Below are 43,826 nucleotides of genomic sequence, written 5' to 3' on the forward strand. Positions count from 1 at the left end.
CGGAAGGCGCCCGCCATCGAGGCGGGCACGTCCTTGGTGAAGTACGTCTCGACCTTCGGGCCGCCGGGCACGTCCATGCACTCGGTGTCGCGGGGCGGCACGACGGTCGGCCGCATGAGCACCAGCACCGTGGGCGCCATCTTGTGCGCCTCGATGGCCTTCGCCGCGACGGCGGGCATGTTCATGCGGGTGATCAGGTTGCGGGCGTCCCCGGGGTAGCCGGTGAGGGCCACGATCGCCGGGAAGCGCGTGTGGGCGTACTTCTTGTCGAAGTACTGCGGCGGCAGGTAGACGTACGCGGGGGCGCTCAGGCCGGAGGCGCCGCCCGAGATGACGACCTGCTGCAGCCGCCCGCCTGGACGGCCCTTCTTCCCCGCGGGCGGCACCCGCGAGCTGCGCACGACCTGGACGCCCCCGCCCTGGCCCGCCGCCGGCCCGGCGGCGCCCGCGTCGTTCACGATGGGCGCGGCGACGCCGTCGTCGGTGCCGAGCAGATCGCTCCAGCTGCCGTAGAAGCCGAAGTAATTGTTCGCCGCGAGCGCGAGCGCCACGAGCAGGAGGAATTGGTTTCCCAGGAGCACCGCGACGCGCCCGAGAATCGCCGGCCAGGTGCGGACGCTCAGACGCGGCCATATCCACCAAACCGACGCGACCAGGCCCGCGACGGCGAGCGCGCACATCAGAAGCTCCAGCTTCAGCGCTGTGAGGCCCAATCTATGTCTCCCCCGGTCTTGGTCCCGCAGCCCATCTCTTTTAAGGTGGTGCCCAAGTGAAAGTTATCCAACCGAAATAAGGCCGAGGTAAGGATGTATCACCTCTCAGACACCCGAAGCACGGACCTCACCCTCTAGTGTGTCCTGACGTGAATGAACGGACGCGACTTGCGCGAATGCTCGCCTCGCGGTCGTGGGTTCCGGCCGCTGCGGGATATGCCGCTCTTGTCGTCGGAATACTCGATATCGTCCGCGGGGTCGTCCCCCATTTCCGGCAGAGCCGCGTCAGCCTCATCGCCGACGTGCTTCCCGGAACGGTCACCACGCTGGCGGCGGCGGCCTCGCTGCTCGTGGGCGTGCTGCTCGTCATGCTCGCCCACGCGCTGCGCCGCCGGAAGGTCCGGGCCTGGCGCGCGGTGGTCGTGCTCCTTCCCCTGGGCGCCGTGGTGGAGGCGCTGCGCTGGCGGCACTCCGTCACCGCCGCCATCGGCCTCGTGCTGTTCGTCGTGCTCCTGGTCAACCGAGGTGAGTTCCATGCCCTGTCCGATCCGCGCTCACGCTGGCGAGCGCTGTGGAACTTCCTCGCGCTCGGCGTCCTCGACCTGGGCATCGGCTGGGTGATCGTGAGCGTGCACCCGGCGACCATCGTCGGCGCCCCGTCCGCGGGCGAGCGCATCCAGCACGTGCTCCTGGGCCTGGTCGGCATGCAGGGCCCGGTCGAGTACTCCCTCGACCGTACCGCCGACCTGGTGTACTACTCGCTGGCCGGGCTGGGCGCGCTCACCGCCATCACCACGCTCTACCTGGCCCTGCGCCCCGAACGGCCGGTGGCCGCGCTGAGCGGCGACGACGAGGGGCGGGTGCGCGCGCTGCTCGACCGGCACGGCGAGTTCGACTCGCTGGGCTATTTCGCGCTGCGGCGCGACAAGAGCGTGGTCTTCTCGCCCTCGGGCAAGGCCGTGATCGCCTATCGCGTGGTCGCCGGGGTGATGCTGGCCAGCGGCGACCCCATCGGCGACCCTGAGGCCTGGCCCGGGGCGATCCGGCGCTTCATGGAGGAGGTCCGGCGGCACGCCTGGGTGCCCGCCGTCATCGGCTGCAGCGAGACCGGCGGCCAGATCTGGACGCGCGAGGCGGGCCTGTCGGCACTGGAGATCGGCGACGAGGCCGTCGTGGACGTCGCCGGGTTCAGCCTGCAGGGGCGTGCGATGCGCAACGTCCGCCAGATGGTCAACCGCACCGAACGGGCCGGCTACAAATGCCTGGTCAGGCGGGTGGCGGAGCTCACCGAGCAAGAGAGGGAACAGATCCGCGCGGCGGCCCGGTCCTGGCGCGGCACCGACACCGAGCGCGGCTTCTCCATGGCCCTGGGACGGTTCGGCGACCCGGCCGACGACGCCTGTGTCGTGGTCACCGCGCACAAGCCCGCCGACGACGGCAAGGCCTCGCCCGGGGGCGACATTTGCGCCGTGCTGCATTTCGTGCCCTGGGGCCGCGCCGGCATCTCGCTCGACCTGATGCGCCGCGACCGCGACGCCGACCCCGGCCTCAACGAGTTGCTGATCGTCAAGACCCTGCAGGCCGCGCCCGCGCTCGGCGTCACCCGGGTCTCGCTCAACTTCGCCATGTTCCGCTCGGCGCTCGCCCGGGGCGAGCGGCTCGGCGCCGGGCCGGTGCTGCGCGCCTGGCGGGGCATCCTGGTCTTCCTGTCGCGCTGGTTCCAGATCGAGTCGTTGTACAGGTTCAACGCCAAGTTCGGGCCTTTCTGGGAGCCGAGGTTCCTGGTGTATCCGACGGCGCGCGACCTGCCCCGCATCGGCGTCTCGGCGCTCAAGGCCGAGGCGTTCCTGTCCGCGGGGCGCCTGGCCGTGCTCTTCCGGGGCCGCCGCCCCGGTTCCGGTTCCAGCCCGTCGGACTCCACTCCTGCGGAGGGGCCGCTGCCGGTGTCTCCATAAAAGGTGACGAGTGCGGAAGTTAACCGCTATATCGGCATTCGCCGGGTGCCGGAAGGAAGGACGGGCATGGCCGTTGGGGAGGGCGGTTCCCTTCGCTTCCGTCGTTCCGGAGGGGAGGCGAAGGATCGGCGATTCTCCGCCTCGGCATTCCGCTCGCTGTGATGATTTTGAGATATGCGTGGCGCGTGGTTACGACAGGTTCCGAGATTGTGCTGATCATGGCAGTGGTCGCGCCATATCTGCACTTCATCCCGCTTATATCCATTAATAGCTATACGCACATGTAGTGTGTGACTTGCCGCGTTGCGCCGGATTTGCGCGACGAAAGTGGCGGGTCGCATCCCCGTCCTGCCGCCGCGCGGCGCCGGCGCTGACGGGCGGGTTTCGTCCCGCCGGGTGGGCGGGGCGGCGGACGGTCAGGCGATGAGCCGGGCGGCGTGCAGCCGTTCGTCCAGCGCGGCCACGCTGCGCGTGCGATGCCAGGGGCCGAGCTTCTCGCGCGTCTCGACCACCGACCGCACCAGGCGGGGGGAGGTGTTGTGCCCCGCCAGGCGGGCGGCCTCGCCGAGGTGCTCGCACGCCTGGTCGATCTCGCGCAGCTCCAGGTGGGCCTGGGCGGTCTTCAGGCGCAGATAGGCGGCGTTGCGGACGAACGCCGGGTCGATGCCGGCCGCCGCGGTGGCGGCCACCTGGAGCGCCTGCGCCGGATCACCGGTGTCGAGCAGGCAGCCGGCTTTCGTGGAAAGGTACTGGCCTTGCCCATAGAACGGGACGAGCCGGGCGCCGGGGTCGTCGTCGGCGGCTCCGTGCAACTCGCGCTGCGCCTGGTCGACCGACCGGAAGCAACGCGTGTGGTCCTTGCGCCGTTCTCCGCGGGCCGAGCGGCGCACCACCGCGGCGTAGGCGCGGGCGCCGACGTCGCAGGCGTAGGCCGACAGTAACCTGCTGCCCGCCCGCTGCCCCCAGGCGAGCGCCCCGAGCGCGTGCTCGACGCCCAGCCGCGGGTCGCCGCGCCAGGTGGCGAGCTGGCTCCAGTTGGCCAGCACCATGCTGCACATGGCGTCGTCGTCGGCCTGGTGGGCCGCGTCGCGCGCCCGCGCGTAGTGGTAGTCGGCGCCGCGGAAGTCGTTGAGGTTGAACAGCATCCAGGCGGTGCAGCGGCGGATGTCGGCGAGCAGGGAGAGCGTCTTGCCGCGCATCCGCTCGGGCACCCCCGCCGAGAGCAACGAGACGACGAGCTGCTGCTGGGCGAGCACCGTGGCCAGCGCGGCGTGCGGGCCGAGCACGTCGTCCTGGCGCATGGAATGGTGCAGCACGGCCTGGATGTGGCCGAGCGTCGCCTCGTCCACCCTGTTCGGATCGGCTCCGGCCATCGCCAGTCGCTGCGACTCGTCGGCGCTCGCCCGGTCGAGGCGCGGCGAGGCGTACGCCGAGGTCGCGGCCGCGCCGATCAGGGCGAGAGCGTCACGTCGGTTCATCTGTGTTGCCCAATCGGTGAAGGCGCGGACGAGCTGCTCGTACTCTCGTTCACGCAGTTCTTCTGGAGAGATCGGCCCGGGGGGCGGTTGCAGCGAGAGAATGCCCCTTATGTCACTGAATGTGACGGTAACCGGACTCGGTGTGGCCGGGATATCCCGCGTGCGGGCGACATTCGCGTTCTGGTCGGACGCCGTGTGATCCTCTCCGTCGATCAGATCGCACGCGCGGCACCCGTAGACGCGCGCCAGTCGGTTGAGCCCCGCCATCGGAGGCTCGTTGCCGCTGGCCCCCGGCCAGGCCTCCCATGAGCCGAGCTTGCGGACGCTGAACGGTTCGGACGGCCACAGCGCCTTCCACTCGTCGACCACGCGCTCTTGCGTGTAGCGGTGCGCCTCGCGGAACGCCTGGCGGGAGTTGAGCCGGTAGCGGCGCTGGAATTCCCGCGCTATCTCGGTCCACGTCGACCCCCGCTCGCGAAGCTCGGCGGTGAGGCGGTCCATCTCCTCTTTCAGGCTGCGTGGTTTACGTGGCATCGCGTACCCTCCGACCCCCGTGGATGCGTATCGCCGACACCGAGAGTAGCCAAAGTAATCACCTGACTACTCAGGGTTGCCGGTAATCGGCGACCGGACCGCCGGATTCTGCGACGACCGGTCGCCCGCACGCGAAATAAGGGGTTCAGGCCTACAGACACACCCCGCGGCGACGCCTGTTGGTGGCCACGCCGCCCGCCGGAAGGTAAAGGTCCGCCCCGTTGCCCGGATCGGGGGATCCGGTGCGGGCGCCGTCACGCGGCCGATGCACCCCGAGCGAAAGGCCAGGGATCAGCATGATCAGCATCCCGTCCTGTCCCCGTGAGGTTCGCTGGGAACTGCGCGCCGAACCGGGCGTCACGGCCGAGTGCCGCGCGGTGGTCCGCGTCACGCTCGCCGAATGGGACCTGCACGACCTGATAGACGACATCCTGGTCGTCGTCACCGAACTGCTCGCCAACGCCCTGGTCCACGGCGGCCCCCCCGTGCACATCGCGCTGGGGACGACCCCGGGCACCGTGACCGGCTCGGTCACCGACCGGGGCGCCGGATGGCCGCGCCTGTGCCCGGCCCGCGCCGAGTCCGAACACGGCCGCGGGCTGCGCATCGTCGCCGCGCTCACCGACGCGTGGGGGGTCGAGCCGCTCCCGGCCGGCGTCGGCAAGACGATCTGGTTCACCCGCGCCCGCCGTCCGTCCGCCGCCCCGCTCCGTCACCTCCCAGGTCAGCCGAACCTCCCCGAGCCCGCCGCGAGCGGCGAGTGAGGGGACGGGCGGTGCCGCCAGGTCAGAGCGGGGAGTAGAGCACCAGGACGTTGCCCGACGGGTCGCGCAGCACGGCCCTGGTCTCGTGCGGGCCGGCCTGCGGGCCGCTGACCAGCTCGGCGCCGGCCGCCGTCAGCTCGCCCACCGTCTCGGCGAGGTCGGCGACCTTGTAGGACGGCGCGGTGACGGCGCCGGCGACCTGCTCCGCCGGAGCCGCGAGCGCGATCGTCGCGCCGCCCGCGTCCAGGGCCGCGAACCGGTCGCCGTCCCTGAACTTCACCGTCAGGCCGAGGACCTCCGCGTAGAACGTCAGGGCCTTGCCGAGGTCGTCGACGGGGATCAGGACGTTGCCGAGCTTCTGAACGCGCGCGCTCACGGGGCCTCCACCGGGTAGATCGTCTCCATCGAGACTCTCTCGGACGGCGGCCGCCGCGCACCCGGTCACGTGCGCACTCCCGCGCCGCCCGCCGCCGGCGGGGCCGCGGCCGAGATCGCGCCACGGCCGTCGCCCACGGTCAGGGGTGGGCCGTCGGCCCAGGCGGGGCCGGGCCGCCGCTCAGGTGAGGCCCGGCCCTCGCTCGCTCAGGTGAGGACGGGGCCGTCGCCGGAATCGCCGGAGGGCTCGTCCCTGGGCTCCTGCGACGGGGAGGGCGACGGCTCGGCCGGCGGGTCCTTGTCCGGCGGCTCGTCCGTCGGCGGGTCGGACTTGGTGGGCTCCGGGGTCGGCTCGGCGCAGGGACGGCCTCTGCGGGTGCGCTGGGCCGAGTCGCTCGCCGTCCCGAGGGCGGAGGTGACCGTCACCGTGACCTTCCTGAGGTCCACGTAACCGCATCGGGGGCTGGAGAACCGCACCGTGAACACCCTGTCGTACACCGAGCCGCCGGACAGGCTCGCCCGGCGGGCGGCGGTGCGGGTCACCGTGCGTTCGCCGGCCGTGACGGTCTGCTGGAAGGCCGCGGACAGCTTCACCGCGTCCGGGCTGGAGCTCCTCACTCGCACCCTCAGCGTGCCGCCGTCCCACGAGGTGATCGCGACCTTCGGCGGCGCGCACTTGGGCCCGTCGACCCTGACCTCCTTGGACTGCGTGCCGTTCCCGGCGGCGGGCTGGGTGGTCACCCGCACGCCGAAGTACGCGGTCTCGCCGCACGGAACCTTGCCGAGGTCGCCGGACAGCGAGAGCGAATAGGAGGTGTCGCCGGACAGGGGGCGGCTCGCCCGGTCGACGACCTTGGCCGAGCCCTCGCCCTGCCTGCGGGTGAACTCGGCGGCCAGCCGCACCTCACCCGGCCCGTTGGTGCGGACGCTGACGCGCGCGGTGCCGCCGCTCCAGCGGACGATGGACACCTCGCCGACCGCGGGCGGCGGGCAGGGGTCGCCCTTGACCGCGACCGTCCGGCTGCGGGAACCGCCCTGGGCGCCGGGCGAGGTGGACACGGTGACCTGCCGGTAGACGGTCTTGCCGCAGGCCGGGGCGGCGGTCGCGGAGGCGTCCTTACGGGCGAATCCGGTCGTGGCCTGCGGGGTGTAGGCGGCCTGCCGGGTGTAGAGGGTGGACCCCGCGAGCGGGAAGGTGTGCGTGGCCACGGCGGACAGGTCGGAGGGAGATGAGCCCTCGGCGAACCGGACGCTCAGCGTGACGGTCTGCGGCGTCGAGGTCCGCACGCGCACGGTGGCACCGCGCCCGTCGAACTCCACGATGGACAGCTCGCGCACCGATAAGCGCGTCAGAGTCGGCGTCGGCGTCGGCGTCGGCGTCGGCGTCGGCGTCGGGGTCGGCGTGGGCGTCGGGGTGGGCGTCGGGGTCGGGGTGGGCGTCGGAGTCGGTGTGGGAGTCGGCGTCCGGGTGGGCGTGGGCGTCGGGGTCGGCGTCCGGGTGTGCGTCCGGGTGGGCGTGGGCTTCGGGGTCGCTTTGTGCGTCGTCGCCGGGGAGCTCACGGGAGTGCTCCGCGGGCTGCTTCGCGCGGGCGCCGGAGACGTGGGGGCCGCCTGCGACGGCGATGACTCCGCCGGGCCGGCGGTCTCCTCGGGAGCCGAGGTGAACGGCGCCTTCGCCGGCGCCTTCGACGGCTCGCCCGTCGGGACCTCCACGACGGCCCGCGCGGTCGGGGACGTGGCCAGCGCGACGTCCCGCACCGGCGTGCCGCCGCGGTTGGCCGCCAGCACCGCGATCACCAGGCCCACCGCCACGATGCCGGCGCCGACCAGCACCCGCGCCGGGTGGCGCACCCGGCCCAGCGGGCGCAGCGGCCCGCGCAGCACGGTCTGGGCCAGGCTGGTGCTGGCCTGCGCCCGCGGTCGCGGCAGCGGGAACCCGAACGCCAGGAGCGCGGCCAGCTCGGCCAGGTGGCGGCGCCCGCGATCTTCCCACTCGGGCCCGTAGGCGGCGACCGCCGCCGACTCCAGTTCACCGACGAACGCCCGCGCCGTTGAGGGGCGGTCGGCCGGGTTCTTGGCCAGGCCGCGCACCACCAGCGCGCGGACCGAGCCGGGCACCGCGTCCGCGGGGATCGGCGCCGTCTGGTGCTGGTGCTTCAGCGCGGCCGGATGGTCGGCGCGATAGGGCTTGCGCCCGGTCAGGCATTCGAAGAAGACGCACGTGGCGGCGTAGACGTCGGTGGCGGGGCCGGCGGGCGAGCCGTTCCACTGCTCGGGGGCCATGTAGGGCGGGGTGCCCGACGGCAGGCCGGGCTGCCCGGACGGGGTCGCGATGCCGAAGTCGGCCAGCTTGCTGAACCCGTCGGCCTGCACCAGGACGTTCTCGGGCTTGTAGTCACGGTGCACGATGCCGGCGGAGTGCGCGGCCGACAGGCCGAGGAGCGAGCCCTTCAGCACGACCAGCGCGGCCTCGGGGCTGGTCGTGCCGTGCTCGTGCAGGATCTTGCGGAGCGAGACCCCGTTCACCAGCTCCATGACGATGGCCGCGCCCAGCGGGCTCTCGACGTACTCGTAGAAGCGGACGATGTTGGAGTCGCCGATCTCGACCATCGTGCGCGCTTCCTCGCGGAAGGCGGCCAGGAAACGCGGGTCGGATCTCAGCTCGTCGCTGAGGTATTTGATCGCCACGTGGGCGCCGGTGCCGCTGTAGACGGCCAGGACCACCCGGCCGCTGCCACCGGAGCCGAGCACGCGTTCTTCGCGGTATCCCGGAACGGACCAGGCGTCCATCTTGTCCCCTCGGCGTGATGATGCTCCTAGCTCCCCAGACGAAGGTCTCATCCGATACGCCTGTTGTCACGGAATTGGTAGATCATCACGGTGACGATTCGATTACGGAAGGTATGCCTGTTCAGCATAAGACCAGGTCGTACCAGATTTTCCGTCAAATCGGCCTACGCTCGCCGTCCCGGCGTCTTCCGGCACCGGACGGCGAAGCGGGCCCGAGGGATGAGACGGGCGCGGCCGGTCAGGGCAGGGAGTCGTACACGGCCTCGACCAGCCGGTAGCCGCGCAGGCTCCCCGACATCGCGTTCGCCATCTTGTTCATGGTGTACGCCACGGCCAGCCCGTACCGCGGGTCGCCGAGGCCGACGAAGCCGCCCAGCCCGGTATGGCCGAACGCCGTGGCGGCGCCCTTGGGCGGGGTGAGGAAGAGCGTCGAGGGACGCATGAAGCCCAGCCCGAACGAGCTGTCCAGGAACATCACCCGGTCGGGGCCGTTCACCCTCGGCCGCAGCGCGTCCTCCAGGGCGGCGGCCCCGATGATCTCGCCGGCGATCAGGTCGCGGTAGAACCCGGCCAGGCCGCGCGCCGTCGTGATCAGCCCCATGGCCGGCCATCCCGCCCGCATGATCACCGGGTTGTTCGCCCCGCCCTTCAGCTTGGCGGGGCTGGGGTTGGACAGCGCGCGGTTCATCAGGCTGTCCTTGTCGGCCGAGGCCCGCGCCAGCTCCCACACCGGATCGCCGGGCCCGCCTCCCGGCGGCCCGGCCATCGTCCGCGTCCCCCCGGCCTCGCGCCGTCCGCCGCCCGCCGGAGCCGTGCGCTCGCCCGCGGAAAGGCGGGCGGCCCGGCTGATCACGTCGGGGGGAGCGCCCAGCCACATGTCCAGCCCGCGCGGGCCGGCGATCTCGGCGGCGACGATCTCGCCCACGCTCTTGCCGGTGACCCGGCGCACCACCTCGCCGACCAGGAACCCGTACGTGAGCGCGTGGTAGCCGTGGGCGGTGCCCGGCTCCCACAACGGGGCCTGCCCGGCCAGCCGCGCGGCGATCGCGGGCTGGTCCTCGAACTCCTCGACGGGCACGTCGCCCTCGACGACCGCGAGCCCGGCCTGGTGGGTGAGCAGGTGCTCGACGGTCACCGCCTCCTTGCCCGAGGCGGCGAACTCCGGCCACACCTCCGCCACCGGGGCGCGCAGGTCGACCAAACCCCGTTCGGCGAGCGTCAGCAGGACGGCGGCGGTGACGGCCTTGGTGCAGGAGTAGGCCAGGGCGGGAGTGTCGCGCTCCCATGGACGTCCGGTGTGCCGGTCGGCGACACCGTCCCACAGGTCGACCACCGGTTCGCCGTCGAGGTGGACGGCGAACGCCGCGCCGAGCTCCTCGCCGCGGGCGAAGTGGCCCTCGAAGACCTCGCGCACGCGGGCGAACCGCGGGTCGCAGTGGCCGTGAGCACCCATCAAGACCTCCGGTGGCGTCGGCGCGTCCGGTCGCCGCGTCCGGCGGCGTCTCACCAGAACGACGCTCGGTCTGGCGTCCCCCAACCTACTGGCGTCCCGCCACCCGGAGGCAACCCCTTCGTGCGGCTCGCCGGGCGCGGCGGCCCGCGGTGGCGCGGGCGGCGGCTTCCGTGATGGGGTGGGCGCGTGGCGACGAACGTGATCCTCTCCGGCGGTCTGGCGCATGACTTCCCCGCGACGTCCGCGGCGCTGGCGGAGGTCCTCGCCGAGGCCGGGGTGGAGTCCCGGATCACCGACGACATCGCGGGCGCGCTCTCCGCCGGCCCTCGCACCGATCTGGTCACCGTGAACGCGCTGCGCTGCCACGACGACGGCGGCTGGTCGCGGAGCCAGGGCGCGGTCCCGTTCGCGCTGCCCGGCGCCGCCCGCGCGGCGCTGCTCGCCCACCTCGACCGGGGAGGGGGAGTGCTCGCCGTGCACGCGGCGTCGATCTGCTTCGACGACTGGCCCGCTTGGCGGCGGCTCCTCGGCGCGGCCTGGGTCTGGGACACCTCCTACCACCCGCCGCTCGGACCCGCGGAGGTCAAGGTCCATGGCGGGCACCCGATCGTCGATGGGCTGGGCGACTTCGAGCTGATCGACGAGGTCTACAGCGATCTGGACGTCTCGCCCGAGGTGCGGCCGCTGGCGTCCTCCCTGGGCCATCCGCTGGTGTGGGCCCGTCAGGCGCGCGGCGGACGGCTCGTGTACGACGCCCTCGGCCACGACGTCCGGTCCTACGAGAACCCCGTGCACCGCACCCTCCTCCGCCGCGCCGCCCGCTGGCTCCTCGGCGACCCGCCGCAGGACTGAGCGGCCCCGGACGGACGGGTCAGGCGCCGAGGAGGCGGGCGGACTCGGATTCGTGGGCGAGCCTCCTGAGGATGTCGAAGATCCTTCCGTACAGCACCGTGCCGATCACCAGCGACTCGACGGCCGCCTCGCGAGGGCCGTCCACCGGGATCTTGCCCATCTCGCGCTCCGTGACCAGGCGCATGATCACGTCGGCGTAGTGGCGCAGGTCGTCCGCGCTCGCGGGTTTGCCGAGCTGCGCGAGCCGCACCAGCACCTGCGCCAGTTCGTCCCGCGTGGGGGCCTCGGGGGTGATCTGCCAGCCGAGGTCGCCGATCAGCCGGTCGACGCGCTCGCGGGCGGCGCGCCGCTCGGCGTCGTCCGGGTCGTCCGGGTCGTTCTCGACCGGGGATGCCAGGGCGTAGTGCGCCGTGCCGAGCATCCGGTGGACGGGGACGCTTTCGTCCTCGACCGCCGCCACGATCTTGCCGATCGAGGCGACCGGCACGCGGCCGACCTCCAGCAGGGCGCGGATCAGCCGCAGCCTGCGCAGATGCGCCTCGCCGTACTCGGCGCGGGTCGCGCCCGTCTGCTCGCCCTGCGGGAGCAGACCCTCGCGCAGGTAGTACTTGATCGTGGGAATCGGCACCCCGGAGGCGGCACTGAGCTGGGAGATCCGCATGCGGGCATCGTACCTGCACCAGATAGCAGGGCTATCCAACAGGTCGGGCGGGGTGTCATCAGCGGCGCGCCGGAGGAGATGTCCGGCCCGCGGCGTTCCAGTCCGCGGTGTTCAGGTCAGCGGCGTTTTGGGGCAACGGCGTTCGGGTCTGCGGCGTTCAGGTCAGCGCGCCGGGACCAGGCCCACGCCGCCGATGCAGCCGGAGTCCGGGTCGTCGTCCTCGATCAGATCGTGTTCCGGACGCCACGCCCCCACGTGGACCACGCCGGGCTCCAGGATCTCCAGGCCCGAGAAGTACTGCTGGATCGTCTCGCGGTCGCGGACCCGCAGTCCTCGCTTGGTGCGCGCGTAGATGGCCTCGGCTCTGGCGATCGTCGGATCGTCCGGATGATCGCGGAACCCGTGCGACAGCACCAGGGCGCCGCCGGGCGGCAGGGCGTCGCGCAGGTGCGCCACGATGCTCGCGGCCTCCTCGTCGTCCTCGATGAAGTGGACGATCGCGCACAGGATGACGGCGAAGGGCCGGTCGAAGTCGATGGCGGCGCGGACCTCGGGGTGCTCCACGATCGCCTTGGGGTCGCGCAGGTCGCCGTCGATGACGATGGTCTGGGGGTTGTCGGCGAGCAGCGCGCGGGCGTGCACCAGCACGATGGGGTCGTTGTCCACATAGACGACGCGCGACCGGGGAGACCGGGCCAGCGCCACCTGGTGGACGTTCTCCCTGGTGGGCAGGCCCGCGCCGATGTCGATGAACTGGTCGATGCCGAGGTCGGCGAGGTGGCGGACGGCCCTGCCGAGGAAGGCGCGGTTCTCGCGGGCCACGTGCCTGGCGCTGGGCAGGAGTTCGATGATCTGTTCGGCGGCCGCGCGGTCGGCGGCGAAGTTGTCCTTGCCGCCGAGGTAGTAGTCGTACATGCGAGCCACACTGGGTGTGAGCGGGTCGATCCCCGGCGGCGCCTTCTCCTGCTCGCTCATCTACGCCCCCTCGGCTCGGTCGTCCAGTATCAAACGCCCGCGATTACCACCCTTGGCTCGAATATAGACGAATTGGCTGGCAGCATTGATCATGTGACGACATTTCGTCAGGTTCGGGGCTGTGCGGTTACAAGACTGAAATCACAGCCCCGCTCAACCCGCCGGCAGGTTCTTCAGGGCCTCCCGGCGGCTGAGGCCGGTCAGACCCTTGTGCTCGACGTAGCGGACGACCTCCCGCGGGGCGGTCTTGGCGTATTCGCGCAGGGCCCAGCCGATGGCCTTGCGGGCGAAGAAGTCGGTGTCGGCGAGGCTCGGTTCGATGCAGGCGTACAGCAGCCCCACGTCGGTGCGGTCCTTGAAGCGGTTCTGGCACAGGATGGCCGTGCGGCGCCGCCACAGGTCGCCGTCGCGCGCCCAGTCGAGCATGAGCTGACGCATCGTGTCGGGAAAGGCCCGCAGGAGCGCCCCCACCCGGTTGATCGCCAGGTCGTCGACGTAGTCCCACCAGGCGCCCGTGACGATCATCTCTTCGTACATCGGCACGGTGTACAGGGTCTGGAACGGCTTGTAGTAGCGGAAGGCGGACAGCTCGATCGCGGCGTACCGCTCTTCGCGGTACTCGGCGTCGCGCCACATCGCGAGCACGGTCTTGCGCCACTCGGGCGCGCCGTCGATGCGGTGCTCGGCCAGCACCCTGCGCAGCGCCGCCCGCCGCGGCACGGCCTGCACGCCGAGGAAGGGCATCGCGGACTTCATGTACGCCTGCATGACGGGCGCCTTGGCCGGATCGGCGGCATCGGCCAGGGCCGTGCGGACGGCCTTGTGCAAAGGGGTCATGCGTTCTGGCTCGTGCGCTCGCCCGTGGCGAGACCGTCGAACAGGACGGTGATGTAGTTCTCGGCGAGGTGGGTGGTATTGAGGCGGCCCCCCGGGCGGAACCAGCGCACGGCCACCCAGATGCTGTCGCGGATCATGCGGTAGGTCAGCTTGGGATCGACGTCGGACCTGAGCTGGCCCAGGGCCTGCCCGCGCTTGATCTGCCCGATCCACATGCGCTCGACCTCGTCCTCGGCCTTGATGAGGTAGTCGAAGCGGTCGCCGGGGAGGGAGCGCAGGTAGTTCCAGTCGTTCTGCATCACGGTGATGGCGGCGCGGTGCGGCTCAAGGGTGCCGAAGCCGATGCGCACCATCTCGGACAGGACGCTGCGAGGGTCGCCGTCTCGCTCCATGACCTCGCGGTAACGCCCGATAAGGTCTTTCAGGAACGTCGAGAGGACCTCGTCGACGATCGTCTCTTTGGAGTCGAAATGGTGGTACAGGCTGCCGGAGAGGATGCCCGCCTCGTCGGCGATCTGACGCACCGTGGTCGCCTGGAACCCCTTGCGGGCGAAGAGCTCGGCGGCGAGCCTCACGAGATGCTCGCGGCGCTCGGAGGCGGAACCGGCCGTGGCCGCACGCCGGGGGGCGCCCTGGCGCCGGGCCGCCGTGGCGTCGCCTCGCGGGGGGATTCCGCTGGTCGCACCCGCCGCCGACGGCGCGCCACCGGGGTTCTCACGCGTGTTCACGTCCTCCATTATGGGCCTCCATGCAATCGCTTGTTCACCTGACGACCGGCATGAGTAACCTGCTCACCCTACGTTCTGGACGCGACCAAGCGCTTGCTATTGTGTCGGACAAGGTCACTTCTCCGGCGTCGCACGAGGCCGGCGGCGCGCGCCGTCCGGGCACTGAGCGTGGCGGCCGCGTCACACCATGACGATCTCCCCCAAAAGGGCATGAATCAGCAGATTTGGGGAAAAGATCGGTGGTCTAACAGAAAAGGGAACGGTGAAGTGAGCGGTCTCTGCGAGGGACGGGTCGTCGTGGTGACGGGTGCCGGGCGAGGCATCGGTCGGGAGCACGCAATCGAGTTCGCGCGGCAGGGCGCCAAGGTCGTGGTCAACGACCTGGGCACCGGCCTCCAAGGGGGCGGGCGCTCTGGAGATCCGGCTCACGCCGTCGTCGCCGAGATCCGCGACCTCGGAGGCGAGGCCGTCGCCAACTGCGACGACGTGGCCGACTGGGACGGCGCGGGGCGGCTGGTCAAGACGGCCGTCAGCGCCTTCGGCGGGCTCGACGTGCTGGTCAACAACGCGGGCTTCCTGCGCGACCGCATGATCGTCTCCATGACCGAGCAAGAGTGGGACGACGTCGTCCGGGTCCACCTCAAGGGCCACTTCCTGCCGCTGCGGCACGCCGCGGCGTACTGGCGGGAGCAGTCCAAGGCCGGCCGCCCCGTGGACGCCCGGGTCGTCAACACCTCCTCGGGCGCGGGTCTGCTCGGCAGCGTCGGACAGGCCAACTACGCCGCGGCCAAGGCCGGCATCGTGGCGCTCACCCACACCGCCGCGACCGAGCTCGGACGGTACGGCGTGACCGTCAACGCCATCGCGCCCTCCGCGCGCACCCGCATGACCGAGCGCGTCTTCTCGGCGATGATGGCGCCGCCCGAGTCGGGGTTCGACATCATGGACCCCGCCAACGTGGCCCCTCTGGTCGTGTGGCTGGGCTCGACGGAGTCGGCCGGGGTCACCGGGCGGGTGTTCGAGGTCGAGGGCGGCATGATCTCCATCGCGACCGGCTGGCACCACGGGCCCGGCGTCGACAAGGGCGGGCGGTGGAACGTCGGCGAGATCGGCGAGGCCGTCGCCAAGCTGCTCGCGGACGCCCCCATCCCCGACCCGGTGTACGGAAGCGCCCTGGGCTGACCGGCGCCGCCGCGGGCCGTGCGCGCGCCCCACTCAGGTGCGCCCGCGCGGCAGGCGCCGTCATGGGGGAGCGGCCCGCGACAGGCCGTCACAGGAAGGCGTAACACTCCACCTCCGCCCGGCGGTAGGAAAGACCCTTGATGACGGAGTCGCGCACGCACCGGCGTTCGCGCGTGCTGAGCCTGAGCGTGCCGCACACGGTGACGCCGGAGTAGGTGCGGCAGTCGAGATCGGCTGCCTGTTCGCCGACGCGGTACGTGCGCTGGACTTCCGCGCGGCACTCGTTCTGGAGTTGCGCCGTGTTGGCATAGCGGCATTGGCGGGTCAGGATTCGATATTGGTCTGCACTGACCGACTGCCTGCCATCCTGGTCAGGCGGCCCCCCGGCCGCGACGGTGCCGAACATCGTCGTCGTGACGAGCACGACGGCCGTGGTCATATTTCTCATGACTCCCCCCAGTCATGAGGTTCTTACCCGCAGTATCGCCTCTCGAAGAATGATCCGGTCGATTGGACGCGGACACGTGCGGCGGGCACGCCGACCCGTGGCGCCGCGGCCGGGCGCGTGACACGGGCGCGCGACGCCGGGAAACGGGCGCGCGACGCGTGACGCGGGCCCGTGCCACGCGTGATGCCGGGGCCGGACGCCGCCGCTTCGGGGGCAGAGCGGACGACGCCGGCCCCGGCAAGTCGTGGTCAGGAAGCCTGGGCGGCGAAGGCGGCGGCGAGCCGCTCGCCCCACTGGCGGGCCCGGGCCGGCTCGCCCTCCGCCAGCGGTCCGGGACTTCCCGTGACGTAGAAGCTCGTCGCCGGGGAGGCGAACCTGACCCCGAGGCGGCGCAGCCGCTTCTCGGCGCCGCGCGCGGCCGAGCCGGGGACGAGGTGGCTTCTGATATGCGTGTCGAAGGCCGCCGCTGTCAGCGCGGAAGCGTCGACCTTCGCGGTGTCCAGCCATTCGCGCAGCCCGATGCGCTGCGAGATCACCGGCTCGGCGGCCTGTTCGGCGGCGGACCTGCGGGTCCCCGGCCTGCTCATCCCGAAGGCGTGCGTCGGGCCGCCGACCACGAGAAGGTCGACGTCCTCGCCGATGGTCGTGGGCGCCGAGCCGACCTCGACGACGTCCACACGCATGATCGAGGAGAGCCCCTCGGCCACCGCCTTCGCGATCTGCCGCGTGTTGCCGAACATGGACTCGTAGACCACCAGCGCGTACATGTGAAGCCCACTTCCTTTCAGGGGGGACGGCCCGCTTCCGAGAGGGCCGGCCGCCCCTCCCCGGGAGGAGGGGCGGCCAGCGTCTCCTCGGTGGAGGCCGGAAGCGCTACTTACGGGCACGCAGCCGGGCGATGGCGCGTACGGTCAGCAGCGCGACCACGCCGACGATCTGGCCGCCGAGGATGACGCGATTGACGTTGACGACGGGCAGCCAGCGGACCTTGGCGTCCTTGATGACGAACAGTCCCTCGGGGGTGACGCCGAGGCCGAAGCCTCCGCCGGTCCCCTCGGACGGTCGCTCGCCTTCCTGTTTGCCCTCACCGCCACCTCCGCCGCCGGCGACGCGGGCGACGGGGATGACCGTCACGCCGTCCTGGGTGATGGGATCGCCGAATACCCTGCCGACCGATGCGGTGTCCTGGGCCTGATCGATCATTTCCAAGACGTTCATCGTGTCCCCTTCCCGGAGATGACGACCCAAGCTTCGTGCGGATCGCACGCGCCGGACAGGGAAGGAGGTCCGTACTCACAGTGCCGAAGTGCCCATAACGGGCATGGGGGTCGAGACGGCTAGCGGGCGCTCCACTTGATCTCGTAGGGCCCCAAGGTGAAGTCCTTCCCGTCCACGGTCGTGGCGATCCGCGCACCGGTGGTGTTGACCATCACCATCTGCCGTGGCTGCGCCAGCACCCGCACCGCGGGGTCGGAGGAGGTGAGGTGCTCCAGCTCCGCGCCCGCGGGGAACCATCGGGCGAAGTCGCCGATCAGGCGGCCGGTCGGCAGCAGTGCGCCGGTCCGCGGGTCCCACATGCACCCCTGGCAGGCGCCCTTCTTGACCTGCGGGTTCCAGTACAGCGCCGTGGCGGCGCCGCTCTCGGCGAACTCGATCATCGAGGCGGCCTGGACGGCCAGCCGCATCGGCTCGGCCCACGTGGTGCCGTCCTCGGGGACGAAGTACCACTCGGACCACCAGACCGGCAGGTCGCCGGTCTTGTCGCGCAGCCAGCGGGTGACCGCGCCGAACTTGCTCAGCGCTCCGAACGCGTCGGGCAGCATCTCGTGGGCGTCGGTCAGGGAGGCGCCGTCCACCACGATGAAGTCGGCGCCCTTCTTGTGCTCGAACCAGTACGTGAAGGCGTCCAGCGCGTTCCGGTTGACGACGCCCCACGGCCCGCGCAGCGGGGACTCACCGGTCTTGTTGCTGTCGAAGCCGATGTAGGGCCCGCCGATCTGGGCGTCGGGGCGCACCGCCTTCACCGCGTCGTAGACCTTGTTGTACATCTCGGTGTAGCCCTTGATGTCGGCCGGCTTGGAGTGGTCGGGCCAGAAGCCCTTGAGCTCGTTCCACACCATGAAGTACTTGACGTCGGTGTACCTCTTGGCGACGGCCGCCGCCAGCTCGGCGAAGTCGTCGAAGTGCTCGGGGTAGGGAGCGTCCTCCAGATGCTCGGCCCACGCGGACTCCTCGGTCGGGCCCTCCGGACCGCCCTTCATCCAGTCAGGGGCACAGCAGAGGGTGATGACCGGGGCGCCGCCCGACCGCTCCATGAAGGTCGTCCGGCTGTCGAGGTCCTCCCAGAAGAACTCGCCGGGACGCGGTTCGGGGTTGAGCGCCCCGAACCCCATGATGTGCTGGTTCTGCGGCATCGGGGTCCTGGCGAGCGCCCGGCTCGCGTCCTGCTCGAACCGCTCGGTGACGTTGTTGGCGCTGACCCCTGTGTGGGTGAACCCCCAGCGCGGCCAGGCGGGATCCACCGGCGGAGGCTTGCCCACGGCGGCGCCGGTCGCACCGGGCGACCCCGTACTACCGGGCGACCCGGCCGTTCCGGGAGACCCGGCGGCCGACTGGCGCGTGACGGAGGCCTCCGGCGGCGCGGCCTCCCCCGAGGAGCAGGCCGCCAGGACCAGCGCCGTCACGACCAGCACGGCCGAGGCGAGCGCCCGCCCGGGTCGCCGCTCTGTCGATCGCCCGCCATCCGCTGACACCTGACCACCCGATCCTCACCGTTCCGTCTCCCCAAGAGCGTTCCACAAACCCCCCAAAGGCGACGAACCACCCCCGCACATTCACAGAAAAGCGTTATGGCCCTCATCCCGCCCCCCGCTCCACCCGAATGCCGGGTCGGGGGCCGTAGCGCCCTATCCCCGCCCACTGAGGCCGATCACCTGACATGCGGGTGACCGAATGCGATGATGAGGACACGTTTCGTGAGGACGGCCCATCCGTGTGGATCATCAACCTTTCGCCGGCGCGAGCCTCGACGCGTTCGTGTGCCCGCGACGGCGGGTCGAGCCACGCCCGTCCTCAGCGAGGCGCCCTGTCCGGCGATAGGTCGATCGGCGATGATGAGAGCGAGCACGGCGACGAAGGGAGGCGGGTGGCCGAGGTCGCGGCGATGATGAAGGCCGGCGAGTCGCCAGAGGTGATCGCCGATGAGCTCGGAGTCACCCTCGACGATGTCCGCACCGCCACCCGCATCCTCCTGGGCCACGCCGCCTGAGTTCTACCTGGACGAGAACTGCGTGAGCCGAAGCGTGCGAAAGCTGCTGTCCGGTCTCGGGTACAAGTCAGCGCGGGTCGGGAGTCTGGCGCCTGACCCGGCGGGGCCCACAGCCCTATCCGGCACCTGCCGCGCGGAAGCGGCGCACCTGACCAGTAGTGCCGGGACGCGGCGGGAGGTGGGCCCCGCCTTCAGATCGGGGCTGTGCTCTTCCGGGGGTCGGTCGTCTTCGTGGCGATTACAGTCTCCGGGCTGATGCCCTGAGGGGGGTAGGTGGGGGAGGCTGGGCGACGCGCGGTGGTGGCGGTGGGCCATCCGGCTTGGAGGTGTGCGGGTGCGTCGGCGGTGGAGATGGGTTCTGGGCGGGGCGGTCGTGCTGGTCGTCGCGGGGGTCCTCGGGGTGGCGGCGGCGTTCCCGTCGGTGGCGGCGACCGCCTGTCCAGGGTGCTACGGCCTGCAGGATCTCGGGGACGGCGTGTACGCCGAGCCGGGGACGCCGCAGGACCGCGAGCGGCAACTGCTCGGAGTCGTCAGGGAGGCGGAGCGGCGGGTCGCGGAGTTCTACGGGGAGCGGACGAGCGACCCCCGCGTTCTGGCGTGCCTGACCGACGGCTGCTACCGCCGCATCGGCGGGGGAGGGGAGCGGGGCGTCGCGGTGCTGAACCGGGCGGTCATGCTCTCCCCGCGCGGCCTGAACGCGGTCATCGCCTCCCACGAGTTGTCGCACGTCGAACTGCGCGCCCGGCTGGACGGAGGCGAGGTGCCGCAGTGGTTCAACGAGGGGCTCGCCGTCCTGGTCTCCGGGGACGCCCGTTACCTGGCCCCCGTCGGGTCGCCGGACCGCTGCCTGGTGGCCTCGGACGGCCCGCTTCCCGCGGACCTCGCGCGGTGGCTGGACGCGGCCGGCGGTGACGGGAACCTGTACGCCAGGGCGGCGTGCCGCGTGAGCCGATGGGTCACCGCGAACGGAGGCCCTCGCGCCGTCCTGTCCTTGATCGACCGCCTCAACGCGGGCGAGGAGTTCGACACCGCCTTCCGGCCCTGAATGGTCAGGCCGGCGGTTCGGCGTCCGGTCGCCGGGCGGCCCGCAGGACGGCGCGGTGGATGGGGGTGTAGCCGGTGCACCGGCAGAGGTTGGAGCCGAGCAGGGCCGCCAGCCGTTCAGGGTCGTCCGCGAACGCCGGGTCGGACTCCAGCGCCCCGGCGGCCAGCATCAGCCACCCTGGGGTGCAGAAGCCGCACTGGAGGGCGTGTTCGGCGGAGAACGCCTCCTGGAGCGGGTGCGGACGGCCGTCCGGGGACGCCAGCCCTTCGACGGTGCGAATCCGCCGTCCGTCGCACTGGACGGCCAGCAGCAGGCACGACCTGACGGCCTCGCCGTCCACGAGGACCGTGCAGGCCCCGCACACGCCCAGCTCGCAGCCGAGATGCGTCCCGGTCAGATGGCAGTCCTCCCGCAGGACGTCGGCGAGGACGCGTCGCGGCTCGACGTCCAGCGGGTGATCCCGGCCGTTCACCACCAGCGTGATCCTCATCGCGCGTCGCCTCCGGGCGGGTGATCGGCGGGCCGGTCGGCGGTGGGCGGCAGGTTGGCGCTGGGCGGGTCGGTGGCGGGCCGGTCGTCGGTGGGGTGCGCCCGCGCGTCCGACGACGCCTCGTGCAGGGCGCGGTTCACCAGGACGGCGATGACGTGCCGGCGGTACTCGACATCGGCGTACGGCTCGGGAACGGGGTCGGCGTCGTCCTCGGCGGCGATGCGCGCCGCGCGGACGAACGGGCCGTGCGCGGGTGACGGAGGTACGGCGCCGGGCGGAGGGACTTCAGGTGGGAAGGCGCCGGGCGGGAGGGCTTCGGCGCCGATGAGGGAGAGTTCGGCGGTGTGCGCGCGCAGCGGCCGGTCGGCGCAGTTGGCGAGGGCGATCCTGGCCTCGGCCACCACGCCGTCGCGCACGGTGAGCGCCACCGCGACCGCCACCTGGGCGAAGCAGAACTGTGTACGCCGGTGCTCGGCGAAGGCGACCCCCGTGCCGCCGGCCGGCAGCGGGAGCCGTACGGAGGTGATCAGTTCCTCGGGGGCGCGGGCGGTCAGGTGCCGGCCGAGGAAGTAGTCCCGGGCCGCGACCACCCGCGCGCCGGCCGGGCCGCGCATCTCAACGCCGGCGTCCAGCGCGAGGGCGACCGCGCACCACTCCGAGGCGGGATGCGCCCAGGCCAGGCTGCCGGCCATGGTGCCGCGGGCGCGGATGGGCGGGTGGGCGATGTTGACGACGGCGCGCGAGAGCAGGCGTCCGAGCGGGCCGGGCGCGACCAGCGGGGACTCGAAGTCACGGTGCCGGGCCAGGGCCCCGGCCAGCAGCGCGCCGTCCTCCACCCGCACGTCGGCGAGTTCGTCGAGGCCGTTGATGTCGACCACGACGTCAGGACTGGTCCGGCGCAGGCGCATGTCGAGGATCAAACTCTGCCCGCCCGCCAGCACCTGGGCTCGCCTGCCGGGGACGGCCAGCGCGTTCACGGCCTCGGCGACCGTGCCCGGCGCGAGGTAGTCGAAGGATGGAAGCTTCATCGCCCCCGCCCCGTCTCCCGGCTGTACTCTGTCCCGCGACCCGTTTCCCCGTCGCGGTCTGTCTCCCGGTCGTGGTCCGCTTCCCGGCTGGAGTACGTCTTTCGGGCGCGATCCGTTTCCCGGTCGTGGCCGGTCTTCGGGGCGCGGGCGGCGCGCCAGACGGCGTCGGGGGTGAGCGGCATCTGGAGCAGGTCGGGGTCGGCGAGACGCAGGGCGTCGGCGACGGCGTTGACGATGGCGGGCGGCGTGCCGATGCATCCCGACTCGCCCGCCCCCTTGGCGCCCAGCGGCGTGACCGGGGTCGGGGTGGTGGTGGCCGCGATGTCGATGGGCGGCACCTCGGCGAAGGTGGGCAGCAGGTAGTCCAGCAGCCCGTTCGGCAGCACCGGCACCCCGGCGTCGTCGTAGGGCACCCCTTCGTACAGGGCCTGCCCGATGCCCTGGACGGCCGAGCCGAGCGCCTGCCCGTGGACCGCGACCGGGTTGATCGCCACCCCGCAGTCGTCCACGGCGACCAGCCGCAGCACGCGTACGACGCCGAGGTCCGCGTCGACCTCGACCACGGCCGCGTGGGCGCCGAACGGGAAGGCCATGCCCGCGTCGAACCGGTCGTCCACGCGGAGCGGCCCGGTGGCCCTCACCAGCTCGCCGAGGTCGGTGACGGCCGCGGGGTCGCCCGCGGCCCGCAGGACGCCGCCTGACCAGGTCACCATGTGCACCGGCAGCTCCCACAGAGCCGCGGCCCGCTGCCGTGCCTGGTCGATGAGCGTCCTGGCGGCCCGCTGGAGGGCCGCGCCGGCGATCTGGGCCGACCGGCTGGCGAACGAGCCGACGCCCTCGGGCACCTCGCCGGTGTCGCCCTCGATCAGCCGGACGCGCGCCGGGTCCAGGCCCAGGGTGTCGGCGACCAGCGCGGAGAAGGTCGTCTCGTGGCTCTGCCCGCTCGCGGCGGCCCCGCTCCGGGCGACGACCGTGCCGTCCGGGCACGCCTCGACGCCGCCGAACTCGTGCAGGCCGCCGGGTTCGCCGCCGGAGCGCTCGACGTAGCAGGCGAGCCCGATGCCCAGCGGGAGTGCGGCCGGGTCGGCCCGGCGCCGGTCACGCTCCCGCCGCCACCGGTCGTAGCCGAGCGTCTCCAGCGCGAGGTCCAGGGCGGCGGCGTAGTTCCCGCTGTCGTAGCGCCGGCCGGTCGGGGTGTCGTACGGGAAGCGTTCGGGCGGGATGAGATTGCGCCGCCGCAGCTCGGCGGGGTCCATGCCGAGGCGGCGGGCCAGCTCGTCCATGGTCCGCTCCAGCGCGGAGGCCGCCTCCGGGCGCCCGGCGCCGCGGTAGGGGTAGGTCATCATCGTGTTGGTGAGGACCGAGCGGACGGTGGCGTGCACCCGGGGCGTCAGGTAGGGGCCCGTCGCCATCCGTGCCGTCTGCATCGGCAGCGCCGCGCCGAGGTGCGGGTAGGCCCCGACGTCGGCGTCGATGGCCAGCTCGTACGCCAGCAGGCGCCCGTCGGCGTCGGCGGCCAGCCGCACCCGCTGGTCCTGCCCGCGGCCCCGGGTGGCGGCCAGCAGCGACTCCATGCGGTCCTCGACCCACCGGACGGGCCGGCCGAGCGCCATGGCGAGCGTGGCGGTCACGACGTACTCGGGGAAGATGGCGCTCTTTGAGCCGAACGCGCCGCCGCTGTCGGGGACGATGACGCGGATGCGGCCGGGGGGCCACCCGAGGACCTCCGCCAGCTCCCGGCGCAGCCGGTGCGGCATCTGGTGCGAGCACCACACGGTCAGCCCGTCCCCCCGGGGCACGGCGAGGAAGGCCCTGCACTCCATCGGCGACGGCAGCAGCACCTGCTGGCGGTAGCGGGCCTCGACGACCACGGCCGCGCTCCGCCACACCTCCTCGTCGATGGGGTGGCCGGCCTCGAACGCGCATGCGACGTTGCTCAGGCCCTCGAACAAGGTGACCGTCCCGTCCAGCGCGGCGGCCGCGGTGACGGCGGCCGGCAGCGGGTCGATCGCGACGCCGACCGCCGCGGCCCCGTCCTCGGCCCGGTAGCGGTCCTCGGCGACGACCACGGCGATCGCCTCACCGGGGTAGCGCACCCGGTCGGTGGCCAAGGCCGGCCAGTCGCGTCCGGCGACGGCCTCATGGGTGGACAGGCTGGCAAGCAGCGCGGGCGGGATGGGCGGCAGGTCGGGCAGGTCGGCGGCGGACTGGGCGCACGCGGGCAGGCCGGTCAGGTGGGCCGCCGACCAGGCGCCGACGACGCCCGGCACCGACCTGGCAGGGGAGCAGTCCACGGAGCGGAGCCTGCCGTGCGCGACCGGGCTCCTGACGAAGACCGCCTCCAGGCATCCGGGCACGTCGATGTCGGCGACATAGCGGCCGTGTCCGGTGAGCAGCCGCTCGTCCTCTCGCCTGGTGTACGCGAACGACACAGAAGCCTCCACGAACATCCTCGTCGGACGTCGACAAAGACCGGCTCAGCGCACACCTCCCAGGCCGTAAATAGTGGACATGTCCGTAGGATGCGCAAGTTGCCGCGTTCGACGAGATATGGGATGACACGTGTTGAAGTTCGCTTATGTCACCTATGACGGGCCGGATGACGACTGCGAGGTTCTGATGGCCGCCTGGGAGCGGGCGGGCGCGGAAGGGACCGCCGTGCGCTGGGACGACCCGGAGGCCGACTGGACGTCGTTCGACGCCGCCGTGGTGCGCTCACCCTGGGACTACATCCTTCGCCGGGACGCGTTCGTCGAGTGGGCGTACAAGGTGGAGAGCGGGACCCGGCTGTTCAATCCGGCGTCGGTGCTCGAACGGAACACCGACAAGACCTACCTGCGCGACCTGTCCGTCCCGACCGTCCCGACCCACTGGATCCACCCGGGGGAGGAGGTGACGCTTCCCGCCCACGCCGACTACGCCGAATATGTGGTCAAGCCGGCGATCTCGGCCGGCGCCCGCGACACCGTCCGCACCGCCGATCGCGCCGCCGCCGAAGCCCACGCGCGGAGCCTCGTCGCGGCGGGCCGCGTCGCGATGGTCCAGCCGTACCTGGACATGGTCGAGACCGAGGGCGAGACCTCCCTGATCTACATCGGCGGCCGGTTCAGCCACGCCCGGCGCCGCAACGCCATGCTCGCGGACGTCGTCCCCGCCGACCACCGGGCGATCCCCGCCCGCGACCCGGAACCGGACCAGTTCGCCCTGGCGGAACAGGTCCTCGCCGAGGTGGGCGAGGACCTGCTGTACGCGCGCGTCGACCTGGTGCGCCTCCCGGACGGCACCCCGGCCCTGATCGAACTGGAGCTCACCGAGCCCTACCTGTTCCTCGGCACCACCCCCGGCGCCGCCGACCGCCTCACCACGGCCCTCCTGACCCGCCTGTGAAACGGGAGGCGCGACGCATCGGGCGATCGGCCCGTGCCTATAGCTCGACGGTGAAGCACGGAAGGCCGGCGGACTGATAGGCGCCGTCCATGAATCAGGGGACAGGGTGTGCCTTCAGGTTCGTGATGAACGCATGCCACTCCGCGCCGGTGCACACGAGGGCGCAGCCACCAGGGTCCTTGGAGTCGCGCACGGCGACGATCCCGGAAAGATTGGTGGCCACTTCGACACACTGTCCGCCGTCCGGGCCTGATCGGGATGACTTACGCCACTTCGCTTCATTCAGGTCCATCGCTGGATCACGTCCTTGATGAGCTGCAGTGAGAGGTACTTCGCGTGGGCCTCTGCTCGTATGGCGTCGTACCGGGCGGCGATCTTGAGAATCGTCGTGCGATCTTCGATCACCTGCCCTCGCGCGGAGGACTCCACATACACGATATGGGGTGCCCCTTCGAGTTCCGCAAGCGTGAATGCGCTCAGCATTCCAGTCGTCGACTCCGCGATGTAAGGAACCACCTGGATGGTGACTTTCGGGTGTTGGGCGATTTCCAGGAGGTACTCCAGTTGCCTGCGCATCACCGTCGATCCACCAAGCGGCCGGTGCAGCACGCTCTCGTCCATGACGCTCCAGACGACCGGGGGATCGTCCTTGGCGAAGATGGACTTCCTGCGTAGTCGGCTTTCGACGTGTTGATCACGCTGGTCCGAGGTGAGTCCGGGCTCACCGTCGATGACTTTGCGGGCGTACTCCTCAACCTGGAAAAGTCCGGGAATCAGAAGGGGATCCCAACTTCGAAGCGCCGTAGCCTGCTGTTCTACGTCCATCCAATCCCGGAAGTGCTCCGGGACGGTTTCCCATCTGGCTATGGCGCAGAGGCGGGTGAGGACGCCGTCGAGACCAAGGGTCTCGTCGCAGAGTTGGGCGAGGCGCTTTCCCGGCGATCGCCGGGCGGTTTCCACCATGCCGACGACGCTCGTCGTATAGCCGATCCGCTGCGCCAGTTCCGCCTGTGTCAGCCCCGCTTCGAGGCGATATCGCCGTAGCTCATAGGCGAACAGCGCTCGGGGGGACTCCTCCGGGTTGACTTCTACGGGTTTCGTCACCTTTAGCCCTCCTTCGCGTGCATGGCCCGCCTTCCGAACCTCTCCTTCGTCGCTCCGCGAGTGAGGCGTCATTGAGAGGTGAATCCGCTGTCGCGGGCACTCCGACGTCGGCCACTGTATGAAGCCGTCTCTTTACTATCCGTAGGAACGGTGAGGTGGGAAGGCATGTCGACCTCGCAACAACCTCGCAAATCGATGAGCGGTCCTGACCGGATCGCGTCATCGCGGGCGGACGGCCCTGCGGGCACCCTCAGGGGGGTGATCGACCTCGTCGGCGTTCCCGAGTCGGCCGGCCAGGCCCGTGCCTTCGTCCGGGAGGCGCTGGGGCGCGCTCATCCGGTCCTGGACGAGGTCGTTCTGCTCGTCTCCGAGCTGGTCACCAACAGCGTCACCCACTCGGATTCGCGTGGCGGCGGCCGTGTGACGCTCGCCGTGAGCGAGTGTGACGGCGCGGTCCACGTCGAGGTGGTCGACGCGGGATCGGAGGCGGAGCCGCAGGTGCGTAGTGACCTTCACGCGGAAGGGGGGCGAGGGCTCTTCCTGGTGGACGCCATCTCGGAGCGGTGGGGGATGTACCGGGACGGCGCGGGGCGGGTCGTCTGGTTCGCGGTGCGGTTCCGGACCACTGGACCGGGGGAGGAGCGCGTCGAAGAGACGTGAACGCCGATGCCGGCAGGCCGATGCGGTGCCGCTGACCTGGGGATCCCTGCGCTCAGATGGTGGGGATCCCTTGGCTCAGATGGTGGAGATCCCTCCGTCGACCGGGATGACGGCGCCGGTGAGGTACGACCCCGCGCGGGAGGCGAGGAAGATCGCCGCTCCGGCCATGTCGTCCGGGCGTCCGATGCGCCCCAGCGGGACCTGCTTCTCGATGGCGGCGCGCAGCTGCGGATCGTCCAGCGCGAAGGCCATCATCTTGGACTCGAACGGCCCGGGGGCGATGGCGTTCACGGTGATCGGCTCGGCCGCGAGCTTGTGCGCCAGGTGCCGGGTCAGCATGTGGACGCCGGCCTTGGCCGCCGAGTAGGCGTAGTTCTCGACCTCCGGCGCGCGCAGGCCGTCCACGGAGCCGATGTTGATCACGCGGGCCGGGTCGTCGGCAGTCGCGGAGGCGCGCAGCAGCGGCAGGAAGCGCTGGGTCAGGTAGAACACGCCCTTGACGTTGATGCCCCAGAGCTTGTCGAAGGCGTGCTCGGGGTACTCCTCCAGCGGCGCGCCCCAGGTGGCGCCGGCGTTGTTCACCAGCACGTCCAGGCGGTCCTCACGCTCTGAGACGGCCGCGACCAGCGTCTCGATGCCCTGCGGCGTCGACAGGTCGGCGGGCACGGCGACGCAGCCGAGTTCGGCGCCCGCCTTCTCCACCTCGGCGGCCTTGCGCGAAGAGATGTAGACGGTCGCGCCCGCCGCCGCGAAGCCGGCGGCGATCATCTTCCCGATGCCCCGCGAGCCGCCCGTGACGACGACGGTCTTGCCTTCAACCGAGAACAGAGTCATGCCCCCCGATGATGCCGCACTCGCCTCCGGCCGTCCATACCGACCGGTCGGTCCGCGTGGCTCAGGGGTGGTGGCGCTGGGCTCGCATGCCGAGTACGGACGGTCCGGCGGGTCGCACAAGGGCCGAAGCGCCGGCGCGGTGATGGGGGGGCTTGGGTTCAGGCGTCGAAGCGGCCGTAGTCGCCGCGGAAGAACACCAGGGGACCGTGGTCGGCGTGCGCGTCCAGCGCCAGGACGCGGGCCACGACGATGGTGTGGTCGCCCGCCGCGTGCTCGGACTCGATCGAGCAGTCGATCCAGGCGAGCGTGCCGTCGATCAGCGGGCCGCCGCCGGGCGACAGGCTCCAGGACAGGCCGGAGAACTTGTCGCCCCCTTTGGCCGCGAGCCGCCTGCTGATGTGCTCCTGCCGTTCGGACAGGATGTTCACGCAGATGCGCGGCGCCGCCTTCAGGTGCCGCCAGGTCGTGCTGGTGTTCGCCACGCAGAAGGCCACGAGCGGTGGGTCCAGCGATACCGAGGTGAAGGAGTTCACCGCCAGTCCTCGGGGTGCGCCGTCGGCGGGGTCGATCGCGGTGACGGCGACCACGCCGGTGGCCAGCCGGCCCAGTACGTTCCTGAAGTGGTCGGAGTCCGTCGCGTCGCCGCGCACCGCGAAGCGGCCGTTCCCCGCTTCCCGGTGCCCGTTCCCCAGGGCGACGCGGTGCCCGTTACCCGGTGCGGGAAGGTGTCCGTTTTCGGGTGCGGCGCGGTGTCCGTTTCCCGGCGCGGGAACGTGTCCGTTTTCTGGGGCGGGGACGTGTCCGTTTCCCGGAGGTGTGTGGCGCTCGTCCTCGGGGGTGAACGGTTTGTTCCGGTTCGACCAGGGGTCCGGGTCCGGGGAGCCGGTGGCCCGCACGTAGGGCAGGGGCGGAAGGGAAGGTGGAGCGCTCGGCCTGTACGTCACGCTCGGTCCCTCCTGGACATGCCCCACGCGCGGCCGGGCGGTCGGTCCGCCCGGCGAGATCGTCAAGTCTCAGCATGCAACTTCAACCATGGTTCAGGTCAAGGCCGGATTCTGTGACGACGGACACGTCCGCAGGGGCGGGCCGGAGCACCGGCGGAGGGACACCTGGACGCGGAGCCGGACGCTCGACGCGGATCGGGGGATGCCCTGACAGCGTGCCCGACGCGAATCGGGCCGCCTTGACGGGGCGCTGGCCCGGAGCGGGACGTCTTGACGGGGTGCCTTGACGGGTGCCAGCCCGGAGCGGGACGTCTTGACGAGGTGGAGGCCGCGGCCGACGGTGATAACGGAAGGCGTGTCCTGGCGGGCGTGGGGGACCCGCCAGGACACGTTCCGCCCCGGCGCGACTTCCAGGACCCCGGCGAGGGTTGGGGTCCTGGCCGTCGTTTACCGCACGGAGTCGGTGGGCGGCCGGTCGCCGGAGTCGTGAGCCCGAGAGTCTTCGGGCTCCTCCTCGACCGGCCGGCGGAGGCGGCGCTTGACGAGCTGCGCGGCGCCGGCGGGGTCATCCGACGGATGGGTGACCGTGAGGCCGTCCTCGTTCCAGACGAATGAGCCGCCCCTGCACCAGACGGTCAGATCGGTGGTCACTGACAGCACCGACATGCCGTTCGCGCTGCTCTGGTAGGTGTGGGTGAACCCCTCCCGGTGCAGCGCGTAGCGCAGTAGACGCGTTGCCTCGCGGGGGTCGTGCCAGGGCAGATATGGCGTTCCCGCCCGGACTGCCAGCACAGGCCCTCACCCCTCGCCGCCTCTTTGATGGATTTGTACCAACGTTTGGATAATGCGGTGTGGAGACGCTTGGGTCAAGGGGTTGTTTGCCGTCAGATCGAGATCGTCTAAATTCGTAGGTACAAAAGGACGCAACCGTAGGTGAGATTTGGCACGGTCGACGCTGTACCAGCAGGTGGCCGGCGAGCTGCGCAGGGCGATTTACTCCGGCGAGCTTGGGCCGGGCGCTCAGCTTCCGACGGAGATGGACCTCATGGACAGCCATGAGGTCAGCCGCAACACGGTACGCCTCGCCCTGGCCGAACTGGAGAACGAGGGTCTGATCACCCGGATGCGCAGGCGCGGCAGCTTCGTCCGCGACCGCCGCGCGCTGCTCATGCGTCCCCAGGCCGAGCTGAACACCCCGCCCGGGGTGCTGCGCCGGGAGGCGTTCGCCGAGGCGGTCACCAAGGAGGGCCGCAAGCCCGGTCAGGAGATCGAGGTCTCGATCGTGGAGCCGCCCGAAGAGATCGCCGCGAGGCTGGAGCTCGAGGAGCACGCGCTCGCGGTGGTGCGCCGGCGGCTGCGTTACGTCGACGACCAGCCCTACAACACCAACGACTCCTACTTCCCGCATGCGCTGGTGCGCGATTCCGAGATCGCCCGTCCGGCGGACATCACGCGTGGGGCCAACCGCGTGCTGGAGGAACTGGGGCATCGCCAGGTCCGGGTTGTGGACGACATTTCGGCTCGTATGCCGACTCCTGAGGAATCCGCCCGCCTGCAACTCGAACCTGGTACCCCTGTTGTCGTATATGTCCGAGTTGGCTATGACCGTGAGGACACCCCGGTCCGGGTCGCCTTGTCCGTTCTGCCCGCCGACAAGCATCTGATCAGGTACGAGCTCGCACTGAGCTGACCTCGCGCGCGCCGTCTCGCTTCGTGACGCGGCCGCGCCGTCCTGCCGCCGGCACGGGCCGGGGCCGTCTCCGCGGCCCCTGACGCCCGCAGGCCCGGCGGCGAACGCCTTTACACCGGCCTTCACTGATAGGGCCGCGCGCCCCCGGTCGAGCACTTTAGGTGTTCGAGGCGCTACACACGGCGACGAAAGGACGATCGATGTACTCCCACACCCTCCACCAGGCCGGTTCGCTCACCCTGCGTAATGCCACTCCCGACGACCTTCCCGGGGTCCTCGCGCTCCTGGCGGAGACGGCGGGCTGGCTGAACGAGCGGGGCATCCGCCAGTGGCCGGCCGACGGTTTCCCGGCCGCGCGCATCGAGCCGCTGATCGCCGAGGGCACCATGTACGTGCTGGACGACAAGAACGCCGCGGACGCCGTGGACGCCACCGCCGACGGGGAGGGCGGGCGGATTCACGTCCCCGCCGCCACCATGGCCCTGGACGACCACGCCGACCCGGAGTTCTGGAGGCGCGCCGACCACCCGGAGACCGGCCTGTACGTCCACAAGCTGGCCGTCAAGCGGGACTTCGCCGGGCACGGCCTGGGCGAGACGCTGCTCGACTGGGCGGCGCTGAGGGTGGCCGCGACCGGCCGCCGGTGGCTGCGGCTCGACTGCTCCAAGAACAACCCCGGCCTGCAGGGGTACTACCGCAAGCTCGGCTTCCGGCATCTCAGGACGGTGGACCTCCCGCACCGCGCCTCCGGCGCGCTGTTCCAGCGGCCCGTCGACCTGACCTCTCCGGCCCTTCCGCACGCGCGGCGCCGCAGGTCGGCGCACGTGGGAACCCGCTGAGGGCCGCCCCGGCGTCGCCCAGTGCGCCGGGGCGGATCATGATGTAGCCGGCCGATCTTGGATCATTGGCCGGCTTGCGGGTGGTAGCGGTCCATCTTCGGACAAGAGGGTCCGATAACCTCAGGACCCATGACCGGATCGCTGCTCGAGGTGATCGCACTGGACGTGCGCGACGCCGTGGCCGCAGAAGACGGCGGCGCGGACCGCCTGGAGATCGTGGCCGACATGTCCGTCGGCGGGCTGACACCCGCCCCGGAGACCGTGGCGGCGATCGCCAAGAAGTCCGCGCTGCCGCAAATGGTGATGCTCCGCTCCAACGCGGGGTTCGGCGTGACCCCGCAGGAGCTGGAGGGGCTGGAGCGCGACGCGCGCATCTTGGCCGACGCCGGCGCGGCCGGGTTCGTCTTCGGCTTCCTCGACGAGGAGGGCAAGGTCGACCTGGCGGCCACCGAGGCGCTCATCCACGCCGTAACGCCGCTGCCATGGACGTTCCACCGCGCCGTGGACAACGCCGAGGACGTGCAGGCGAGCTGGCGCGCCGTGCGGCTGCTGCCCAACCTGGCCACCGTGCTGACCTCCGGTGACCCCTCGGGCATCGCGGCGGGACTGCCCGTACTGCGGTCGCGCGCCGAGGCGGGGGACGCGCCGATCATCCTGGCCGGCGGCGGGCTCAAGCCGCATCTGGTCCCCCCGCTGCTGGACTACGGCGTGCGCGCCTTCCACGTCGGCGGCGGCGTACGGTCGTCGTGGTCGGACCCGGTCGACGTCGAGCGCGTCCGGCGCTGGCGCGAGCTGGTGGACACGATCTGAGGTGCGCCTGACCCTCGGCGACCATGACGTGCCGGGCGTGGACGCCGCGCTGGCCGAGCAGGCGCGGCGCTACCCGGGGCCCGGCGCCGCCTGGCAGCCGGTGCACACCGTGTACGTGCCCGCCGACCGCTTCGACGCCGAGACCGTGCGCACCTGGGGCGAGAAGGCCCTGAACCTCCTGGACCGCCACCTGCCCGACGGCGCCGTCCTGGCGTCGCTCTTCGGCCCCGCCACGCCCGAGGTGGCCGATGACGTCCGCGGCCGGGTGGCGCGCAAGCTCGCCCGCGAGCCCGTCGAAGACCTGCGGATCGACTTCGAGGACGGGTACGGGACGCGTCCGGACGCCGAGGAGGACGAGCACGCCGTCCGGGCCGCCGAGGCGGTCGCCGCCATGCACGCCGCAGGGACGCTGCCGCGCCGCTGGGGGCTCCGGGTCAAGTCGTTCGCCGACGGTGATCCGGCCCGCAGCCTGCGCACCCTCGACGGCCTCCTGTCCGAGGTCGCCGCCCGGGCCGGCGGGCTGCCGCCCGGGTTCACCGTCACCTTCCCCAAGGTCCTCATGGAGGCCTACCTCGGCCGGTTCGCGGCGTGCCTGGCCTCCCTGGAGGAGGGCATGGGGCTCGCGGCCGGGACGCTGCGCTTCGAGATGCAGGTGGAGGCGCCGCAGACCGTGCTGTTCCTCGCCCGCTCGCCCGACCTCGTGCCCTCGCTGCGCGGACGCCTCGCGGCCGCGCACTTCGGAGTGTTCGACTACACCGCCGCCTGCGGGCTTCCGCCCGCCGAGCAGCGCCTGGACCATCCGGTCTGCGACCACGCCCGCGAGGTGATGCGCGTCGCGCTCGCCGGCACCGGGGTCGAGCTGTCGGACGGCTCGCTGGCCGCCTCACCCGCCTCCGGCTCCACCGAGGACGTGCGCGCGCTGTGGCGGGCGCACGCCGGTATGGTGCGCCACTCGCTGCGCCACGGGTTCTACCAGGGCTGGGACATGCATCCCTCGCACCTGGTGTCCCGGTATGCCACCGTGTACGCCTTCCATCTGGCGACCCGGGACGCCTACGCCGGGCGCGTCCGCGCGTGGGAGGAACGGCGCGACGCCGGCGGCGGCGTGATGGACGAGCCCGCGACCGTCAAAACCCTCGCCGCAGCCCTCCACCGCGCCGACCAGGCCCTGCACACCCCCACCGAAACGGCCCACTGACGAGGGTCCAGGTGGACGCGTCGCCCGCCGTATGGCGGCGCCGGATTCGCCGTACACCGTCCCGCCGTCCCGGCGCCGGACAATCGGCCCAGCGGGGGCGGAGGTACCGAGGCGCCAGGTGGCGGGGTGGTACGGGGCTCCGAGGCCGGCGTGAATGGGGGTTTCGGGCGCGGTGAGAACATCTCCGGATCAAGTCGAGGGCAGGGGTGATCAGTTATGGCCGGCTGGGTGGCCTGGCTTTCGATCTTCAATGGGACGATCGGGAAGGTGACGGGTGGGTCAGGGATCGGGGGTGGTGGGGGTGAAGGCGGCGAGCATGGCGGGGCGGCCCACCAGTTTGACGTGTTCGCCGCGGCCCAGGGACAGGGCCAGGGCCGCCTCGGCGGCCTCGATGGCGAGCCAGTCGCCGTAGGTCACCGGCCGCACCCCGCGCGCGGCCAGCACGTCGTCCAGCCGGGCGCCCGGCTCGCGCCGTTCGGGCCGCGTGGCGAGGTCGGCCAGCAGGGTGCGCACCGTCTCGGCGGCGTCGGACTTGTTGGTGCCGATGACGCCGGTCGGCCCGCGCTTGAGCCAGCCGGCGACGTACTGCCCCTCGCCGACCCGCCCGGCGCTGTTCGGCACGGTCATCGTCGCGGTGTCGAACGGCACTCCGGCCAGCGGGACGCTCTGGTAGCCGACCGAGCGCAGCACCATGCCGGCCGGGATGGTCTCGTACTCGCCGGTGCCCACCACCCGCCCGTCGGCGAGACGCGTGCGCTCCAGCCGCAGCGCCTCGACCTTGCCCGCGCCGAGGATCTCCACCGGACGCAGCCAGAACCGCACGTCCAGGCGGCGCGGCCGGCCCGACGGGGCCCGCAGCGACCAGGACCGGAGGACCTCCACGTTGCCCCGGATCTGCCGCGACAGCTCGCCCAGCTCGCCGGACCCGGCCTCCTCAGGGCGGACGAGCACGTCGCAGTTGGCCAGCTCGCCCAGCTCGCGGAGTTCCTTGAGGGTGAACTTGGCGTGCTCGGGACCGCGCCTGCCGATCATGTGGATGGTCGTCACCTGGCTCTTGGCCAGCCGGTCGAGGACCTCCTGCGGCACGTCGGTGGACCGCAGCTCGTCAGCGGTCTTGGCCAGGATGCGCACCACGTCGACCGCCACGTTGCCGACCCCGATCACCGCCACCTCGGCGCTGTCGAGGGAGAACGCTTCGGGCGGCATGTCGGGGTGGCCGCAGTACCAGTTGACGAAGTCGGTGGCGGCCACGCTGCCTGGGAGGTCCTCGCCGGGGATGCCGAGGTGCCGGTCGACCATGGCGCCCGTGCAGTAGACCACCGCGTCATAGCAGGCGGCGAGGTCGTCGACCGTGACGTCCGACCCCAGCTCGACGCCGCCGAGGAAGCGCACCGACGGCAGCTCCAGCACCTTGCGCAGGTAGCCGGCGATCGACTTGATCGAGGTGTGGTCGGGGGCGACGCCGTACCTCACCAGCCCGTACGGCGTGGGCAGGCGGTCCAGGACGTCGATCTCGACGGGCTCGCCCGCCTGCTTGGTCAGGGCCTCGGCCGTGTAGATCCCGGCGGGACCCGATCCCACGATCGCCACGCGCAGCGACATGCGGCCTCCTTAGCGGGACCTGCCGGCCCCACGACGTCTTGCGCCGATTCTCGCCCAGGCGGGTCCTCCCGACCAGACTCGCACGCCGGAGGCCATCGCAATAATCCGGTTAGGCCACCCCGCCCCTGAGCGCCTCCCGGGCCGCATAAATCGGCCGGCGGCCCCGTGGGAGTCGATAGCCTGTATACCTGTCAACCACCGCGACCGAGGAGTAGCCGTGCTGCTGCGTATGTCCACCCTGTTCCTGCGCACCCTGCGTGAGGATCCGGCGGACGCGGAAGTGCCGAGCCACAAGCTGCTCGTCCGCGCCGGCTATGTCCGCCGCGTCGCCCCGGGCATCTACTCGTGGCTGCCCCTCGGCAAGATCGTCATGGAGAACGTCGCCCGCGTCGTCCGCGACGAGATGAACGCCATCGGCGGCCAGGAGGTCCTGTTCCCCGCGCTGCTGCCCCGCGAGTACTACGAGCAGACCGGCCGCTGGACCGAGTACGGCGACACCCTGTTCCGCCTGAAGGACCGCAAGGGCGCCGACTACCTGCTCGGCCCCACGCACGAAGAGATGTTCACCGACATGGTGAAGGGGGAGTACTCCTCCTACAAGGACTATCCGGTCATCCTCTACCAAGTGCAGACGAAGTACCGCGACGAGGCGCGCCCCCGGGCCGGCATCCTGCGCGGGCGCGAGTTCGTCATGAAGGACTCCTACTCCTTCGACCTGGACGACGACGGCCTCAAGCGCTCCTATGAGCTGCACCGCGAGGCCTACATCAAGATGTTCGACCGGCTCGGCATCCACTACAAGATCTGCTTCGCGATGTCCGGCGCGATGGGCGGCTCGGCCTCCGAGGAGTTCCTGGCCCCCACCCCCACCGGCGAGGACACCTTCGTCGCCTGCCACAACTGCGGGTACGCCGCGAACGCCGAGGCCGTCGTCACCCCCGCGCCCCCGGCCGTGACCGCCGTCCACCCGGACGCGCAGGTGCTCGACACCCCCGACACCCCGACCATCGAGTCGCTGGTCTCGTTCGTCAACGAGCGCTACGGCCTCGGGGTGAGCGCCGCCGACACCCTCAAGAACGTCGTGGTCAAGGTGCGCACCCCCGGCTCCGACGAGGTCGAGACGCTCGTCATCGGGGTGCCCGGCGACCGCGAGGTCGACTTCAAGCGGCTGGAGGCCTCGCTGTCGCCCGGCGTTCCCGAGATCTTCGAGGCCGCCGACTTCGCCAAGCACCCCGGTCTCGTGCGCGGGTACATCGGCCCGCAGGTGCTCAAGGAGCTCGGCATCCGTTACCTGGTCGACCCCCGGGTCGTGGCGGGTTCGTCCTGGGTGACCGGCGCCAACGAGCAGGGCCGGCACGCGGCGCACGTCGTGGCGGGCCGCGACTTCGAGCCCGACGGCACCATCGAGGCCGCCGAGGTGCGCGCCGGCGACTCCTGCCCCCGGTGCGCCCACCCGCTGTCCATCGACCGCGGCATCGAGATCGGCCACATCTTCCAGCTCGGCCGCAAGTACGCCGACGCCGCCGGCCTGGACGCCCTCGGCCCCGACGGCAAGCCCATCCGCATCACCATGGGCTCCTACGGGGTGGGCGTCTCGCGCGCCGTCGCCGTGCTCGCCGAGCAGCTGCACGACGAGCTGGGACTGGTCTGGCCCCGCGAGGTCGCGCCCACCGACGTCCACATCGTCGGCACCGGCAAGGACAACCAGGTCGAGGTGGCGCTCGCGCTCGCCGAGGAGCTGGAGGCCAAGGGGCTGCGCGTGCTCGTCGACGACCGCGCCTCGGTCTCGCCCGGTGTGAAGTTCAAGGACGCCGAGCTGCTGGGCGTCCCCACCATCCTGATCATCGGCCGCGGGCTCGCCCAGGGGGTCGTGGAGCTGCGCGACCGCGTCACCGGCGTCAAGGAGGAGATCCCCCTCGCCGAGGCCGCCTCCCGCGTACTGGCCGCCGCCGCCGAGCCGGCGCCCGCCCAGGGCGCCTGACGCGCCGGCCGGCACGGCAAGCCGGCACATGGCGAGCCGGCATGGCCAAGGGCCCGCCGCCTCTCGGCCTGAGGCGGCGAGCCCCTCACGCGTGCCACGTCAGAGTCGAACTGCACGGCACGCGGCTCATGACGCCGGAGCCCGGCCCCGGCGACCTGTCCAGTGGATGACCGGTGAGGTGCGCTGGCTCCGCGCCGTAGGGCGGCGCCGGCCTTCGCCGTCCACCATCCCGCCGACGCGGCGCCGGTGGGAGTACTCCGTCGGGTGGATGGGGGATGGCGCACCCGGCGGGGGGTGGGCCGGTCACCGTCCCGCCGACGGTGGGAGTGCTCCATCGGGTGGACGAGGGATGGCGCACCCGAGGGGGTGCGCCGGTCACTGGATTAGCTGCGGGTGCCGCCGAGGGTTTTGCGCCAGTGGAAGCCGCCCGGAAGGTTCACGGTTATGGTGCGCCGCCCGTCGGCGGTCTTGGTGACACGGAAGCCTCGTGCGCCATAGCTGTGCCCGACACCGCTCCGCGACAGGTTGAGCCTGAACGGCCCCATCTTGATCGACTTACGGTAACTCCAGCCCATCTTTGCTGCCCTCCGTGTGTTCCGATGGACGAGCAACTACCCCGAACACCGTTCGCAAACGTGGACGTATGGGAGAAAGTGCCTTACTGGTCGAGGGAAACGGGCGGGGAAGTGGTCGCCCGGCCGCTCGGCGAGGCGGCCGGCGCGGGCGCCGGATGGCCCGGCAGCGCCGCGATCACCGGCTGCCAGCCGTACCCACGCACGGTGCACTCTTGCATGGCCAGCGCGGCCAGCCGCCGCAGCGAAGGGTCGTCCACGGCGGCCAGTTCGAGGTAGGCCGCCGTCACGCGGTCTTCGACCAGCGCGGCGAGACGGGCGGCGTCGCGCGCCGCGGTCACCGGGAACGGCAGTTCGTAGGCCGTCCCGGCCTCGGACGGGGTGCCGCCCCTGGCCGTGATCAGCCCGCGGATCTGGTCGCGCCTGGCCCGGTGGGCGTTGTAGCCCGCCGTCGCCGACGAGCGCCTGCCGCCGGAGGTCCGGGCGCCGACGACGCCGTAGGCGTACACCGCCGCGTGCTCGGCGGCCAGCACCTTGTTGAGCTCGCCCACGGCGTCGGTCACGACGACCTCGCCAGCGCCGCCGCGTGGGCGGCCTCGCACGCGCCGATGGAGGCGAGCAACTGCGCGAGAGAGGGAGAGACCTTGCCGATCTGCCGGGGACGCGCGGCCGCGGCCTTGCGCTCTCTGTCGCGCAGCGTGCCGATCGAGACCGCCGCCCCCGAGGCGGAGGCCCCCGCGGAGGCCGACGGCGTGGGCGAGGTCGTCGCGGGCGTCACAGGCGCGGGCAGGCGGCGGCGCAGCTCGGCCAGGTGGGCCTCGTGGCGCTGCTGGAACGGGCGCAGCGTGGCGGCGACCTTGGCGCCCGAGCGCGCGGCCTGCCGGTAGAGCGCCACCGTCTGCTCCTTGTCGGCGATGACGCTGGTGAGCAGCACGGTGTCGGGATCGGGCGGCCGCGGCGTGGGCGCGGAGCGGGGCGCGGACTCGGGCCCGGCGCAGCCGGTGGCGGACGCGGCGACGGCCGCGGCCGCGGCGCCGCGCAGCACCGCGCGCCGAGTCAGGGCACGCTGACGCACGGTGCGGCCTCCTGTGAATGACGGCTTTTCCTGGCTTGGCACATAGCATCGTACGGCGCGTCGCCCGGTGGGTGACCGAGTGACGCTCTTTCCGTGCCCCGGTGTCGATAGGCTGGTGAACCGTTGGGCGAGGTACGCATTCGGCCGTCATTTGAGACGACCGTTAAAACAACTGGGAGGTCAGCATGGGCTCAGACGCTCGACGTGACCGCCTGATCAAGCTTCTTGAACCCGTCGCGGCCGCCGAGGGCCTCGATCTTGAGGATGTCACGATCACCCCGGCCGGCAAGCGGCGGCTCCTGCGTGTCATCGTTGACGGCGACGAGGGCGTGAGCCTGGACAAGGTCGCCGACATCAGCCAGATGGTGTCGCAGGCGCTCGACGACAGCGACGTGATGGGCGGCAGCCCGTACGTGCTGGAGGTCTCCTCGCCCGGGGTCGACCGCCCGCTGACCGAGCCGCGCCACTGGCGCCGCGCCAAGGGCAGGCTGGTGAAGGCCGATCTGCGCGACGGCGGCTCGCTGGAGGGCCGTGTCATGGCCGTCGGCGACACCGGCGTCGAGATCTCGGCGGGGGAGGCCTCGCGCCCGCTGCTGTGGGACGAGCTGGTCAAAGGACGGGTGCAGGTGGAGTTCCGCCGGCTCGACGATGACGTGTTGGACGATGAAGACGACGCCGGCGACGACGACGGCGACGAGGGCTAGGGGGGAGCCTTGTGGACATTGACATGAGCGTCCTGCGCAGCCTGGAGCGGGAGAAGGACATCTCCTTCGACCTGGTCGTCAAGGCGATCGAGGACGCATTGCTCATCGCCTACTTCCGCACCGAGGGCGCGGCGCCCAAGGCCCGCGCCGAGCTCGACCGCGGCTCCGGCCACGTGACCATCTGGGCTGCGGAGCTCGACGACGAGGGCCGGGTGGCCAGGGAGTACGACGACACCCCCGGCAACTTCAGCCGCATCGCCGCGACCACGGCGAAGCAGGTCATCCTGCAGCAGCTCAGGGACGCCGAGGACGAGATCAACTTCGGTGAGTTCGCCAGCCGCGAGGGCGAGCTGGTCGCCGGGGTCATCCAGCAGGGCAAGGACCCCCGGGTGGTGCTGGTCGACCTCGGCAAGATCGAGGCCATCCTGCCGCACAACGAGCAGGTGCCCGGCGAGGAGTACATCCACGGTGAGCGGCTGCGCTGCTACGTCGTGCAGGTGAAGAAGGGCCACAAGGGCCCCTCGGTCACGCTGTCGCGCACGCACCCGAACCTGGTGAAGAAGCTCTTCGCGCTGGAGGTCCCCGAGATCGCCGACGGCACGGTCGAGATCGCCGCCATCGCCCGCGAGGCCGGCCACCGCACCAAGATCGCGGTCCGTTCGCGCAGGGGCGGGGTCAACGCCAAGGGCGCCTGCATCGGCCCCATGGGGTCGCGGGTGCGCAACGTCATGACCGAGCTGCACGGCGAGAAGATCGACATCATCGACTGGTCGGACGATCCCGCCGACTTCGTCGGGAATGCCCTGTCGCCCGCGCGGGTTTCCCATGTAGAGGTGATCGATCTCGAAGGTCGCGTCGCCCGGGTGACCGTTCCCGACTACCAGCTCTCGCTCGCGATCGGCAAAGAGGGGCAGAACGCCCGTCTAGCCGCTCGCCTCACCGGATGGCGCATTGACATCCGGCCCGATACTCAGGCCGCCGCTGCGGGGGATGCGGTCGGTCCCGCCGATGCCTCCACAAGGTAAGCTTGAGTACGGTGGCCGGGCGGCCCCGCTGAGAACGTGTGTGGGCTGCCGGGTTCGCGCGGTAAAGTCCGAGCTGCTCCGCCTGGTGGTGGTCGGGGATGAGATCATTCCTGACCAGCGAGGACGGCTGCAGGGCCGTGGTGCATATCTGCACCGGGCACTGAGCTGCCTGGAGCTCGCCGAACGTCGCCGAGCGTTTCCGCGTTCGTTCCGAGTCGCGGGAGCGCTCGACGTGGCGTGTCTGCGAGCTCATCTGGTGGGGCTTGACGCCGAGTAGGACCGGGTGAATGGTTACCAACTGTCATGTAGGACGCCGAGTCGATGGGCGGGTCAGATAGCGATGAGCGCCTGATGAGCATGCGGCGATGAGTACGTCCAGGTAGAGACGGTCCGGCGGCACAGCCTCCCGGGCCGAGTTAGGGAGTGCAGTGGCGAAGGTCCGAGTCTACGAGCTCGCCAAGGAGTTCGGAGTAGAGAGCAAGGTCGTGATGGCCAAGCTCCAAGAAATGGGCGAGTTCGTGCGATCGGCGTCTTCTACGATAGAGGCGCCGGTGGTCCGCAAGCTTACGGAGGCCCTCAAGGGGTCCTCCGATTCCAGGGGCGGCGACAGGTCGTCCAGGGCGCCCAAGGCGTCCCCCCGGCCGGCTCCCAGCCAGGCCGGAAACGGCGCGGCGACGCCGGGTCAGACGGTTCCGCGGCCGGGTCCCGGCCCACGTCCAGGTCCGGGCCCGCGCCCAGGCCAGGGGCAGGGTCAAGGTCCGGCGAACGTCGCACCGCGCCCGCCCGTGCCGATGCCCCATGTCAACCAGCCTCCGCAGGAGGCCACCCGTCCGGCGGCGCCGCGTCCCGAGGCCGCCCGCGCTGAGGCCGCTCGTCCGGAGGCTCCCCGCCCCGCGACGCCGCGTCCCGATGCGCCGCGTTCCGAGGCCCCGAGGTTCGAGGCCCCGCGTTCCGACGCGGGCCGTCCGGCCGCTCCGGGCACGCGCCCCGGTCCCGGTCCCAAGCCGGGCCCCCGTCCGGGTCCCGCCCCGCGCACCGGCGCGCCCTCCGCGTCCGGCGGCGGCGCTCCCGCCGCTCCGGGCGCCCCTGGCGCCCCGGCGGGTCCGCGTTCCGGCGCCCCGGCGCCCGGCGCTCCCCGTTCCGGCGGTCCCAAGCCGGGTCCGCGCGGCCCGCGTCCCGGTAACAACCCGTTCTCCTCGAACGCCAGCGGCATGGGCCAGCGCCCGCCGCGTCCGGGCCGTGAGGGCGGTGGCCCTCCCGGTCGCGACGGCGCCCCCCGTGACGCCGGTCCCCGCGAGCCGCGCCGTGACGGCGCCGGTCCGCGCGAGCCGCGCCGCGAGGGTCCCCGCGACGGCGCGATGCCGCGTCCTCCGGGCGCGCGTTCCGGCCCGCCCGGAGCGGCCGGTCCGCGTCCGGGTCCCGGCCCCGGCGGACCGCGTCCCGGTCCCGGTGCGGGCGGTCCCCGTCCCGGTGGCCCGCGTCCGAACCCGATGATGATGCCTTCTCGCCCGTCCGGCCCCGGCCAGGGCGGCGGCGGTGGCGGCGGTGGCCGTCCCGGCGGTGGCGGCGGTCGTCCCGGTGGCGGCGGTGGCCGTCCGGGTGGCGGCGGCGGTGGCGCCGGTCGTCCCGGTGGCGGCGGCTTCAGCGGTCCCCGCACGGGCACCGGTGGCCGTCCCGGCGGTGGCGCCGGCGCGGGCGCCGGTGGCGGCGGTGGTTTCGCCGGTCGTCCCGGTGGCGGCGGCGGTCGTGGCCGTGGTGGCACGGCGGGAGCCTTCGGGCGTCCCGGCGGCCGTCCGACCCGTGGCCGCAAGTCCAAGCGCCAGAGGCGTCAAGAGTTCGACAACATGCAGGCCCCCTCGATCGGCGGCGTGCAGGTCCCTCGCGGCACCGGCCAGACCCTGCGCCTGCCGCGCGGAGCCTCGCTGTCCGACTTCGCCGACAAGATCGGTGCGAACCCCGCCTCGCTGGTGCAGATCATGCTGCACCTCGGCGAGATGGTGACCGCCACCCAGTCGGTGAACGAAGAGACCCTGCAGCTGCTGGGCGCCGAGCTCAACTACGTCATCCAGGTCGTCAGCCCGGAGGAGGAGGACCGCGAGCTTCTCGAGGCCTTCGACATCGAGTTCGGCGAGGACGAGGGCGACGAGAGCGACCTCGCGCCGCGACCGCCGGTCGTGACGGTCATGGGTCACGTCGACCACGGTAAGACCAAGCTTCTCGACGCCATCCGCAACACCAACGTGGTGGCGCGCGAGGCCGGTGGCATCACCCAGCACATCGGTGCCTACCAGGTCGCGACCGAGCACGAGGGCCAGGACCGCAAGATCACCTTCATCGACACCCCGGGTCACGAGGCGTTCACCGCCATGCGTGCCCGTGGTGCGCAGGCGACCGACATCGCCGTGCTGGTGGTCGCCGCCGACGACGGCGTCAAGCCGCAGACGATCGAGGCCCTCAACCACGCCCACGCGGCCGAGGTCCCGGTCGTGGTCGCGGTGAACAAGATCGACAAGGAGGGCGCGGACCCGATGAAGGTCCGGGCGCAGCTCACCGAGTACGGTCTGGTCGCCGAGGAGTACGGCGGTTCGACGATGTTCGTCGACATCTCCGCGAAGCAGGGGCTCGGCATCGACGATCTGCTCGAGGCGATCCTGCTGACGGCGGACGCCGAGCTCGACCTGCGGGCGAACCCGACGATGGACGCCCAGGGCATCGCGATCGAGGCCCACCTGGACAAGGGCCGCGGCCCCGTGGCGACCGTGCTCGTGCAGCGCGGCACCCTGCGGGTCGGCGACTCCATCGTCTGTGGCGAGGCCTTCGGCCGCGTCCGGGCGATGCTGGACGACAACGGCGAGCAGGTCACCGAGGCCGACCCGTCGCGTCCGGTCCTGGTGCTGGGTCTGACGGCCGTCCCGGGCGCCGGCGACAACTTCATCGTCGTCTCCGACGACCGCATGGCCCGCCAGATCGCCCAGCAGCGGGCGGCCCGGCAGCGCATCGCCGACATGGCGAGGAGCAGCCGCCGCCGTACGCTCGAAGAGCTGTTCAGCGACCTGGAGAAGGGCAAGGTCGACGAGCTCAAGCTCATCATCAAGGGTGACGTCTCCGGTTCCGTGGAGGCCCTGGAGGACGCGCTGCTCAAGATCGACGTCGGCGACGAGGTGCGCCTCCGGGTGCTCCACCGCGCGGTCGGCGCCATCACCGAGTACGACGTCAACCTGGCGATCGCGGACGACAACGCCGTCATCATCGGCTTCAACGTGCGGCCCGAGGTGCGGGCGCGCGACCTGGCCGAGCGCGAGGGCGTCGACATCCGCTACTACTCGGTCATCTACCAGGCGATCGAGGAGATCGAGGCGGCCCTGAAGGGCATGCTGAAGCCGGAGTTCGAGGAGGCCCAGACGGGCACCGCCGAAGTCCGCGAGGTCTTCAAGGTCCCGAAGATCGGCAACGTGGCGGGCTGTCTGGTCCGTTCGGGCACGATCACCCGCAACAGCAAGGCCCGGATCATCCGCGACGGCGTCGTGGTGGCCGACAACCTCACCGTCTCGTCGCTGCGCCGCTTCAAGGACGACGCGACCGAGGTCCGCGAGGGCTTCGAGTGCGGCATCGGTGTCGGCTACAGCGACATCAAGATCGACGACGTCATCGAGACGTTCGAGATGCGGGAGAAGCCGCGCGCCTGACGGCGGCGGAAGACAAGGCGGGGGGGGGGGGGGGGGGGGGGGGGGGGGGGGGGGGGAGGGGGGGGGGCGGGGGGGGGGGGGGGGGGGAAAAGAGACGGGGCAGGGGTAGGGCTAGAGGCCGTCCGCTATGCTGTCCTGT

The 43,826-nt window shown here is 71.7% G+C and carries 42 protein-coding genes (1 of these 42 only partly in view); 17 read left to right on the forward strand and 25 right to left on the reverse strand.

Features of this window, described 5'->3' with window-relative positions:
* Window positions 1-713 carry the 5' portion of an alpha/beta hydrolase gene (locus ACZ6QO_RS03645; protein WP_465847323.1) on the reverse strand. The gene continues 472 nt to the left of window position 1, outside the view, so only the first 713 of its 1,185 coding nucleotides appear in the window; the start codon lies at window positions 711-713; the stop codon falls past the left edge of the window.
* Between the two features lie 176 nt (window positions 714-889).
* On the opposite strand from ACZ6QO_RS03645, the gene ACZ6QO_RS03650 reads away from it, so the two are divergent.
* On the forward strand, window positions 890-2,668 hold the full coding sequence (locus ACZ6QO_RS03650) for a phosphatidylglycerol lysyltransferase domain-containing protein (protein ID WP_465847325.1): 1,779 nt from the start codon (window positions 890-892) through the stop codon (window positions 2,666-2,668).
* A gap of 416 nt (window positions 2,669-3,084) precedes the next feature.
* Here the strand turns inward: ACZ6QO_RS03650 and ACZ6QO_RS03655 are convergent, their stop codons facing one another.
* Complete coding sequence (locus tag ACZ6QO_RS03655) at window positions 3,085-4,680, reverse strand: hypothetical protein (RefSeq protein ID WP_465847326.1); 1,596 nt, start codon at window positions 4,678-4,680, stop codon at window positions 3,085-3,087.
* 296 nt (window positions 4,681-4,976) lie between these two features.
* On the opposite strand from ACZ6QO_RS03655, the gene ACZ6QO_RS03660 reads away from it, so the two are divergent.
* On the forward strand, window positions 4,977-5,444 hold the full coding sequence (locus tag ACZ6QO_RS03660; protein ID WP_465847327.1) for an ATP-binding protein: 468 nt from the start codon (window positions 4,977-4,979) through the stop codon (window positions 5,442-5,444).
* 22 nt (window positions 5,445-5,466) lie between these two features.
* Here ACZ6QO_RS03660 and ACZ6QO_RS03665 read toward each other — a convergent pair whose 3' ends face one another.
* The 3 genes from ACZ6QO_RS03665 to ACZ6QO_RS03675 all read right to left on the reverse strand — a co-directional run bounded on the left by ACZ6QO_RS03665 (window position 5,467) and on the right by ACZ6QO_RS03675 (window position 10,062).
* Window positions 5,467-5,820 carry a VOC family protein gene (locus tag ACZ6QO_RS03665; protein ID WP_465847329.1) on the reverse strand — a complete coding sequence of 118 codons (354 nt, stop codon included), beginning with the start codon at window positions 5,818-5,820 and terminating at the stop codon, window positions 5,467-5,469.
* A 206-nt stretch (window positions 5,821-6,026) separates the two neighbouring features.
* Window positions 6,027-8,609, reverse strand: a complete 2,583-nt coding sequence (locus ACZ6QO_RS03670; protein WP_465847330.1) for a serine/threonine-protein kinase — start codon at window positions 8,607-8,609, stop codon at window positions 6,027-6,029.
* A 238-nt stretch (window positions 8,610-8,847) separates the two neighbouring features.
* Window positions 8,848-10,062 (reverse strand): serine hydrolase domain-containing protein, encoded by a 1,215-nt coding sequence (locus ACZ6QO_RS03675; protein ID WP_465847332.1) that lies wholly within the window; start codon window positions 10,060-10,062, stop codon window positions 8,848-8,850.
* Between the two features lie 186 nt (window positions 10,063-10,248).
* On the opposite strand from ACZ6QO_RS03675, the gene ACZ6QO_RS03680 reads away from it, so the two are divergent.
* Window positions 10,249-10,914: a ThuA domain-containing protein gene (locus tag ACZ6QO_RS03680; protein WP_465847333.1), complete on the forward strand. Its 666-nt coding sequence runs from the start codon at window positions 10,249-10,251 to the stop codon at window positions 10,912-10,914.
* 19 nt (window positions 10,915-10,933) lie between these two features.
* Here the strand turns inward: ACZ6QO_RS03680 and ACZ6QO_RS03685 are convergent, their stop codons facing one another.
* From ACZ6QO_RS03685 to ACZ6QO_RS03700, 4 genes are all read right to left on the reverse strand, one after another.
* Window positions 10,934-11,575 carry a MerR family transcriptional regulator gene (locus tag ACZ6QO_RS03685; protein WP_465847334.1) on the reverse strand — a complete coding sequence of 214 codons (642 nt, stop codon included), beginning with the start codon at window positions 11,573-11,575 and terminating at the stop codon, window positions 10,934-10,936.
* Between the two features lie 162 nt (window positions 11,576-11,737).
* Complete coding sequence (locus ACZ6QO_RS03690; protein ID WP_465847336.1) at window positions 11,738-12,550, reverse strand: SAM-dependent methyltransferase; 813 nt, start codon at window positions 12,548-12,550, stop codon at window positions 11,738-11,740.
* A 153-nt stretch (window positions 12,551-12,703) separates the two neighbouring features.
* Complete coding sequence (locus ACZ6QO_RS03695) at window positions 12,704-13,387, reverse strand: DNA alkylation repair protein (RefSeq protein ID WP_465847338.1); 684 nt, start codon at window positions 13,385-13,387, stop codon at window positions 12,704-12,706.
* Complete coding sequence (locus ACZ6QO_RS03700; protein WP_465847340.1) at window positions 13,384-14,115, reverse strand: TetR/AcrR family transcriptional regulator; 732 nt, start codon at window positions 14,113-14,115, stop codon at window positions 13,384-13,386. The genes ACZ6QO_RS03695 and ACZ6QO_RS03700 overlap by 4 nt, the downstream gene beginning before the upstream one ends.
* Before the next feature lie 267 nt (window positions 14,116-14,382).
* On the opposite strand from ACZ6QO_RS03700, the gene ACZ6QO_RS03705 reads away from it, so the two are divergent.
* Complete coding sequence (locus ACZ6QO_RS03705) at window positions 14,383-15,297, forward strand: SDR family oxidoreductase (protein ID WP_465847341.1); 915 nt, start codon at window positions 14,383-14,385, stop codon at window positions 15,295-15,297.
* An 88-nt stretch (window positions 15,298-15,385) separates the two neighbouring features.
* Here the strand turns inward: ACZ6QO_RS03705 and ACZ6QO_RS03710 are convergent, their stop codons facing one another.
* From ACZ6QO_RS03710 to ACZ6QO_RS03725, 4 genes are all read right to left on the reverse strand, one after another.
* Entirely contained in the window at window positions 15,386-15,736 is a 351-nt protein-coding gene (locus ACZ6QO_RS03710) for a hypothetical protein (RefSeq protein ID WP_465847343.1), read from the reverse strand.
* A gap of 257 nt (window positions 15,737-15,993) precedes the next feature.
* Window positions 15,994-16,512 carry a flavodoxin family protein gene (locus ACZ6QO_RS03715; RefSeq protein ID WP_465847344.1) on the reverse strand — a complete coding sequence of 173 codons (519 nt, stop codon included), beginning with the start codon at window positions 16,510-16,512 and terminating at the stop codon, window positions 15,994-15,996.
* A 106-nt stretch (window positions 16,513-16,618) separates the two neighbouring features.
* The gene (locus tag ACZ6QO_RS03720) at window positions 16,619-16,963 is read right to left on the reverse strand and encodes a spore germination protein GerW family protein (RefSeq protein ID WP_465847346.1); all 345 of its coding nucleotides are present in this window, start codon (window positions 16,961-16,963) and stop codon (window positions 16,619-16,621) included.
* Between the two features lie 119 nt (window positions 16,964-17,082).
* Window positions 17,083-18,498, reverse strand: a complete 1,416-nt coding sequence (locus ACZ6QO_RS03725; protein ID WP_465847347.1) for a xylan 1,4-beta-xylosidase — start codon at window positions 18,496-18,498, stop codon at window positions 17,083-17,085.
* 392 nt (window positions 18,499-18,890) lie between these two features.
* On the opposite strand from ACZ6QO_RS03725, the gene ACZ6QO_RS03730 reads away from it, so the two are divergent.
* Window positions 18,891-19,013, forward strand: a complete 123-nt coding sequence (locus ACZ6QO_RS03730; RefSeq protein ID WP_465847349.1) for a hypothetical protein — start codon at window positions 18,891-18,893, stop codon at window positions 19,011-19,013.
* A gap of 334 nt (window positions 19,014-19,347) precedes the next feature.
* Entirely contained in the window at window positions 19,348-20,058 is a 711-nt protein-coding gene (locus ACZ6QO_RS03735) for a hypothetical protein (protein ID WP_465847351.1), read from the forward strand.
* A gap of 4 nt (window positions 20,059-20,062) precedes the next feature.
* Here ACZ6QO_RS03735 and ACZ6QO_RS03740 read toward each other — a convergent pair whose 3' ends face one another.
* Genes ACZ6QO_RS03740 through ACZ6QO_RS03750 form a run of 3 tightly spaced genes read right to left on the reverse strand, consistent with a single transcriptional unit; the run spans window position 20,063 to window position 24,020 of the window.
* Entirely contained in the window at window positions 20,063-20,548 is a 486-nt protein-coding gene (locus tag ACZ6QO_RS03740) for a (2Fe-2S)-binding protein (RefSeq protein ID WP_465847353.1), read from the reverse strand.
* Entirely contained in the window at window positions 20,545-21,576 is a 1,032-nt protein-coding gene (locus ACZ6QO_RS03745; protein WP_465847355.1) for an FAD binding domain-containing protein, read from the reverse strand. Before ACZ6QO_RS03745 ends, ACZ6QO_RS03740 begins: the two co-directional genes overlap by 4 nt.
* Entirely contained in the window at window positions 21,573-24,020 is a 2,448-nt protein-coding gene (locus tag ACZ6QO_RS03750) for a xanthine dehydrogenase family protein molybdopterin-binding subunit (RefSeq protein WP_465847357.1), read from the reverse strand. The genes ACZ6QO_RS03745 and ACZ6QO_RS03750 overlap by 4 nt, the downstream gene beginning before the upstream one ends.
* Before the next feature lie 118 nt (window positions 24,021-24,138).
* Between ACZ6QO_RS03750 and ACZ6QO_RS03755 the strand changes: the two genes are divergently transcribed.
* Window positions 24,139-24,963, forward strand: coding sequence for an ATP-grasp domain-containing protein (locus ACZ6QO_RS03755; protein WP_465847358.1), 825 nt, complete (start codon window positions 24,139-24,141; stop codon window positions 24,961-24,963).
* 94 nt (window positions 24,964-25,057) lie between these two features.
* Here the strand turns inward: ACZ6QO_RS03755 and ACZ6QO_RS03760 are convergent, their stop codons facing one another.
* Together ACZ6QO_RS03760 and ACZ6QO_RS03765 are read right to left on the reverse strand one after the other, a co-directional pair.
* Window positions 25,058-25,255 (reverse strand): DUF397 domain-containing protein, encoded by a 198-nt coding sequence (locus ACZ6QO_RS03760; RefSeq protein WP_465847360.1) that lies wholly within the window; start codon window positions 25,253-25,255, stop codon window positions 25,058-25,060.
* Entirely contained in the window at window positions 25,246-26,067 is an 822-nt protein-coding gene (locus tag ACZ6QO_RS03765; protein WP_465847361.1) for a helix-turn-helix domain-containing protein, read from the reverse strand. The genes ACZ6QO_RS03760 and ACZ6QO_RS03765 overlap by 10 nt, the downstream gene beginning before the upstream one ends.
* Window positions 26,068-26,325: 258 nt before the next feature.
* Between ACZ6QO_RS03765 and ACZ6QO_RS03770 the strand changes: the two genes are divergently transcribed.
* Complete coding sequence (locus tag ACZ6QO_RS03770) at window positions 26,326-26,727, forward strand: ATP-binding protein (protein ID WP_465847363.1); 402 nt, start codon at window positions 26,326-26,328, stop codon at window positions 26,725-26,727.
* Between the two features lie 75 nt (window positions 26,728-26,802).
* On the opposite strand, the gene ACZ6QO_RS03775 is transcribed toward ACZ6QO_RS03770, so the two are convergent.
* From ACZ6QO_RS03775 to ACZ6QO_RS03785, 3 genes are all read right to left on the reverse strand, one after another.
* Window positions 26,803-27,561, reverse strand: coding sequence for an SDR family oxidoreductase (locus ACZ6QO_RS03775; protein ID WP_465847365.1), 759 nt, complete (start codon window positions 27,559-27,561; stop codon window positions 26,803-26,805).
* A 158-nt stretch (window positions 27,562-27,719) separates the two neighbouring features.
* Window positions 27,720-28,211, reverse strand: a complete 492-nt coding sequence (locus tag ACZ6QO_RS03780; RefSeq protein ID WP_465847367.1) for a flavin reductase family protein — start codon at window positions 28,209-28,211, stop codon at window positions 27,720-27,722.
* Window positions 28,212-28,952: 741 nt separating this feature from the next.
* Window positions 28,953-29,297 carry a hypothetical protein gene (locus tag ACZ6QO_RS03785; RefSeq protein WP_465847368.1) on the reverse strand — a complete coding sequence of 115 codons (345 nt, stop codon included), beginning with the start codon at window positions 29,295-29,297 and terminating at the stop codon, window positions 28,953-28,955.
* A gap of 148 nt (window positions 29,298-29,445) precedes the next feature.
* Between ACZ6QO_RS03785 and ACZ6QO_RS03790 the strand changes: the two genes are divergently transcribed.
* The 4 genes from ACZ6QO_RS03790 (at window position 29,446) to ACZ6QO_RS03805 (ending at window position 33,042) form a co-directional block, all read left to right on the forward strand.
* The gene (locus ACZ6QO_RS03790) at window positions 29,446-30,195 is read left to right on the forward strand and encodes a GntR family transcriptional regulator (RefSeq protein WP_465847370.1); all 750 of its coding nucleotides are present in this window, start codon (window positions 29,446-29,448) and stop codon (window positions 30,193-30,195) included.
* 200 nt (window positions 30,196-30,395) lie between these two features.
* Window positions 30,396-31,034, forward strand: coding sequence for a GNAT family N-acetyltransferase (locus tag ACZ6QO_RS03795; RefSeq protein ID WP_465847372.1), 639 nt, complete (start codon window positions 30,396-30,398; stop codon window positions 31,032-31,034).
* Between the two features lie 129 nt (window positions 31,035-31,163).
* Complete coding sequence (locus ACZ6QO_RS03800; RefSeq protein WP_465847373.1) at window positions 31,164-31,844, forward strand: copper homeostasis protein CutC; 681 nt, start codon at window positions 31,164-31,166, stop codon at window positions 31,842-31,844.
* A 1-nt stretch (window position 31,845) separates the two neighbouring features.
* A complete protein-coding gene (locus ACZ6QO_RS03805) occupies window positions 31,846-33,042 on the forward strand; it encodes a DUF6986 family protein (protein ID WP_465847375.1) in 1,197 nt (398 codons plus the stop codon).
* 279 nt (window positions 33,043-33,321) lie between these two features.
* On the opposite strand, the gene ACZ6QO_RS03810 is transcribed toward ACZ6QO_RS03805, so the two are convergent.
* The gene (locus tag ACZ6QO_RS03810) at window positions 33,322-34,644 is read right to left on the reverse strand and encodes an FAD-dependent oxidoreductase (protein WP_465847377.1); all 1,323 of its coding nucleotides are present in this window, start codon (window positions 34,642-34,644) and stop codon (window positions 33,322-33,324) included.
* A 217-nt stretch (window positions 34,645-34,861) separates the two neighbouring features.
* On the opposite strand from ACZ6QO_RS03810, the gene ACZ6QO_RS03815 reads away from it, so the two are divergent.
* Window positions 34,862-36,625: a proline--tRNA ligase gene (locus ACZ6QO_RS03815; protein ID WP_465847379.1), complete on the forward strand. Its 1,764-nt coding sequence runs from the start codon at window positions 34,862-34,864 to the stop codon at window positions 36,623-36,625.
* 383 nt (window positions 36,626-37,008) lie between these two features.
* Here ACZ6QO_RS03815 and ACZ6QO_RS03820 read toward each other — a convergent pair whose 3' ends face one another.
* From ACZ6QO_RS03820 to ACZ6QO_RS03830, 3 genes are all read right to left on the reverse strand, one after another.
* Window positions 37,009-37,200 (reverse strand): DUF4236 domain-containing protein, encoded by a 192-nt coding sequence (locus tag ACZ6QO_RS03820; protein WP_465847380.1) that lies wholly within the window; start codon window positions 37,198-37,200, stop codon window positions 37,009-37,011.
* Between the two features lie 83 nt (window positions 37,201-37,283).
* Window positions 37,284-37,760 carry a ferritin-like domain-containing protein gene (locus tag ACZ6QO_RS03825; protein WP_465847382.1) on the reverse strand — a complete coding sequence of 159 codons (477 nt, stop codon included), beginning with the start codon at window positions 37,758-37,760 and terminating at the stop codon, window positions 37,284-37,286.
* Window positions 37,757-38,272, reverse strand: a complete 516-nt coding sequence (locus tag ACZ6QO_RS03830; RefSeq protein WP_465847384.1) for a hypothetical protein — start codon at window positions 38,270-38,272, stop codon at window positions 37,757-37,759. The genes ACZ6QO_RS03825 and ACZ6QO_RS03830 overlap by 4 nt, the downstream gene beginning before the upstream one ends.
* A 185-nt stretch (window positions 38,273-38,457) precedes the next feature.
* On the opposite strand from ACZ6QO_RS03830, the gene rimP reads away from it, so the two are divergent.
* The 4 genes from rimP to infB all read left to right on the forward strand — a co-directional run bounded on the left by rimP (window position 38,458) and on the right by infB (window position 43,687).
* The gene (gene rimP, locus ACZ6QO_RS03835; RefSeq protein WP_465847386.1) at window positions 38,458-38,976 is read left to right on the forward strand and encodes a ribosome maturation factor RimP; all 519 of its coding nucleotides are present in this window, start codon (window positions 38,458-38,460) and stop codon (window positions 38,974-38,976) included.
* Window positions 38,977-38,987: 11 nt separating this feature from the next.
* The gene (gene nusA / locus ACZ6QO_RS03840; protein ID WP_465847387.1) at window positions 38,988-40,001 is read left to right on the forward strand and encodes a transcription termination factor NusA; all 1,014 of its coding nucleotides are present in this window, start codon (window positions 38,988-38,990) and stop codon (window positions 39,999-40,001) included.
* Entirely contained in the window at window positions 39,985-40,278 is a 294-nt protein-coding gene (locus ACZ6QO_RS03845) for a YlxR family protein (RefSeq protein ID WP_465847389.1), read from the forward strand. The genes nusA and ACZ6QO_RS03845 overlap by 17 nt, the downstream gene beginning before the upstream one ends.
* Before the next feature lie 151 nt (window positions 40,279-40,429).
* The gene (gene infB / locus ACZ6QO_RS03850; protein ID WP_465847390.1) at window positions 40,430-43,687 is read left to right on the forward strand and encodes a translation initiation factor IF-2; all 3,258 of its coding nucleotides are present in this window, start codon (window positions 40,430-40,432) and stop codon (window positions 43,685-43,687) included.
* The last annotated feature ends 139 nt before the right edge of the window (window positions 43,688-43,826 follow it).

This window comes from Sphaerisporangium sp. NPDC049457 (assembly GCF_055586705.1).

Excerpts from the sequence above, each read along its gene's own strand:
- ACZ6QO_RS03660 (WP_465847327.1), top strand. The coding sequence starts at position 4,977 with ATGATCAGCATCCCGTCCTGTCCCCGTGAGGTTCGCTGGGAACTGCGC.
- ACZ6QO_RS03715 (WP_465847344.1), bottom strand. The coding sequence starts at position 16,512 with ATGTACGCGCTGGTGGTCTACGAGTCCATGTTCGGCAACACGCGGCAG.
- ACZ6QO_RS03675 (WP_465847332.1), bottom strand. The coding sequence starts at position 10,062 with ATGGGTGCTCACGGCCACTGCGACCCGCGGTTCGCCCGCGTGCGCGAG.
- ACZ6QO_RS03745 (WP_465847355.1), bottom strand. The coding sequence starts at position 21,576 with ATGAAGCTTCCATCCTTCGACTACCTCGCGCCGGGCACGGTCGCCGAG.
- ACZ6QO_RS03760 (WP_465847360.1), bottom strand. The coding sequence starts at position 25,255 with ATGGACCTGAATGAAGCGAAGTGGCGTAAGTCATCCCGATCAGGCCCG.
- ACZ6QO_RS03720 (WP_465847346.1), bottom strand. The coding sequence starts at position 16,963 with ATGAACGTCTTGGAAATGATCGATCAGGCCCAGGACACCGCATCGGTC.
- ACZ6QO_RS03795 (WP_465847372.1), top strand. The coding sequence starts at position 30,396 with ATGTACTCCCACACCCTCCACCAGGCCGGTTCGCTCACCCTGCGTAAT.
- ACZ6QO_RS03740 (WP_465847353.1), bottom strand. The coding sequence starts at position 20,548 with ATGAGGATCACGCTGGTGGTGAACGGCCGGGATCACCCGCTGGACGTC.
- ACZ6QO_RS03845 (WP_465847389.1), top strand. The coding sequence starts at position 39,985 with ATGCCTCCACAAGGTAAGCTTGAGTACGGTGGCCGGGCGGCCCCGCTG.
- ACZ6QO_RS03695 (WP_465847338.1), bottom strand. The coding sequence starts at position 13,387 with ATGACCCCTTTGCACAAGGCCGTCCGCACGGCCCTGGCCGATGCCGCC.
- ACZ6QO_RS03655 (WP_465847326.1), bottom strand. The coding sequence starts at position 4,680 with ATGCCACGTAAACCACGCAGCCTGAAAGAGGAGATGGACCGCCTCACC.
- ACZ6QO_RS03690 (WP_465847336.1), bottom strand. The coding sequence starts at position 12,550 with ATGAGCGAGCAGGAGAAGGCGCCGCCGGGGATCGACCCGCTCACACCC.
- ACZ6QO_RS03820 (WP_465847380.1), bottom strand. The coding sequence starts at position 37,200 with ATGGGCTGGAGTTACCGTAAGTCGATCAAGATGGGGCCGTTCAGGCTC.
- ACZ6QO_RS03670 (WP_465847330.1), bottom strand. The coding sequence starts at position 8,609 with ATGGACGCCTGGTCCGTTCCGGGATACCGCGAAGAACGCGTGCTCGGC.
- ACZ6QO_RS03710 (WP_465847343.1), bottom strand. The coding sequence starts at position 15,736 with ATGACCACGGCCGTCGTGCTCGTCACGACGACGATGTTCGGCACCGTC.
- ACZ6QO_RS03775 (WP_465847365.1), bottom strand. The coding sequence starts at position 27,561 with ATGACTCTGTTCTCGGTTGAAGGCAAGACCGTCGTCGTCACGGGCGGC.
- ACZ6QO_RS03685 (WP_465847334.1), bottom strand. The coding sequence starts at position 11,575 with ATGCGGATCTCCCAGCTCAGTGCCGCCTCCGGGGTGCCGATTCCCACG.
- ACZ6QO_RS03650 (WP_465847325.1), top strand. The coding sequence starts at position 890 with ATGCTCGCCTCGCGGTCGTGGGTTCCGGCCGCTGCGGGATATGCCGCT.
- ACZ6QO_RS03810 (WP_465847377.1), bottom strand. The coding sequence starts at position 34,644 with ATGTCGCTGCGCGTGGCGATCGTGGGATCGGGTCCCGCCGGGATCTAC.
- rimP (WP_465847386.1), top strand. The coding sequence starts at position 38,458 with ATGGGCTCAGACGCTCGACGTGACCGCCTGATCAAGCTTCTTGAACCC.
- ACZ6QO_RS03800 (WP_465847373.1), top strand. The coding sequence starts at position 31,164 with ATGACCGGATCGCTGCTCGAGGTGATCGCACTGGACGTGCGCGACGCC.